At 62.5% G+C, this 57,671-nt stretch carries 45 protein-coding genes and 1 pseudogene (2 of these 46 only partly in view); 19 read left to right on the forward strand and 27 right to left on the reverse strand.

Features of this window, described 5'->3' with window-relative positions:
- Nucleotides 1-431: the beginning of an NAD-dependent epimerase/dehydratase family protein gene (locus GSQ88_RS25045; protein ID WP_159010453.1), read on the reverse strand. 469 nt of this gene lie to the left of the window's left edge; 431 of the gene's 900 nt are visible here — the first part of the coding sequence; the start codon lies at nt 429-431; its stop codon lies off the left edge, out of view.
- 215 nt (nt 432-646) lie between these two features.
- Here GSQ88_RS25045 and GSQ88_RS25050 point away from each other — a divergent pair, with 215 nt between their 5' ends.
- Nucleotides 647-1,459, forward strand: coding sequence for a hypothetical protein (locus GSQ88_RS25050; protein ID WP_159010454.1), 813 nt, complete (start codon nt 647-649; stop codon nt 1,457-1,459).
- Nucleotides 1,460-1,658: 199 nt separating this feature from the next.
- Nucleotides 1,659-1,964, forward strand: a complete 306-nt coding sequence (locus GSQ88_RS25055; RefSeq protein ID WP_159010455.1) for a hypothetical protein — start codon at nt 1,659-1,661, stop codon at nt 1,962-1,964.
- Nucleotides 1,965-2,204: 240 nt separating this feature from the next.
- Here GSQ88_RS25055 and GSQ88_RS25060 read toward each other — a convergent pair whose 3' ends face one another.
- Both GSQ88_RS25060 and mobA read right to left on the reverse strand, forming a co-directional pair.
- Nucleotides 2,205-3,416, reverse strand: a complete 1,212-nt coding sequence (locus GSQ88_RS25060) for an ABC transporter substrate-binding protein (protein ID WP_159010456.1) — start codon at nt 3,414-3,416, stop codon at nt 2,205-2,207.
- 251 nt (nt 3,417-3,667) lie between these two features.
- A complete protein-coding gene (gene mobA / locus GSQ88_RS25065) occupies nt 3,668-4,297 on the reverse strand; it encodes a molybdenum cofactor guanylyltransferase MobA (protein ID WP_159010457.1) in 630 nt (209 codons plus the stop codon).
- 192 nt (nt 4,298-4,489) lie between these two features.
- Between mobA and mobB the strand changes: the two genes are divergently transcribed.
- From mobB to GSQ88_RS25085, 4 genes are all read left to right on the forward strand, one after another.
- Complete coding sequence (gene mobB / locus GSQ88_RS25070; protein ID WP_159010458.1) at nt 4,490-5,017, forward strand: molybdopterin-guanine dinucleotide biosynthesis protein B; 528 nt, start codon at nt 4,490-4,492, stop codon at nt 5,015-5,017.
- Nucleotides 5,018-5,026: 9 nt separating this feature from the next.
- On the forward strand, nt 5,027-5,275 hold the full coding sequence (locus tag GSQ88_RS25075; RefSeq protein WP_159010459.1) for a sulfurtransferase TusA family protein: 249 nt from the start codon (nt 5,027-5,029) through the stop codon (nt 5,273-5,275).
- A gap of 388 nt (nt 5,276-5,663) precedes the next feature.
- Nucleotides 5,664-7,316 carry an OFA family MFS transporter gene (locus GSQ88_RS25080; protein WP_159010460.1) on the forward strand — a complete coding sequence of 551 codons (1,653 nt, stop codon included), beginning with the start codon at nt 5,664-5,666 and terminating at the stop codon, nt 7,314-7,316.
- 113 nt (nt 7,317-7,429) lie between these two features.
- Complete coding sequence (locus GSQ88_RS25085; protein WP_159010461.1) at nt 7,430-7,711, forward strand: hypothetical protein; 282 nt, start codon at nt 7,430-7,432, stop codon at nt 7,709-7,711.
- A 343-nt stretch (nt 7,712-8,054) separates the two neighbouring features.
- Here the strand turns inward: GSQ88_RS25085 and GSQ88_RS25090 are convergent, their stop codons facing one another.
- The 4 genes from GSQ88_RS25090 to GSQ88_RS25105 form a co-directional block, all read right to left on the reverse strand.
- Entirely contained in the window at nt 8,055-8,876 is an 822-nt protein-coding gene (locus GSQ88_RS25090) for a Crp/Fnr family transcriptional regulator (RefSeq protein WP_159010462.1), read from the reverse strand.
- A 31-nt stretch (nt 8,877-8,907) separates the two neighbouring features.
- Nucleotides 8,908-10,239 (reverse strand): cyclic nucleotide-binding domain-containing protein, encoded by a 1,332-nt coding sequence (locus GSQ88_RS25095; RefSeq protein WP_159010463.1) that lies wholly within the window; start codon nt 10,237-10,239, stop codon nt 8,908-8,910.
- Between the two features lie 228 nt (nt 10,240-10,467).
- Complete coding sequence (locus GSQ88_RS25100) at nt 10,468-10,755, reverse strand: hypothetical protein (RefSeq protein ID WP_159010464.1); 288 nt, start codon at nt 10,753-10,755, stop codon at nt 10,468-10,470.
- A 99-nt stretch (nt 10,756-10,854) separates the two neighbouring features.
- Nucleotides 10,855-11,370, reverse strand: a complete 516-nt coding sequence (locus GSQ88_RS25105) for a hypothetical protein (RefSeq protein WP_159010465.1) — start codon at nt 11,368-11,370, stop codon at nt 10,855-10,857.
- Nucleotides 11,371-11,553: 183 nt separating this feature from the next.
- On the opposite strand from GSQ88_RS25105, the gene GSQ88_RS25110 reads away from it, so the two are divergent.
- Nucleotides 11,554-11,901, forward strand: a complete 348-nt coding sequence (locus GSQ88_RS25110) for a hypothetical protein (protein ID WP_159010466.1) — start codon at nt 11,554-11,556, stop codon at nt 11,899-11,901.
- A 249-nt stretch (nt 11,902-12,150) separates the two neighbouring features.
- Here the strand turns inward: GSQ88_RS25110 and GSQ88_RS25115 are convergent, their stop codons facing one another.
- The 6 genes from GSQ88_RS25115 to GSQ88_RS25140 form a co-directional block, all read right to left on the reverse strand.
- Entirely contained in the window at nt 12,151-13,287 is a 1,137-nt protein-coding gene (locus GSQ88_RS25115; protein ID WP_159010467.1) for an MFS transporter, read from the reverse strand.
- Between the two features lie 190 nt (nt 13,288-13,477).
- The gene (dapA, locus tag GSQ88_RS25120) at nt 13,478-14,401 is read right to left on the reverse strand and encodes a 4-hydroxy-tetrahydrodipicolinate synthase (protein WP_159010952.1); all 924 of its coding nucleotides are present in this window, start codon (nt 14,399-14,401) and stop codon (nt 13,478-13,480) included.
- A 50-nt stretch (nt 14,402-14,451) separates the two neighbouring features.
- Nucleotides 14,452-14,907, reverse strand: coding sequence for a hypothetical protein (locus GSQ88_RS25125; protein ID WP_159010468.1), 456 nt, complete (start codon nt 14,905-14,907; stop codon nt 14,452-14,454).
- A 137-nt stretch (nt 14,908-15,044) separates the two neighbouring features.
- Nucleotides 15,045-15,335 (reverse strand): hypothetical protein, encoded by a 291-nt coding sequence (locus GSQ88_RS25130; RefSeq protein ID WP_159010469.1) that lies wholly within the window; start codon nt 15,333-15,335, stop codon nt 15,045-15,047.
- A gap of 171 nt (nt 15,336-15,506) precedes the next feature.
- Nucleotides 15,507-15,776 (reverse strand): hypothetical protein, encoded by a 270-nt coding sequence (locus GSQ88_RS25135; protein ID WP_159010470.1) that lies wholly within the window; start codon nt 15,774-15,776, stop codon nt 15,507-15,509.
- Nucleotides 15,777-15,872: 96 nt separating this feature from the next.
- On the reverse strand, nt 15,873-16,340 hold the full coding sequence (locus tag GSQ88_RS25140; RefSeq protein ID WP_159010471.1) for a hypothetical protein: 468 nt from the start codon (nt 16,338-16,340) through the stop codon (nt 15,873-15,875).
- Between the two features lie 581 nt (nt 16,341-16,921).
- Here GSQ88_RS25140 and GSQ88_RS25145 point away from each other — a divergent pair.
- The 7 genes and pseudogenes from GSQ88_RS25145 to GSQ88_RS25175 all read left to right on the forward strand — a co-directional run bounded on the left by GSQ88_RS25145 (nt 16,922) and on the right by GSQ88_RS25175 (nt 25,944).
- The gene (locus GSQ88_RS25145) at nt 16,922-17,011 is read left to right on the forward strand and encodes a K(+)-transporting ATPase subunit F (protein ID WP_016846764.1); all 90 of its coding nucleotides are present in this window, start codon (nt 16,922-16,924) and stop codon (nt 17,009-17,011) included.
- Nucleotides 17,012-17,055: 44 nt separating this feature from the next.
- On the forward strand, nt 17,056-18,759 hold the full coding sequence (gene kdpA / locus GSQ88_RS25150) for a potassium-transporting ATPase subunit KdpA (RefSeq protein WP_159010472.1): 1,704 nt from the start codon (nt 17,056-17,058) through the stop codon (nt 18,757-18,759).
- A gap of 39 nt (nt 18,760-18,798) precedes the next feature.
- A complete protein-coding gene (gene kdpB, locus GSQ88_RS25155) occupies nt 18,799-20,913 on the forward strand; it encodes a potassium-transporting ATPase subunit KdpB (protein WP_159010473.1) in 2,115 nt (704 codons plus the stop codon).
- A gap of 118 nt (nt 20,914-21,031) precedes the next feature.
- Nucleotides 21,032-21,637, forward strand: a complete 606-nt coding sequence (locus GSQ88_RS25160) for a K(+)-transporting ATPase subunit C (protein WP_159010474.1) — start codon at nt 21,032-21,034, stop codon at nt 21,635-21,637.
- A gap of 252 nt (nt 21,638-21,889) precedes the next feature.
- Nucleotides 21,890-24,607: pseudogene (locus tag GSQ88_RS25165) on the forward strand (DUF4118 domain-containing protein); the annotation flags it as partial.
- A 121-nt stretch (nt 24,608-24,728) separates the two neighbouring features.
- Complete coding sequence (locus tag GSQ88_RS25170; RefSeq protein ID WP_159010476.1) at nt 24,729-25,418, forward strand: response regulator; 690 nt, start codon at nt 24,729-24,731, stop codon at nt 25,416-25,418.
- A gap of 283 nt (nt 25,419-25,701) precedes the next feature.
- Nucleotides 25,702-25,944: a DUF6496 domain-containing protein gene (locus GSQ88_RS25175; protein ID WP_159010477.1), complete on the forward strand. Its 243-nt coding sequence runs from the start codon at nt 25,702-25,704 to the stop codon at nt 25,942-25,944.
- A 134-nt stretch (nt 25,945-26,078) separates the two neighbouring features.
- On the opposite strand, the gene ku is transcribed toward GSQ88_RS25175, so the two are convergent.
- Nucleotides 26,079-26,957, reverse strand: a complete 879-nt coding sequence (ku, locus tag GSQ88_RS25180) for a non-homologous end joining protein Ku (RefSeq protein ID WP_159010478.1) — start codon at nt 26,955-26,957, stop codon at nt 26,079-26,081.
- 130 nt (nt 26,958-27,087) lie between these two features.
- Here ku and ligD point away from each other — a divergent pair, with 130 nt between their 5' ends.
- The gene (gene ligD, locus GSQ88_RS25185) at nt 27,088-29,790 is read left to right on the forward strand and encodes a DNA ligase D (protein ID WP_159010479.1); all 2,703 of its coding nucleotides are present in this window, start codon (nt 27,088-27,090) and stop codon (nt 29,788-29,790) included.
- Nucleotides 29,791-29,975: 185 nt separating this feature from the next.
- On the opposite strand, the gene GSQ88_RS25190 is transcribed toward ligD, so the two are convergent.
- Nucleotides 29,976-30,140, reverse strand: coding sequence for a DUF3309 family protein (locus tag GSQ88_RS25190; RefSeq protein WP_079564563.1), 165 nt, complete (start codon nt 30,138-30,140; stop codon nt 29,976-29,978).
- Nucleotides 30,141-30,302: 162 nt separating this feature from the next.
- On the opposite strand from GSQ88_RS25190, the gene GSQ88_RS25195 reads away from it, so the two are divergent.
- Nucleotides 30,303-30,614 (forward strand): polyhydroxyalkanoic acid system family protein, encoded by a 312-nt coding sequence (locus GSQ88_RS25195; protein WP_159010480.1) that lies wholly within the window; start codon nt 30,303-30,305, stop codon nt 30,612-30,614.
- A gap of 181 nt (nt 30,615-30,795) precedes the next feature.
- Here GSQ88_RS25195 and treY read toward each other — a convergent pair whose 3' ends face one another.
- The 6 genes from treY to GSQ88_RS25225 are packed head-to-tail and all read right to left on the reverse strand — an operon-like array spanning nt 30,796 to nt 44,832.
- Nucleotides 30,796-33,582 (reverse strand): malto-oligosyltrehalose synthase, encoded by a 2,787-nt coding sequence (gene treY, locus GSQ88_RS25200; RefSeq protein WP_159010481.1) that lies wholly within the window; start codon nt 33,580-33,582, stop codon nt 30,796-30,798.
- Nucleotides 33,583-33,585: 3 nt separating this feature from the next.
- Entirely contained in the window at nt 33,586-35,346 is a 1,761-nt protein-coding gene (gene treZ, locus GSQ88_RS25205; RefSeq protein WP_159010482.1) for a malto-oligosyltrehalose trehalohydrolase, read from the reverse strand.
- Nucleotides 35,343-37,418 carry a glycogen debranching protein GlgX gene (gene glgX / locus GSQ88_RS25210; protein ID WP_159010483.1) on the reverse strand — a complete coding sequence of 692 codons (2,076 nt, stop codon included), beginning with the start codon at nt 37,416-37,418 and terminating at the stop codon, nt 35,343-35,345. Before glgX ends, treZ begins: the two co-directional genes overlap by 4 nt.
- 3 nt (nt 37,419-37,421) lie before the next feature.
- The gene (gene glgB / locus GSQ88_RS25215; RefSeq protein WP_159010484.1) at nt 37,422-39,569 is read right to left on the reverse strand and encodes a 1,4-alpha-glucan branching protein GlgB; all 2,148 of its coding nucleotides are present in this window, start codon (nt 39,567-39,569) and stop codon (nt 37,422-37,424) included.
- Nucleotides 39,566-42,865, reverse strand: a complete 3,300-nt coding sequence (treS, locus tag GSQ88_RS25220; RefSeq protein WP_159010485.1) for a maltose alpha-D-glucosyltransferase — start codon at nt 42,863-42,865, stop codon at nt 39,566-39,568. Before treS ends, glgB begins: the two co-directional genes overlap by 4 nt.
- An 11-nt stretch (nt 42,866-42,876) precedes the next feature.
- Nucleotides 42,877-44,832: an alpha-1,4-glucan--maltose-1-phosphate maltosyltransferase gene (locus tag GSQ88_RS25225; protein ID WP_159010486.1), complete on the reverse strand. Its 1,956-nt coding sequence runs from the start codon at nt 44,830-44,832 to the stop codon at nt 42,877-42,879.
- A gap of 232 nt (nt 44,833-45,064) precedes the next feature.
- On the opposite strand from GSQ88_RS25225, the gene malQ reads away from it, so the two are divergent.
- Entirely contained in the window at nt 45,065-47,014 is a 1,950-nt protein-coding gene (gene malQ, locus GSQ88_RS25230) for a 4-alpha-glucanotransferase (protein WP_159010487.1), read from the forward strand.
- Between the two features lie 27 nt (nt 47,015-47,041).
- On the forward strand, nt 47,042-48,835 hold the full coding sequence (locus tag GSQ88_RS25235; protein WP_159010488.1) for a glycoside hydrolase family 15 protein: 1,794 nt from the start codon (nt 47,042-47,044) through the stop codon (nt 48,833-48,835).
- A 229-nt stretch (nt 48,836-49,064) separates the two neighbouring features.
- Here the strand turns inward: GSQ88_RS25235 and GSQ88_RS25240 are convergent, their stop codons facing one another.
- From GSQ88_RS25240 to GSQ88_RS25265, 6 genes are all read right to left on the reverse strand, one after another.
- On the reverse strand, nt 49,065-49,877 hold the full coding sequence (locus GSQ88_RS25240) for an HAD family hydrolase (protein ID WP_159010489.1): 813 nt from the start codon (nt 49,875-49,877) through the stop codon (nt 49,065-49,067).
- On the reverse strand, nt 49,874-50,392 hold the full coding sequence (locus GSQ88_RS25245; RefSeq protein ID WP_159010953.1) for a gluconokinase: 519 nt from the start codon (nt 50,390-50,392) through the stop codon (nt 49,874-49,876). The genes GSQ88_RS25240 and GSQ88_RS25245 overlap by 4 nt, the downstream gene beginning before the upstream one ends.
- 34 nt (nt 50,393-50,426) lie before the next feature.
- A complete protein-coding gene (pgl, locus tag GSQ88_RS25250) occupies nt 50,427-51,170 on the reverse strand; it encodes a 6-phosphogluconolactonase (protein WP_159010490.1) in 744 nt (247 codons plus the stop codon).
- 4 nt (nt 51,171-51,174) lie between these two features.
- Nucleotides 51,175-52,686, reverse strand: a complete 1,512-nt coding sequence (gene zwf, locus GSQ88_RS25255) for a glucose-6-phosphate dehydrogenase (protein WP_159010491.1) — start codon at nt 52,684-52,686, stop codon at nt 51,175-51,177.
- 5 nt (nt 52,687-52,691) lie between these two features.
- Nucleotides 52,692-53,669, reverse strand: coding sequence for a phosphogluconate dehydrogenase (NAD(+)-dependent, decarboxylating) (gene gnd / locus GSQ88_RS25260; RefSeq protein ID WP_159010492.1), 978 nt, complete (start codon nt 53,667-53,669; stop codon nt 52,692-52,694).
- Between the two features lie 231 nt (nt 53,670-53,900).
- Nucleotides 53,901-56,747: a bifunctional transaldolase/phosoglucose isomerase gene (locus GSQ88_RS25265; RefSeq protein ID WP_159010493.1), complete on the reverse strand. Its 2,847-nt coding sequence runs from the start codon at nt 56,745-56,747 to the stop codon at nt 53,901-53,903.
- 296 nt (nt 56,748-57,043) lie between these two features.
- Between GSQ88_RS25265 and GSQ88_RS25270 the strand changes: the two genes are divergently transcribed.
- Nucleotides 57,044-57,671: the 5' portion of an alpha/beta hydrolase family protein gene (locus tag GSQ88_RS25270; protein ID WP_159010494.1), read on the forward strand. 470 nt of this gene lie beyond the right edge of the window; only the first 628 of its 1,098 coding nucleotides appear in the window; it begins with the start codon at nt 57,044-57,046; its stop codon lies off the right edge, out of view.

The raw sequence follows: 57,671 nt of genomic DNA on the forward strand, positions 1-57,671 counted from the left end.
AAGCTCCTGAAATCCTTGTCGCCTTCGGCAAAGCAGACGCCGTAGGTGGTTTCGCTGGAGGCGATCACGATCTTGCGGACGCCGAGTTTGGCCGCGGCTTCGATCACATTGTAGGTGCTGATCGTGTTGACGCGGAACGTTTCGTTATCCGGCTCGATCAGCACCCGCGGTATCGCGGCAAAATGCACGACGGCGTCCGGCGGCGACGGCGGCTTGCCGTCTGCGAAACGGTCGAGGCCGAAATGCGTGGTCAGGGCGTTGAAGGCCTGGCCGCTGTCCGTCAGATCGGCGATCAGGGTCTTGATGCCGGGATGATCGAACGGCTTGAGATCGACATTGAGAAGGTCGTAACCCCTGCTCTTCAGATGCGGCAGGGCGTGCCTGCCGGCCTTGCCGGTTCCCCCGGTGAATACCACGCGCTTGCCTGTCATTTTCCGTTTCCGTCCGTTGTCGATCGAATGATGGAGACGCAGTGTAATCCGGCCATTGCGGCGACAGTGCACACATCGACGTGTCGTTGCGTGCGGCCTGGTCCGATCAAGCGCCGTCACCCGCCATTTTCCGATACCGAAAATTCCTCTTGAACATTGTTCATTTTTGGCTTAGACATATTTGAACAATGTTCAATCATGTGATGGATCCGAAAATGCCAACCTTTTCCTGTGCGGACGCGTCGACCGGCCCGGGCCAGCCCATCAAGCCGTATATCAAGTACGCGCCAACGCTCCTCACCATCGGCATCATGGTGATCATGGCGGCCTACGGACCCATCGCGCAGCCGCTGCATTACAACGAATTCGCCGACGGATCGGCGGCTTTCGGCATCCACCACGCCGCCGATGTGCTTTCCAACGCGGGGTTCGCCCTGGTCGCGATCTGGGGCTGGCTGACCCTTTGGCCCCGGCGCAGCAGCGACCGATTGCGCGCGGGATGGCCAGGCTACAGGTTGTTTCTGATCGGCCTGTTGCTCACCGCTTTCGGGTCCGGCTTCTATCATCTCGCCCCCGACAATGCCCGCCTGATCTGGGACCGGCTGCCGATCGCGCTGGTTTGCGCCGGCCTGCTCGTCGGCGTTCGCGGCGATACCCAGCCCGGATCGAAGACGGAAATCGAAGCGATCGTTCTCGGGCTTTTCGCCGTCGCCAGCGTCGCATGGTGGGTCTACACCGACAGCAGCGGCGCGGGCGATTTGCGACCCTATCTCCTGTTGCAGGTACTGCCGCTCGTCCTCATCCCGTTATGGCAGGCGATTTATCGCGCGCCGCGCATCGATCGCATCGCCTTCGCCGCGGCGATGGCGCTCTACGTGCTGGCCAAGATCGCCGAGCTGCTCGACCACAAGATCGCGAATACTTTCGGCTTCGTCAGTGGGCACACCTTGAAACACCTGATCGCCACGATGGCCACCGCCGCGGTCGTCTGGGGGCTGAGCCGGCGATTTTCGGAGGATATAGGATAGCGATTGCGGTGACAGCCCTTAGGAAGGATCAGCGAAGCGTGATCCGCCGTTTGCCAATGTGAAGAGGCGGATACGCCTTTGGCTAACTAACTAATTCGCCCTACGAGCTGTCGCATGAAGAAAATGTAATTTCCGGAGCGCGAACCGCGACAAAGCAGCTCTCGTCCTATGAGCATAGGTCAAAATCAGGAGCTGTCCAATGCTTACGAAATCCAGGTTCGTTGCCCTCACAGTCCTGGCTCTCACGATAGGCAGTCTGCCTGCCAAAGCCACAGAACTGCACGTCGGCAATGCCATGTTCGACGCCATCCTCAACGATGCACTTGCCGCCCACCGTCGCTATTACGGCGTCGGTGACCCAAGGTGCCCGATCGTTCGAACCTCGGACCGTTACGGCAACTACACCGGGCGGGTTCATACATGCCAGCTTCCGCCAAGGATTTCTAATGGCGTCATCGAGATGCATTCCCGCCGTTTGAGCGTAGGAGACGAAGACCAAAGGTGATCGGTCTTTAAGCCCGTAGGGCGGATCCGCGAAGCGTGATCCGCCGTTTGCCTACGTGAAGAGGCGGATCACGCCTTTGGCTAATCCGCCGTACGAGCTTGCTTACCTAAGGTATTGGAACAGTAGAGCACGTAATTTGAAATGTCGTATATCCGCAGCGACTACCGTCAATAGTGCTGAGTTGCTGCTTTTTCGGCGCCTCGCATCGCATGGCGTCGCCGCCGCCCGCTATTAGCGCGCTCACTTCTTCACCATCGCACACGCCGGGTCCATCGGCCCGAACGCGTCTTCGCCGGATATCTTGGCCAGTACCTTGTAATAGTCCCACGGATATTTCGATTCCTCGGGCGACTTGACCTGGACCAGCATCAAATCGTGCACCATCAGATTATCCTCGCGCAGTTTGCCGTTGCGGGCGAAAAAATCCTCGATCGGCTTCTCGCGCATCTTGGCGGCGACCTTGAGCGGCTCGTCGGTGCCGCTGTCCTTGATGGCGTTGAGGTAAACCATCACGGACGAATAGACGCCGGCCTGCCACATCGTCGGCATCCGGTTCATCTTGGCGAAATAGCGTTTTGACCATTCGCGGGTCTTGTCGTCCATGTCCCAATAGAACGACGTGGTCAGCAACAACCCCTGCGCCGCCGGCAGTCCCAGCGAATGAATGTCGGTGATCAGCGCCAGCAGGCCGGCCATCTGCTGGCCGCCTTTCAGCACGCCGAACTCGCCGGCGGTCTTGATCTCGTTCATGTTGTTTGGTGGGCCACCGGCGATGCCGATGATCTTGGCCTTCGAGGCCTGGGCCTGCAGAATGAACGAGGACAAATCCGGCGTGGCAAAGGGCGGCTTCACCGAGCCCAACACCTTGCCGCCGTTCTTGAGGATCACGGCGGACGCGTCGCGCTCCAGCGAATGGCCGAACGCGTAATCGTCGGTGATGAAGAACCAGCTATCGCCGCCGCGCTTCACCACTTCCTGCGCGGTGCCGACTGCAAGCGCGCGGGTGTCGAACACCCACTGGATAGCGTAGGGCGAACAGAACTTGCCGTGGAAATCCGCCGAGCCGGTCGAATGCGTGATGAACATCCGCTTCTTTTCATTGGCGATGTTCTGCACCGCGAGGCCGACAGCGGACACCGGCACGTCCACGATCAAATCGACCTGCTCGGTGTCGTACCAGCGCCGCGCGATCCCGGCGCCGATATCCGGCTTGTCCTGGTGGTCGCCGACGATTACCGAAATCGGCTTGCCGAGCACCGTGCCGCCGAAATCGTCGACCGCCATTTGCGCTGCGGTGACCGATCCCTGGCCGGTCGGGGTCGAGGCCGGCCCGTTCATGTCGGTCAGCACGCCGATCTTGACCACATCATCCGACACCTGCGCCAGCGCCGCGGACGACGACAGCAGCGCGCCCGCGAATGCGGCGAGTAGCGATAATTTTCCTGACAACATCCCGTTTCCTCCCGTGACCATCCGGCGCATTGGCCGTGTTGCTTGGCCGGGAGCCTAACTCAGCCGGCGGGCCCTTTTTGCTATTATTCCGTGGCTGCCGTCAACGCGACTGGGGATCGTTATGTCGTCCCGGCGCAGGCCGGGACCCATAGCCCCTGGCGTCAGTAGGAGCAGAAGGCCTTTGCTCCATCGACACAACGCGAGTCCTCGCCGTATGGGTCCCGGCGCAAGGCCGGGACGACGCGAGGATGTTAGTCTCCATCCAACTCCGCCAACCGCTCCGCTTCCGCGACATCCTCGATCGTGTTGGCATTGAAGAACGGATCGAGCGGCGCTGTCGGCCAGGCGACGGTGGCCAATTTGTAGCGAGCGGTCCAGCGGTCGACCCGCCTGATATTGTCCTGCACCAGCGCGTGGCGAAGCTCGTCGCGCAGGGCGACGCGCCATAGTCCGATCACCGGATGCGACTGTCCGCCGGAGGCCGCGACCGCGAGTTGGGCGTCTTCGCTCACCAGCGCCTCGTTAAGGCGGGCCACCAGATCGCGCGGCAGGAACGGACAATCCGCCGCCGCGCTCAACACCATCGAAACCCCGGGGCGATGGGCGGCGGCCCAATCGAGTGCGGCGAGAATGCCGGCGAGCGGCCCGGGAAAGTCCTCGACGGTGTCGGGGACAACGGCCAAGCCAAACCGCGCAAACCGTGCCGGATCGCCATTGGCATTGAGAATGAGCTCGCCGCATTGCGGCTTGAGCCGCGCGATCACGCGGTCGAGGATGGTGCGACCGCCGATCTGGCGCATCGGCTTGTCGCCCCCGCCCATCCGCCGCGCCAGCCCGCCGGCCAGCAGCACGCCGGGAATGGCCTCGTGGCTCACAGCCATGTCGCGCGATCGATCTTCATCATGTCGGCAGGTTAGCATGACAAGCAGCGTTAGCCGATATAAAGCAACTCGTAGAATGAACGAAATGCGACCAGTTCGTCATTGCGAGCGAAGCGAAGCAATCCATGGCAGCGAAGCAAGGGCTGGATTCTTCGTCGCTGTCGCTCCTCGCAATGACGGGAAGAGTACCACATGAACGTGATTGGCCTCTCGGGATGGAGCGGCGCCGGCAAGACCACCTTGCTGACGCGGGTGATCCCTCTTCTGTTGGCCAAGGGGTTGCGCGTCTCCGTCATCAAGCATGCCCATCACGATTTCGATGTCGACGTGCCCGGCAAGGATTCCTGGGTGCACCGGCAATCCGGCGCGACCGAGGTGCTGGTGGCCTCGTCCCGCCGCTGGGCCCTGATGCATGAATTGCGCGATGCCGCCGAGCCGCGATTGCCGGAGCTCTTGAGCCGGATGTCGCCGGTCGATCTCGTCGTCATCGAAGGTTTCAAGCGCGAGCCGCACGCCAAGATCGAAGTGCATCGCATCGCCAACCACAAGCCGCTGTTGTTTCCCGACGATCCCGACGTCGTCGGCATCGCCACCGACGCCGTGGTTGCAACCACGCTGCCAATGGTCCATCTCGATGATGTCGAGGCCATCGCAGCCTTGATGCAGCGCGCCGCGATCCCGGTCGAACAGGTGCTGGCGCGAAGCCCGAGCGAGGGATAAAAAGGCACGATGGCGATCACGAAACTGGACTTGAAGGGCCTCAAATGCCCGTTGCCGGCGCTGAAGACGCGCAAGGCGCTGAAGACGGTGCCGCCGGGGGATTTCCTGGAAGTGCACTGCACCGATCCGCTGTCGGTGATCGATATCCCGAACCTGATCCGGGAAACCGGCGACAAAGTCGAGATCACCGAGCGCGCCGAGGGCCGGATCGTGTTCATGATCGAGAAAATCAATCGGGCGATGCCGTCCGCCAATTAATCTTAGCTAGTGATATCGACCTTTTTCCTATCGACACCCGCCTCGGCTTCTGTCCCAATTGGGGTTCTCCGTGGGGACTCGGAGGTGGGTCGTGTTGGTGGCAGGGCTTGTTGGTAACAGGCTTGTTGGTAGCAGGCTTGCGCGTTTGGGGCGGGTGAATTTCCTGATTTAGGCCGGAACTGATGGTGGCATATCCTGCCGCATCAGAGGTTGGAATTGTCGGATGTGCTTGGTGGTCCCGGCGCATCCTTGGATTGTGCGGAGCAGCAATGCACGATCTTACTGCCCGTGATAGGCTTTGGCGGGGTTTTAGACGGGCGGATCGGTGGCGAACGGGATCGGTGGCGGCAGACACGCCCGAAAAGGGCGGCTGTTAAGGGAGGATTGAATGACGACAATCAGCAGTGCCGGAAGCATGTCCGGCGCAGGCGCAGGGCTCCTCGACAGGGAACGGACGGTTGCGAGCGCCGGCTTCAATCGATGGATGGTGCCGCCCGCGGCGCTCTGCATCCATTTGTGCATCGGCATGGCCTACGGCTTTTCGGTGTTCTGGCTGCCGCTGTCGCGCGCGCTGGGATTGACGGCGCCCAAGGCATGCCCCGACATGTCGCTGCTGCAGGAGCTGTTCACCACGAGCTGCGACTGGAAAGTCGCCAGCATGGGCTGGATGTTCACGCTGTTCTTTGTCGCGCTCGGCGTATCGGCGGCGATCTGGGGCGGCTGGCTGGAGCGGGTCGGACCACGCAAGGCCGGCTTCGTCGCCGCGTTGTGCTGGGGCGGCGGCCTGTTGATCGGCGCCTTCGGGATTTATGTCCATCAGCTCTGGATCATGTGGCTCGGCGCCGGCGTCATCGGCGGTATCGGCCTCGGCCTCGGCTACATCTCTCCGGTGTCGACCCTGATCAAATGGTTTCCGGATCATCGCGGCATGGCGACCGGCATGGCGATCATGGGTTTCGGCGGCGGCGCGATGATTGGCGCGCCGCTGGCCAACATCCTGATCACCCATTTCAAGACACCCACATCGGTCGGCGTGTGGGAAACCTTCGTCGTGATGGGCTTGATCTACTTCGTGTTCATGACCATCGGCGCGTTCTCCTATCGCATCACCCCGCCGAACTGGAAGCCGGAAGGCTGGACCCCGCCGGCCAAATCCAATGCGATGATCTCCAAGGCCAATGTCCATCTCGACGACGCCCACAAGACCCCGCAGTTCTGGCTGATCTGGTGGGTGCTCACGCTGAACGTGTCGGCCGGGATCGGCGTGATCGGCATGGCCTCGCCGATGTTGCAGGAAATCTTCGGCGGCAAGCTGATCGGATTTCCGGATGTCGGCTTCAACGCGTTGAGCCTCGAGCAGAAGGCGACCATCGCGGCGATCGCAGCCGGCTTTACCGGCTTGCTCTCGCTGTTCAACATCGGCGGCCGCTTCTTCTGGGCCTCGCTGTCCGACTATATCGGCCGCAAGGGGACCTACTATTGCTTCTTCCTGCTCGGGATCGCGCTCTATGCGCTGGCGCCGACTTTCGCGGCGATGGGCTCGAAGGCTCTGTTCGTGCTTGGCTTCGGCATCATCCTGTCGATGTACGGCGGCGGCTTTGCGACGGTGCCGGCCTATCTCGCCGACATGTTCGGGACCCAGTTCGTCGGCGCCATTCACGGGCGCTTGCTGACGGCGTGGTCGACCGCGGGCATCATCGGCCCTGTGGTGGTCAACTACATCCGCGAATTCCAGCTCGCGGCCGGCGTGCCGCGCGATCAACTCTACAACACCACCATGTATATCCTGTGCGCCATGCTGATCGCCGGCCTGATCTGCAACTATCTGATCAAGCCGGTCGATCCGAAGTGGCATATGAGCGAGGCCGACGTGGCAAAATTGCAGGCCGCGAGCGCCGATGCGACAGCCGGACCTTCGGGATCGTTCGGCATCGGCAGAGGCGGACTGGACCTGAGGGCCGCGTTGTTCTGGGCCTTCGTCGGTATTCCCCTGGCCTGGGGCGTCTGGATCACGCTGCAAAGCGCGGCCAAGATACTTTGATCAAGGTGAACCTCTGATCGGACACATCCCGCGACGCGGGACGGTAGCCTTACCGTCCCGCGCCGTTTTGTCTTTACGCCCTCCTCAATAATGCAATTTCAAGGGAATTTTTGATGCCTCGTACCGCTATTTGTCTCGTCACCGTGCTGCTTGTCGCCGGCGCGCTTGATACCGCTTCGGCCCAGACGACACCTGCGCCTGCCGCCACGACCGCGGCCCCGGGCGCGGCAAAACCATCGCGGATGAAATTGACCGTCGAGAAGCTCAAGGCGATGAAGGCCAAGTGGAGCGAGAACAAGAGCAAACTGAAAGCCTGTCGCGTGGAAGTGAAGAGGCAGGGATTGGCCGGCGACGACCGCTGGTTCTACATCGCAGACTGCATGGACAAGACCTGATCCGTCGTCCTGACGCGGCGTGAGTTAGATTGGGCCGGGGCTATCCGCACGCTTCACTTCACCTTTCCCCGGCGGGGAGAGGTCGATTTGCTCCCGGCGATGCGAAGCATCGTCCGGTGCAAATCGGGTGAGGGCTCTTACACCAAACGGGAGGCCCTAACCCCTCACCCGGCGCGGAGCCTGTCATCGGGCGCGCATTCACGCTACCCGTTGGCGCCGACCTCTCCCAATCGAAGTCGGATATATCCGACTTCGATCGATATGATGCCCAACTCGGGTAAACCCGAGTTGGGTGGGAGAGGTGAAGGGAAGTCGCAGCCGGTTCGATCAATAATCATCCCGCTTAGTTCGCGCTGTCCGCGGCCACAGCCTGCGTCGGTGCAGGTTTGTTCTGCGCGATGACGGCCTCGAGCCTTGCGATGTTCTCGAGCAGGCGCTGGCTGGTCAGGACCAGGAAGTAATAGCCGAATTGCGGGTCCTGGAAGTAGATCTCGAGCAATTTGTCATAGGTGATGGTCAGCACGTGGCCATTCTCGGTGCACTCGACCGTCGCGGTCCGCCGGTTATTGGGTGACAGGAAACCGAGTTCGCCCATCAGGCGGCCCGGCGGCAGCACGACGCCGATTTCGGTCACCAGGAATTCGCCGGTGACGGTCAGGAACATCTCGTGCGCCGCGTCCTCCTTTTTGAAAACCACATCGCCCTTGCGGTATTTCCGCTCGGTCATGAACGGCTTGAGCCATTCGATCGACATGTCGCCCTTGGCGGCGTTGCGCGCCTTCTTCACCAAATTGAGCATCTGATGGAGGCGCAGGCCGTTGATCGGGAGCAGCAGCAGATACAACAGCAGCGTCTTGATATCCCCTGACAGCACGCCGAAGCCGGCGAAAAACGCGCAGCCGACCATGTTGGAGACGCGCAGCGGCACCATGGTCCGGGTCAAGAGCGTCGCGACAAAAAACACCGCGCCCACCAGCGCGCACATATTGGCCAGCGTGATATTGGCCAGAAAAATCTCCAGCAGGCGATTGTACAGCGCGTCGTAGGTGATGTTGTTGGGGTCGAGGCCCAGTTGAACCAGGATCTTGGCGAACCGCAGATTGTCGGCGGCGGCGTTTAGAATGCGATCCAGCGCGGTGGAGAGGTCAGCATGGATGGCGTACATGGCAGCTCCCGGGGCGGCGGCTCGAAAGGGTTCACACGAAGCTTTCCGCCAAAGCCAGATAAAGCGCAAAGAGAAAACCGGCAACCGTCGGGAGCACCACCAGCGAGCCGCCTTCCTCCAGGGCGACGGGAATCATGGCATGGGCGACCAGTGCGAGTACAGCGCCACCCGCCAGCGCCTGGGCGAAGATCGCCGCCAACGCGTCGCTGCTGCCGATGAAGGCCTTGCCGGCCGCGGCCGCGACGATGCCGGCCACCAGCACGGTCGACCACAGGCCGAAAATCCCCGCCGGGCGGTAGCCGGCCTTGGTCAACATCGAGGCACTCGCCGCCGCCTCCGGAATGCCGCCCAGGAACATCCCCAGCATCAGCGTTACCGAGAGGTTGCCGAGAGCGGTAAACTTGGCGCCGATCACCAGGCAGCCGGGGATGGTGTCGAGAATATTGCCAAGGACGATCGCCATGCCGGCGCCGTTGGCGGCTTCCGTGAGCATCTTGCCGGTCTCGTGCCGGCTGAGTTGGTCGAGGCTGCGGCCGGCGACCTTGGCCCAGCGGGCCGCGTTGGTGCCTCCCGCGCTGAGGTTGTCGATCGCTCGCCGGTGGCTGATGTGTTTGACCGCGTCGGCCATTTGCGGATCTTCCGCAACCAGCCGCTCGAAATCGCTTTTGTCGATTTTCAGGAGCTCGGTGTCTTCGACGGCCCGGATCGTCGCGGTACGGGGGTCGCCGCCGAGCAGCGACATTTCTCCAAACGCGTTGCCTTTGCCGAGCACGGCGATCGCGCTGCTGGAAGCTGAGCCATCGCGCGGATCTTCGTTGAGGACTTCCACCGTTCCGCTGCCGACGATGTAGAGGGCATCGCCGGGGTCGCCGGTCCGAAACAGGATTTCGCCTTGCTTCAGCTGGCGGTCGTGGATGCAGGGCAGAATTCGTTCGATCTGTTCGGCCGGCAGATGCCGCATCAGGTCGGACGTCGCCAGCAGCTTGATTCGCGCGGCGATGTCCTGCTGTTTGCGGGTCAGCGCATATTCGCGAAATTGCGTGCCGTAGCGTACCGCCGCACCCCTTTTTTCGAGGAACAGCGAGGTCGCGTAGTAGAGCACGGCGCCGACCGCAAAGCCGGAGCTGATGAAGGCCCACGCGGCGCGCGCATCAAAGCCCTGATGGTGAAGCGACAGCGCGCCCTCATAGGCCAACTCGATGGCCAGCGCCGAAATCAGCGAGCCGGCCGCGAACGCCAGCAGGCAGGCGAGCAGACGCTTCGAAATCGAAAGGTAAAGCCCGATCGCAGCGCCCAGCAGCGAGGAGGAGGTTGTAGCCAGTCCCAACAGGGACACCATGGCAAGCTGGTGAAAATAATTCATCAGTTCCTCAACCGTTTTGGATGTGATGTTGTGGCGATGCCAGGCGCTGCACATTTTGGAAGCTATCTCGGACGTCATCCTGAGGAGCGGCGTCTTCGCCGCGTCTCGAAGGATGGTGTTCAGCGCAGTGTGTGCGGCCATCCTTCGAGGCTCGCAAGCGCTCGCACCTCACGGGCGAACGCACTGCGTTCGTCCCGGGGATGACGTCTGAGATAGCTTCACACGCTCTCACTTGCGTGAAAGTCCGCTGGGTCCGAATTGTCGATTGTGGTCCTTCAGCCGCCAGCGCGGCCTCCAGCTCGGGCAATGCTCATAGAGCCGCGTGGTGAAGGCGCCTTCTTTTCCCGCGCATTTGTAGTAGCAGACCTTGGTCGCCCCGGCGACGCGCGCGCCGGCCGCCGTGCAGATGAGAGAAACCGTGGACGGTTCGGGGGCCGGCGCGTCTTGTATCAGCGCGTTTTGCACGGGCGCGGATGTGGCGGCCGCAAAGACGGCCATCGCCAGAAAAATCGCCATTTTGCCCTTCTGCTGAACGAGAGAGAAAACAGATCTTCGGCTGATGAAGACGCCAGGAGCGGCGACGTTCTCTCGTTACTGCGGTTTCGTGACAGGGCGTTAATAGTTGAGGTGTGAAAGAACTATCGCAGTCTTCAGCGCGATAATTCCGGCGAGGGCGCCTGCCGCCAGCAGAATTGCGCAGGCGACTCCGGGCAAGCGCCGGATCGCGGCACGCCGGGGCAGCTGCCTGCGCAGAAAGAGCTTTGCGGCTCCCAGCCCGGCAACGAGGGGATTGCCGTGGTTTTCAAGGTCGAGCTCGAAACGGGCTCGCGGAAACAACGCCGCGCAACCGGCAGGGCCGGCGTTTGTCTTGGCAAAATGCAGCGCCGAACCCTTGCGCCAGAACAGGCCGCCGAACTTTCCGTCGGCGTCGCGCGCGACCCACAGACCGGCGCGGTTGCGGCCGATGAAGACCACCGGAATGCTCCGGCTCAGGACATCCGGGCCGGGCCGCGCAAAGGACGTGACGGCGTGCTCGAATTTCGGCGGCGCGCCGGACGCCAGCGGTCCCGATGACGGCCTCTCGGCGGTCGCCTTGCCGAGGAATTCTTCGCTGTAAGTCATCGCGCTCATGGCAATGCCGGTTCCCGAGAGAACGCTACCTTTTGCGTCCGCCACCATAATTGGCTTGAGCCGCATATGAATTCGAGATGGCCCGGCCGCCCATCGCATAGGGACGGCATAAAGAACGAGGACCGCGCAGCGCCTATGTTGCTCCTATGCGAACGCGGAGCGGGTGCTCTCGAATTCATATGTGTGGCGACGCATCTTCCACTCAGCATGCGGCGTATCGGCCGCCACGGAGTGCCCACGATGATTCGCCTCAGCCTGACCAAGGCGCGGCTGTTCGACCTGACGCTGGAGCGTCGCCCGGATCGTCCAACCGTCCGCCCCGCCAATTATCGCTTCGCCAGAAGCTCGCAACAGCCTGGTCGTTCTCACGTTGGCCGCGTCCTCGACGGCGCCAAGGCGTTGTTCGGCGCCGCGCTGAAGCTGATCGCCGCCGCCAGGCATCATCGGATCGAACGTGAGCTGAGGATTGGCGGGCCTCGCCATGACTGGCTGCGCATCGACGACGATCACTTCACGCCGATTGAGCATTAAAGCCTGTGAAGCTGTTTCCGACGTCATCCAGAGAGGCCGTGAAACAATCGACGCCGTCATCCTGAGGTGCGAGCACTTGCGAGCCTCGAAGGATGCTGTTCGGCGCTTTGCCTGCGGCCATCCTTCGAGGCGCGCAAGAAAGGGCGCACACCTCAGGATGACGAATTGCCTGCTTCCGTCATCCCGGGGATGACGGTGGTGTGCGTGGCGGGCTAATACGCCACGGCCGCGGCCGGCCGCACTCCTATCTCAACCACCCCGCGGACCGGCGACGAGTCGCGCGGTCAGCGGCACCAGGCACAGCAATGCCGCGACCATCCAGAAGGCGGCATGCAGTCCGACGGCCTTCGAGACGAAACCGATCGCGGCCGGTCCGGCGAGGATGCCGGCATAGCCGGTCGTCGTGATCGCGCCGACCGCAAGCGCCGATGGCATCGCTTTTTGCGCTCCGGCGGTGCGGAAGAGCACCGGCACGATGTTGGACGCCCCCAACCCGATCAACAGGAAGCCCGCCATCGCGACCGCTGCCAGCGGCGCCGTCAGCAGCAGGACGAAGCCGGCGATGGCGAGGATGCCGCCCCAGAACAGGGTGCTGCGATCCCCGATGCGCGCGGTGATGCTGTCGCCGACCAGACGCCCCGCCGTCATCGCGACCGCGAAGAACATGTAGCCGACGCCGCCCTTGGTCGCGGTAACGAGGCCGCCATCTGTGACGAGCAGCGCGCTCCAGTCGAGGATCGCGCCCTCGACGAGGAAGGTCGCGGCCGCCAGAGCCGCAAGCAGCAGCACGATGCCGTGTGGCATCACGAACAGCGGTCCTCTTTCGCCTTGGGCGCCCGTCATCAGGCGAGGCCACGCGAACGCCATCGCCGCTATCATAATGGCCGAACAGAACAAGGTGCCCAAGAGCGGCGCCACGCCAAGCGACAGCAGGAAGGTCATCAGCGTCGCGCCTGCAAATCCGCCGATACTAAAAAGCGCATGGAAGCCCGACATCAGCGGCGTGTCGGCCGCCCGTTCGACCTCGACCGCATGCACGTTCATGGCGACATCGATCGAGCCCAAAGCTGCCCCGAACGCGAGCAGCGCGAGTGCTGTGGTGGTCGGTGTCGCGGCGACGGTCAGGACGGGGAGGACGACGGCAAGCCCGAACCCGCCCGCCAGGATGACGGGCTTGCTGCCGTAGCGCGAACTCAGCGGCCCGGTGATCAGCATGGCTACGACCGAACCGATGCCGATGCACAGCAGCAGCAGACCGAGCGTTCCATCATCGACGGCGAGGCGCTGCTTGGCGAACGGCACCAGTGGCGCCCAGCAGGCAATGCCGAAGCCTGCGACGAGGAAGGACAGGCGCGTGGCGAGTCGCGTCGCGGGACGGTCGGACATGGATGGGTTACCGATCAGGGTGCGAAATGGCAGGGCGCGTGAATCATGCCTCATCGAGCATTAAAATCGTGCACGATGATGGCAAGATTGCTTGACGAGCGCCAGAACGGCTGCCTTTTGGCTGCGCGCCATTAACCGCGCACGACGGAAATTGGGCGATGGCGACCCACCGTTCAGCCGGTCAAAATCTCTATGCAGGGATATGAGACACTTTCGTCGGCTCGCCGACGGCCGTCATCGCCAGGGCGACGGCCTTTCGCGAATCCTCTGATAGTTCGACCAGCGGCAATCTCAGCGCGGGCTTCATGAACCCCAGCAGGCTCATGCCGTATTTCAGGGTGGCGATCGGCGCCTCCGACGACATCAGCGCGCCGATTGCGGCGAGATCAACCGAAGCGCGCCGCGCGGCCGGTAAATTGCCGCCTGTGCAGCCTTCATGGAGCTGACGGCAGCGATCGGGAAAAAGATTGGCGATGCCGCTAATGCAGCCGTCGCCGCCGCTCGTGAGATAGGCCAGCGCATGGGTGTAATCCCCGCACAGCAGGCGAAACGCCGGCGGCAGCATCGCGCGCAAGCGAAACAGCCGCGCCACGCTCCCGGCCGCGTCGTTGAGGCCGATGAACTGCGTCGATTCGGCAAGCCGCGCGATGGTCTCGTCGGAGATCTCGCGCGCGGTGCGTGACGGGATATCATGCAGCAGGATGGGTAGGCTGGTCGAGGCCGCGATGGACTGGAAATGCGCCAGGATGCCGGTCTGCATCGGCTTGTTGTAATACGGCGCCACCGACAATATCGCGTCCGCGCCGTTGCTTTCGGCGATTTCCGTCAACTCGATCGCCTGCCCCGTCGAATTGGAGCCTGCGCCGGCAATAATGGCTATTCGTCCACGCGCTATTCCGACCGCCGCGCCGATGATCTCCGCGCGCTCGGTCCGTTCGAGTGTCGAGCTTTCGCCCATGGTTTCACCGACCACGATCGCGGTCGCGCCCGATCCGATCTGGTGCTCGCACAGCATCTCGAAGGCGGACCAATCGATGCCGTCGCGGTCGTCGAACGGGGTCGGGAGGTCGGCGATGAAACCACCGAGCCAGTGCAACGGTTTTGTCTTGGGCATCGTCTTGACCATAGTCTTGGACCTAGTCTTGGGCTGGAGCTGTGGCATGGTCATGCCACCTTCGCGATGGCGCCAACGTGCTGGCCGAATTCCTCGCGATGCGCCGCCAGCACAAAGCCCTGATGACAGCGCGCGCCGGCTTCGATCCGAAATCCGAGTTGCTGCAATTTCGTCCGGACCTTGCAGCCGAGGCCGTTCTCCTGCGATTCGATCGATATCGTGATGCTCGCCGCGGCGTAAAGATGCCTGGAGATCTGGTTGATCGCGGCCTCGATCGCCTGAAAGCTGCGGTCGCCGGCGATCAGGCCCGCGGAATGCTGCCCCGCGGACGTGCGGCAGGCCGAGGCCAGAGCCGCATAGGTAAATCCCCGTCGCCGGAGCGCCAGATAAAGCTCGATGCTGTCGGCCCCGGCGAGGACCAGCCGGTGCGACTTCGACAGATGCGCGAGATTGATCATGGTATCGACCATTTCGTCCCGCGGCGAGATCAAGTTCTGTCTTGGCATGAGGGGGCTCCGGCTGATCGGGGGAGTGTGCGGCGTTAGAGCGTTTTCGAGCGAAGTGGGTACCGGTTCGCGTGAAGAAAACGCGTCAAAACAAAGGACTAGAGCCCCGTTCCGATTCCATCGAAACGGAAAAGGCTCTAGGCGGCGCGGCTCTGAAGCGAGCCGTCGGCATCCATGGCCGCATTGTTGGCCGGCTGCGGCGACGACACTTTGCGATGCATGTCGAGTTCGACGATGGTGGTCGCGAGAACGATGGTTTCCGGGTGATGCCCGTTTTCGAACAGCGCATATTTCAGCGCTTGCGCGCGGCTGACGAATAGTCCGCCGAATAGTCCGTTGTTTTCCTGGGCAACCCAGTTGCCCCTGCTGTTCCGCCCGATAATCACAAGGTTGGATGTGCACGATGGCGGTTCGTCGATGGCTTCCACAACTCGCTCCTGTTGGCTGCCGCGAACCGCAAAAGGCGATCGCGTGCGTTCTTGAGATGAGAAATATTGAGGAGATCGCATATGAATTCGAGAGCGGGGCGGGGTCGATCTCATAAGGACGGCGTAAAGGTTCTGACGCCGCGAAAGGCAGATGACCGAGCGGGGCGAATTCTAGGCCGGCGCGAGGGCGCCAAGGCCGAAGTCGCCCAAGGTATGAACCAGGCAAAACAGCGCGGCGCAGGTCAATGCTTCATCCCAATGATTGAGGATGCCATCGAGCGGGCGCTCACGCTTGATGACGGCGACAACGACGCTGAAGATGATGGACATCGCCAGCAGCGCGGCAAGGCTGCGGGCAAAGCTGAAGCTGCCGAACGTCGCGAAGAGAGCGAGGATGATCATTCGCAGGCAAAAGCGGACGAGCACCTGCGTCGATCTCATCTCCTGCGATAGCTCGGGGAGTTGCGCCAAGTTGGTAAAACTCTGGTGGATGGGATCGCGGCCCCGATGGGGCAGCCTTACGCGAAATGACAAGTCCTAGAAATTATCGGTGCAAAGCACCTGGTAGACCGCGTCTGCCTCGCGCCGGACGAGGGGGACGCTGGGCCGGATCGATGGCGCGCTGGCGCGCTGGGCCTCGACGAACGCGCTCAGGATCGCCAGCGGCAAATCGAGGTGACGGGCTTCGACCGATTGATCGAGCCATTCGGGCAGCTCGCGCTCGCGGGACAGCGCGCAATGCCATTCGCCTTCGTCATAGGCGATGCGGCGAACCTGCCATTGCGGCAGCTCCAGTTCGATCAGCGCAAATGCCGCGTCGGTCCAGGCTTCCGCTGCGATCAGGCGCTCGATCCGCGCGGTCCGTTCGCGCTGTCCGGCCGATGGAAAGCGCCGGCATGCCGCCTCGATGACGGCCGAGATCAGCTTCGCGGTTACGCGATGCGCGTTGCGAAGCCGGTCATCGATGTGATCGACAATATTTTGGGCGTCGGAAGGCAGCAGCATGGCGGTATCTCGCATGGGGCGCGGCTGCGACCGGCAGCCAAGCCCACAAAATGGATAAATCGCCATTTGAAAGCGAGATGGGGCAGGGGGAGAAGATATAGGGATTTCATAAGTGTTTTTGCTCGCATGATCGACAGCTCTCAACCGTCGTCCCGGCGAAGGCCGGGACCCATAACCCCTAGCCGATCGAAAGACAGAAGGCGTCTGCCGCATTGCTAAAAATGAGAGTCCGCGCCGTATGGGTCCCGGCCCCTTACGCGCAATTGCGCGCTAGGCCGGGACGACGGTTGCGAAGTCGTTCCGGACGATTGGTGGCCCTTTATGAGATTCCTATAACTTCGCTAGTGCGACCGTCTCGAAAACCTATGCGCCGGGTGGCACTTCAGGGCCTGACAAAAGGGGGCAACCTGCCTGGCCCCCGCGTACCACACCGCATAGGAGCACGCCATGTTGGATATTCTCATGCTGGCCCTCGGGCTTGCCTTCTTCGTGGCGGCGGTGGGCTACACCTACGCCTGCGAGCGACTTTGATGGTTCGACGCCCGATTGCCCCGCGAACAGGCTCTTGAAGGAGCACGATCATGATCTTCGATTATTCACTCGCCGGTCTCGTCTCGCTAGGCCTGCTGTTTTATCTCACCTACGCCCTGCTGCGGCCCGAGCGGTTCTGATCGCCTCGAACGTAACTCCGCGCACATCCTAAAGGCACACTCCGATGACCGTCATTGGCTGGATTCAAATTCTTCTGTTCTGCGCGATCGTCGTCGCACTGGTCAAACCGCTCGGCTGGTACATGACGCGCGTCTTCAACGGCGAGCGCACGTTGCTTTCGCCGGTGCTGCGGCCGGTCGAGGCCGGGCTGTACTGGATCGGCGGCGTCGATGAGAAGCGCGAGCAGCATTGGCTGACCTACACGGTCGCCATGCTGCTGTTCCATGTCGGCGGCTTTCTTGTCCTGTACGCGGTGATGCGCCTGCAGGCGGTGTTGCCGTTCAATCCGGCTGGGCAATCCGCGGTCGCCGAGGACCTTTCCTTCAATACCGCGATCAGCTTCATCACCAATACCAACTGGCAGAACTACGGCGGCGAAAGCACGATGTCTTATCTCGTGCAGATGCTGGGGCTGACGCATCAGAATTTCCTGTCGGCGGCGACCGGTATCGCACTTGCGATGGCGCTGATCCGCGGCTTCTCCCGCTCCTCGATGCGCACCGTCGGCAATTTCTGGGTCGATGTGACGCGCTGCACCCTCTATGTGCTGCTGCCGATCTGCGTGGTCTATACGCTGTTCCTGATCTGGCAGGGCATGCCGCAGACGCTCGGCGCCTATGTCGATGCCACCACCCTGGAAGGCGCCAAGCAGACCATCGCGGTCGGGCCGGTGGCCTCGCAGGTCGCGATCAAGATGCTCGGCACCAATGGCGGCGGCTTCTTCAACGCCAACGCCGCGCACCCGTTCGAGAACCCGACCGCGCTGTCGAATTTCGTGCAGATGATCTCGATCTTCGCGCTCGGTGCCGCCTTGACCAACGTGTTCGGCCGCATGGTCGGCAACCAGCGCCAGGGCTGGGCGATCCTGTCGGTGATGGGCGTGCTGTTCATCGCCGGCGTGACCGTCACCTATTGGGCGGAAGCCAACGGCACCTCGGCGCTGCATGCGCTGGGCCTGACCGGCGGTAACATGGAAGGCAAGGAAGTCCGTTTCGGTATCGTGGCTTCAAGCCTGTTCGCGGTCATCACCACGGCTGCGTCCTGCGGTGCCGTCAACGCGATGCATGACAGCTTTACGGCGTTGGGCGGCATGATCCCGCTGATCAACATGCAGCTCGGCGAAATCATCGTCGGCGGCGTCGGCGCCGGTCTCTATGGCATGCTGCTGTTCGTCGTGCTGGCGATCTTCGTCGCCGGTCTGATGGTCGGCCGCACCCCGGAATATGTCGGCAAGAAGATCGAGGCCCGCGAGGTCAAGATGGCGATGCTGGCGATCCTGGTGCTGCCTTTGATGTACCTGGGCTGGACCGCGGTCGCCGTGGTGCTGCCGTCGGCGGTGGCCTCGATGGCCAATGCCGGCCCGCACGGTTTCACCGAAGTGCTTTATGCCTTCACCTCGGCGACCGGCAATAACGGTTCGGCCTTCGGCGGCCTTTCCGGCAACACCTTCTTCTACAATCTGACCTTGGCCAGTTCGATGTTTGTCGGCCGCTTCTTCATGATCGTGCCGGCGATGGCGCTGGCGGGTTCATTGGCCGGCAAGAAATCGATCCCGGCCTCGGCCGGCACCTTGCCGACCACCGGTGGCCTGTTCGTCGGCCTCGTCGTCGGCGTGATCCTGATCATCGGTGGTCTCACGTTCTTCCCGGCGCTGGCGCTCGGGCCGATCGTCGAACACCTCTCGATGAATGCCAACACCCTGTTCTAAACCATTCGCCTAGATCTGCGCCTTACGGAGTTTACGTCCATGGAAGCCATGAAATTACAAAAGCGCGTGCCGGTCTCCGCGATGCTCGATCCGAAGATCGTGTTCCCGGCGATGGGATCGGCGGTTGCAAAACTCGACCCGCGGCTGATGATCAAGAACCCGGTGATGTTCGTGGTCGAAGTCGTCGCGGCCCTGACCACGGTGATCTTCGTGCGGGACCTCGTCACCGGCGGAGCCAATCTCGGCTTCACCTTCCAGATCATCATGTGGCTGTGGTTCACGGTGTTGTTTGCCAATTTCGCCGAAGCGGTCGCGGAAGGCCGCGGCAAGGCGCAGGCCGAATCGCTCAAGAAGACCCGCACCGAGAGCCAGGCCAAGCTGCTGTCGGGCTCCGACAAGACCTACCGGCTGGTATCGGGCACCAGCCTCAAGGTCGGCGATATCGTGCTGGTCGAAGCCGGCGACAATATCCCGTCCGACGGCGAAGTGATCGAAGGCGTCGCTTCGGTGAACGAAGCCGCGATCACCGGTGAATCCGCGCCCGTGATCCGCGAATCCGGCGGCGACCGTTCGGCGGTCACCGGTGGCACGCAGGTATTGTCCGACTGGATTCGGGTCCGCATCACCGCGGCGCAAGGCTCGACCTTTATCGATCGCATGATCAAGCTGGTGGAGGGCGCCGAACGGCAGAAGACGCCGAACGAGATCGCGCTCAACATCCTGCTCGCCGGCCTCACCATCATCTTCGTGTTCGCGACCGTCACGATTCCGAGCTACGCGGCCTATGCCGGCGGCTCGATTTCGGTGGTGGTGCTGGTCGCATTGTTCGTGACGCTGATTCCGACCACGATCGGCGCGCTGCTGTCGGCGATCGGCATCGCCGGCATGGACCGGCTGGTGCGCTTCAACGTGCTGGCGATGTCGGGCCGCGCGGTCGAGGCCGCCGGCGACGTCGATACGCTGTTGCTGGACAAGACCGGCACCATCACGCTGGGCAACCGGCAGGCGACGTCGTTTCGTCCCGTGCAGGGCGTCACCGAGCAGGAACTCGCAGACGCGGCCCAATTGGCTTCGCTGGCGGATGAGACTCCGGAAGGGCGCTCGATCGTGGTGCTGGCCAAGGAGAAATACGGCATCCGCAGCCGCGACATGGCGGAACTCAACGCCACCTTCATTCCGTTCACGGCGCAGACCCGCATGAGCGGCGTCGATGCCGGGGCATCGTCGGTCCGCAAGGGCGCGGTCGATGCGATCCTGAACTATGTCGGCGGCGGTACCGCGCAAACCATGGCGTCGGGAAATACCGTTCGTGCGTTGCAGCCCTCGATCACGTCCGACGTCGCCCGGGAAATTCGCGCGATCTCGGATGAAATCGCCAAGGCCGGTGGCACGCCGCTGGCCGTTGCCAAGGATGGCCGCCTGTTGGGCGTCGTGCAACTCAAGGATATCGTCAAGGGCGGCATCCGTGAGCGCTTCGCCGAACTGCGCCGCATGGGTATCCGCACGGTGATGATCACCGGCGACAACCCGATGACCGCGGCCGCGATCGCCGCCGAAGCCGGCGTCGATGACTTCCTCGCGCAGGCGACGCCGGAGGACAAACTAAAACTCATTCGCGACGAGCAGGCCAAGGGCAAGCTGGTGGCGATGTGCGGCGACGGCACCAATGACGCGCCGGCCCTCGCTCAAGCAGACGTCGGCGTCGCCATGAACACCGGCACCCAGGCGGCGCGCGAGGCCGGCAACATGGTCGATCTCGACTCCAACCCGACCAAATTGATCGAGGTGGTCGAAATCGGCAAGCAACTGTTGATGACGCGTGGCGCGCTGACCACGTTCTCGATCGCCAATGACGTCGCGAAATATTTCGCCATCATCCCCGCGATGTTCCTGGCGTTCTATCCGCAACTCAACGTGCTCAACGTGATGCACCTCGCGAGCCCGCAAAGCGCCATCCTGTCGGCGATCATCTTCAATGCGCTTGTGATCATCGGCCTGATTCCGCTGGCACTGAAAGGCGTCGCCTATCGTGCGATCGGCGCCGGCGCGCTGCTGCGCCGTAACCTGCTGATCTACGGCCTTGGCGGTATCATCATTCCCTTTATCGGCATCAAGGCCATCGACCTCGTGGTCGCGGCGTTGCACCTGGCTTGAAATTAGACCGTCATTGCGAGGAGCGTAGCGACCAAGCAATCCAGCTCTTTTCCGTTCTGCGTAGCTCTGGATTGCTTCGCTTCGCTCGCAATGACGAAAAACTCCAAGGAGAATTGTCATGTTAAAAGAAATTCGTCCCGCCATCATCCTTCTGGTCGCGCTGACGCTGATCACGGGCCTGGCCTATCCGCTGGCAATGACCGCGATCGCGGGCGTGGCCTTTCCGAAGCAGGCGGAAGGCAGCCTGATCGAGCGTGACGGCAAGGTGGTCGGCTCGGCCTTGATCGGGCAGGAGTTCAAGAGCGACAAGTACTTCCATGGCCGGCCCTCGGCCACCTCGGCGCCGGATCCGGCGGACGCCACCAAGACGGTGTCGGCGCCCTATAACGCCGCCAATTCGGGCGGCTCCAACCTCGGCCCGACCAGCAAGGCGCTGAGCGACCGGGTCAAGGAAGATGTCGACAAGTTGAAGGCCGAGAACCCCTCGGCTTCCGTGCCGATCGACCTCGTCACCACCTCCGCCAGCGGGCTTGATCCCGACGTCTCGCCGGAAGGCGCGCTGTTCCAGGTGCCACGGGTCGCCAAGGCGCGGAATATGCCGGAAGACCGCGTCCGCCAACTGGTCACGAACGCGACCGAAGGCCGCCTTGCCGGGTTGCTCGGCGAACCCCGCGTTAACGTTCTGGCGCTCAATTTGGCGCTCGACGCCGCGGCTGCGAAATAGCGCCGCTTCACCCTCCCCTGGAGGGGGAGGGTCGCTCGCTTCGTCAGAAGCGAGCGGGGTGGGGTGGAGATCTGTTCATCCGCCTACACCCATCGCAACTCCACCCCACCCCGTATCGCATCTCGCTACGCTCGATGCGATACGACCCTCCCCCTCCAGGGGAGGGTAAGGAAGAAAGCCGCGGCTTGCTCGTTCGAGATTGCCCCAAACACCGCCGCTAGGCTGAACCGGGGCCGAGGACTATAATGCCTTATGGCAAATCAGCGCCACGACCCCGATAAGAGGCCCTCGCCGGATGCGCTGCTGGAGACGGCGCGGCGCGAGAACGATCAGGCCGGCCGGCTCAAGATCTTCGTCGGCGCCGCCCCCGGCGTCGGCAAAACCTATGAGATGCTGCAGAACGCCCACGCCAAGTTGAAGGCCGGCCTCGATGTCGTGGTCGGCGCCGTCGAAACCCACGGTCGGATCGAGACCGAGGCGCTGCTGAGAGGCCTCGAGGTGCTGCCGCGCAAACGGCTCACCTACAAGGGCCAGACCATCGAAGAGATGGACCTCGACGGGTTGCTCGCGCGCCGTCCGCAGATCGCGCTGGTCGACGAATTGGCCCATACCAATGCCCCGGGCAGCCGCCACCCCAAGCGCTACCTCGACGTCGAAGAGCTGCTCTCCCAAGGCATCGACGTCTATACCGCGGTTAACATCCAGCACATCGAAAGCCTGAACGATGTGGTGGCGCAGATCACCCATGTGCGGGTGCGCGAAACCGTTCCGGACTCGGTGTTCGACCGCGCCGCCGCGATCGAGCTGATCGATCTTACGCCCGATGACCTGATCCAGCGGCTGAAAGAGGGCAAGGTCTATGTCCCCAAGCAGGCTGAGCGCGCGCTCGAGCATTATTTCTCGCCGGGTAATCTGACCGCGCTGCGCGAATTGGCCCTGCGGCGCACCGCCGAACGGGTCGACGAACAGCTGCTGACGCACATGCAGGCCAATGCGATCGCAGGGCCCTGGGCCGCGGGCGAGCGCATCCTGGTCTGCCTCAGCGAGGACCCGCGCGCGGCGGGGCTGGTGCGTTATACCAAGCGGCTGGCGGACCGGTTGCATGCGCCCTGGACTGCGCTGAGCATTGAGACGCGGCGCAGCCTGCAACTGAACGACGAGCAGCGCGACCGGTTGGCCGATAATTTGCGCCTGGCGGAATCGCTCGGCGGCGAGGCGGTGACGATTCCCGGGGTCGGTCGCCGTATCGCCGACGACGTCATCAGTTTCGCGCAGGCCAATAACGTCACCCAGATCATCATCGGCAAGTCGACGCGCTCGTGGCTGTTCGAGTTGACGCGCGGCTCGGTGGTGCATGATCTGGTGCGGCGCGCCGGCAATATCAGCGTCAACGTGATTGCCGGCGATCAATTGCCTTCGAAGGACGCCAAATCGTCGGTTCAGACCGCGGCACGCCCCGAGCCGTTCGATCCGCGGCCGTATCTGATGGCGCTGGCGTTCGTCGCGATCGGCCTTGGCGCCGCCAAGCTGATCCAGCCGATCTTCGGCATCGAGAATGTCGATCTGGTGTTCCTCACCGCCGTGGTCAGTGTCGCGGTTCGCTTCGGCCTGTGGCCGTCGATGTTTGCCAGCGTCGCCGCCTCGCTGTGCTACAATTTCTTCTTTCTGCCGCCGGTCTACACCTTCACGATCACCGATCCGACCAATGTCGCGGCGTTCTTCTTCTTCATGCTGATCGCGATCCTGGTTTCCAATGTCGCGGCCCGGGTCCGTACCCAGGCCGTCACCGCGACGGGGCGGATCCGCACCACCGAATCGCTTTACGCCTTCAGCCGCAAGCTCGCCGGCACCGCGACCTTGGACGACGTGTTGTGGGCGACCGCCTATCAGATCGCGCTGATGCTCAAGGTGCGGGTGGTGCTGCTGTTGCCGGAGGACGAGGTCTTGACCGTCAAGGCGGGTTATCCGCCCGAGGACCAGCTCGACAAGGCCGATCTTGCCGCCGCGAACTGGGCCTGGGCCAACGATCGCACCGCCGGACGCGGCTCCGATACGCTGCCGGGCGCCAAGCGCCTGTTCCTGCCGATGCGAACCGGGCGCGGGCTGATCGGCGTCATCGGCATCGATGACGATCGCACCGGGCCGCTATTGACCCCGGACGCGCGCCGGCTGCTCGACGCGCTGGTCGATCAGGGCGCGCTTGCAATCGAACGGGTGCTGCTGGTCGAGGATATGGATCAGGTCAAGCGTACCGTCGAGTCGGACCGCTTGCGCTCGGCGCTGTTGACGTCGATCTCGCACGATCTCAAGACGCCGCTGGCCTCGGTGCTCGGCGCCGCCAGCACGATGCGCGATCTCGCCAGCGGCTTGAGCGAGTTCGAAAAGCGCGATCTGCTGGCCACCGTGATCGATGAATCCGAGCGCCTCAACCGCTTCATCGCCAATCTGCTCGACATGACGAAACTGGAATCCGGCGCGGTGGTGCCCAATTCGATGCGGCAGGATATCGGCGAGATCGTCGGCAGCGTGTTGCGGCGCGCCAGTAAAATCCTGACGCATCACAAGGTCTCGCTCGATCTTGCCCCCGACATGCCGATGCTGGAGCTGGACGCCGTGCTGTTCGAGCAGGTGCTGTTCAATCTCTTGGACAACGCGGCGAAATATGCCGCCGCCGGCACCACGATATCGATCCGCAGCCAGCGCGACAAAAAATCGATGACGTTGCAGATCATCGACGAAGGTGACGGCATTCCCGAAACCGAGCTCGAAAGCGTGTTCGATAAATTCTATCGCGCGCAAAAGGGCGACCACGTTCGCCCCGGTACCGGACTGGGGCTGGCGATCTCACGCGGCTTTGTCGAGGCGATGCGCGGCACGATCTCGGCCACTAATCGCACCGACCGCAGCGGCGCCGTGCTCACCATCCGGTTGCCGATCCCGGCCAATACCATGGCGTTTTCGAGCGAAGCGGATGCCGCTCCGCGTGACGAAAGCGCGTCAGAACAGCAAGCCGGAGCCTCGGTTCTGATGCAACCGGAGCCAAGGTCCTAATCGTGGCTCTAATCGAGGCTCTAATGTTGGATACCGCCGCATGAGTGCTGCACCCGTCAAGGTCCTGGTCATCGACGACGAGCCGCCGATCCGCAAGCTGCTGCGAATGGGGCTGAGCACACAGGGCTACGAAATCCTGGAAGCCAGTAACGGCAAGCTCGCGCTGGAATTGCTGGCGCAGAATCCGGCGCTGATCATTCTCGACCTCGGCCTGCCGGATATCCAGGGCCACGAACTGCTGCGCATGATCCGCGGCCGCAACGACAGCGTGCCGATCGTGGTGCTGTCGAGCCGCGGCGACGAAGCCGGAAAGGTCCAGGCGCTCGACCTCGGCGCCGACGACTACCTGACCAAACCGTTCGGGATGGATGAACTGCTGGCCCGCATGCGCGCGGCGTTGCGGCACCAGTTGCAGGTCCATGGCGAGCGGCCGGTGTTCCGTTCCGGCGATCTTTCGGTCGATCTGGTGCGCCGCGTGGTCAAGTCCGGCGACAAGGACGTCAAGTTGTCGCCCAAGGAGTACGAATTGCTGCGCGTGCTGGTGCAGCACGCCGGCAAGGTGCTGACGCACCGGTTTCTGTTGAAGGAGCTGTGGGACGAATTGACCGACGCGCAATATTTAAGGGTCTATGTCCGCCAGCTGCGGCAGAAGATCGAAGCCGATCCGGAGCGCCCGCAATTCGTGCTGACCGAAACCGGCATCGGCTACCGGCTGCGCGCCGGCGATTGAGTGTAGAGCGCGATGATTATTGATTGAATTGGCCGCGATTTCCCTTCACCTCTCCCGTTGGGAGAGGTCGGCGCGTAGCGGCGGGTGAAGGGTTAGGACCTCTCGTTTGGTATAAGAGCCCTCACCCGATTTGCTTCGCAAATCGACCTCTCCCCGCCGGGGAGAGGTGAAGGGAAGCGCGCGGATAGTCCCGGCTCAATCTAATCTCATCCCTCTCAACGTTTCGGATTCGGAACCATTTGCCGATGGTCCAGATTACCGTTGCGCCAACGGGAGAATCATCATGGCACGAAAAGCACGGAAATATTCCAGCAAGGCCTCGGCCGACGTCGAACGCGTGATGAAGAAGCGCAAGGCCGGCACCTTGAAGAGCGGCCGCTCGGGCCGCAAGGTGACGAGCCGCAAACAAGCGATCGCGATCGGTCTGTCCGAGGCAAGGGCCGAGGGCAAGAAGGTGCCGAAGAAGGCTTCGAAGAAGAAGGCTTCAAAGAAGAAGACGGCGAAGAAGCGCAAAACGAAGAAGTAAGATGCGCAAATGATTTTCGTCATGGCCGGGCTTGACCCGGCCATCCACGTCTTTTCTCGCTGAAATGCCGTTAAGACGTGGATGCCCGGGTCAAGCCCGGGCATGACGGAGTGCGCGTTTCAACGGACTTAGCCTCACCCCGCCTTGCGCGCCCTTGCCGCCGACCGGTGCGTCTTCTTCGCGGCGCGCCGGGGTGCCGGCCGTCGGGCCGCCGAAGGCGCCGCGCGCTTGGATGCCTTGCCCTTCAGGCTCTGCTTCAGCGCATCCATCAGGCTGATCACGTTATCGGGCTTTTCCGCACGCTCGGCGGCCTTGACCGGCTTGCCGGCCGCCTTGCGTTTCACCAGCGCCTTCAGCGCATTCTCGTATTGGTCCTTAAATTTGGAGGGATCGAAATGCGCGGCCTTGGTCTTCAGGATATGGCCGGCCAGTTCGATCATGTCTTTCGAGATTTTCGGGCTCTTGATGTCGTCGAAATATTCGTCTTCATCACGTAGTTCGTAGGGATATCGCAGCGTGGTGCCGAGCAGGCCCTTGCCCCTGGGCTCGATGGCGATGACGTGTTCGCGGTTGGTCAGCACGATGCGGGCCAGCGCCACGCGCCCCTGGTCCTTCATGGCATCGCGAATGACGGCGAAGGCGTCGACACCGGCCTTGCCGTCCGGGACGATGTAATAGGGGTGATTGAGATAACGCTTGTCGATCTCGTCGCTTGGCACGAAGCTGTCGATGTCAATGGTATGGTTGCTCTCGATCTGGACCGCGTCCAGTTCGTCCTTTTCGACCTCGATATATTCGCCCTTTGTCAGCTCGTAGCCGCGGCCCTTTTGTTCAGCCTCCACGACGTCGCCGGTCTCGGCGTCCACCATCTGCTGCTTCAGCCGGTTGCCGGTCTCCTTGTTGATCATGTGGAAACGGGTTTTGTCCGCCGAGGTCGAGGCCGGATACAGCAGCACCGGGCAGGACACGAGGGAAAGTTTTAAGGACCCTTTCCAATAGGCGCGGGCGGCCATTACAATCTCCAGCGTGGCTTGGGGTGAGCGGGGTTCCGGAACTTTCAACCGTTGTTAAGGGTTTTGGTTCCGGGTCGGTGTTGTCACGACCAATGGGTTTTCGCGGGTTTTTCGTTCTTGGAGTTTAGCTGTGCCGACTGGAAGTCTCACCACCTACCGGAAAAAACGCGATTTCGAAAAGACCGCGGAGCCGAGCGGCAAGGTCAAGGTCGCGCCGTCGAAAGCGCGCCGGTTCGTGATCCAGAAGCACGCCGCCACAAGGCTGCACTACGACCTGCGGCTGGAATTCGATGGCGTGTTCAAGTCGTGGGCCGTGGCGCGCGGTCCCTCGCTCGATCCACATGACAAGCGGCTGGCGGTCGAGGTGGAGGACCATCCGCTGGATTACGGCGACTTCGAAGGCACCATTCCCAAGGGGCAGTATGGCGGCGGCACCGTACAGCTATGGGATCGCGGCACCTGGGAATCCGACGATCCTGAACTGGGCTTCAAGAAGGGCGATCTGAAGTTCACGATGCACGGCGACAAGATGCACGGCAGCTGGGTGCTGGTCCGGATGCGTCACGACCGCAACGGCGGCAACCGCACCAATTGGCTATTGATCAAGCACCGCGATGAATTCGCCAAGGAAGGCAAGACCAACGACGTTCTCGATGAGGACCAGTCGGTCGCGTCGGGCCGGTCGATGGCCGAGATCGCCGCGGGCAAGGGCAAGGCGCCGAAGCCGTTCATGATGGCGAAATCCGGCGGCGCCAAATCGCGTCTCACCAAATCTAGTCTCACCAAGCCTGACGCGGTGTGGAATTCGAACCGGGGCGAAGCCGCGCAGGCGCGGGCCGCCGGCAAGAAGGTGGCGTCGAAACCGGTCGCCGCGAAGCCCGCAAGGGGCGCGAAAGTCGCCGCGATGCCGGACTTCGTCGCGCCGCAGCTTTGCGCCTCGGTCGATCGTCCGCCCAATGGCGACGGCTGGTGCCATGAGGTCAAGTTCGATGGCTACCGCGTGCAGTTGCGGGTCGAGGATGGAAAGGCCGTGCTGAGGACGCGCAAGGGACTCGACTGGACCGACAAGTTCGCGGCGATCGCCAAGGAGGGCAGCGCGCTGCCGGATATGCTGATCGACGGCGAGATCGTTGCGCTCGACGAGGAAAATGTGCCGCACTTTTCGACGTTGCAGGCGGCAATCTCCGACGGCAAGACCGACAGACTGATCTTCTTTGCGTTCGACCTGCTGTTTGCCGGTGGCGAAGACTTGCGTCGCGTACCGCTGGCCGATCGCAAGGCGCAATTGAAGAGGATGCTGGCGGCGCGGAAAGCCAGGGCGGGACAAGAGTGGCGAATTCGTTACGTCGAGCATTTCGAGGCAGATGGCGACGCCGTGCTGGAATCGGCGCGCAAGCTGTCCCTGGAGGGGATCATCTCGAAAAAGCTCGGCGCGCTCTATCATTCCGGCCGCTCGGAGAGCTGGACCAAGACCAAGCTGCGCGACGGGCAGGAAGTCGTCCTCGGCGGCTGGAAAACCACCAACGGCAAATTCCGCTCGCTGATGGCCGGGGTCTATCGTGGCGATCATCTGGCCTTTGTCGGCATCGTCGGCACCGGCTTTGGGCAAGACACCGTGCGGCGGCTGATGCCGGCGCTGAAGGCCGCCGCCTCGGACAAGAACCCGTTCGGTGGCAAGGATGCGCCGCGCCGGACCCGCGACGTGCATTGGCTGAAACCCGAGCTTGTCGCCGAGATCGAATTTGCCGGCTTTACCGAGGGCGGCAATATCAGGCAGGCCGCGTTCAAAGGCCTGCGGCGCGATAAACCGGCCGCAGAGGTCGGGGCGGAGACACCTTTGATGGGCAAGATCGCAAAGCTTTCCGCGAACAAGGCAAGCAAGCCGGCGACCGTCGTCAAAAGTGTAAAGCCGGCGGCCGGCAAGTCCGCCGAGGTGATGGGCGTCGTAATTTCAAAACCCGACAAGGCGTTGTGGCCCGATGGCGGCGACGGCAAGTCCGTGACCAAGCTCGACCTCGCCGACTATTTCGAGCAGGTCGGGGCGTGGATGATCGGCCATCTCAAGGGCCGGCCCTGCTCGGTGGTCCGTGCGCCCGACGGCATCAACGGCGAGACGTTCTTTCAGCGCCATGCGATGACGGGAACGTCGAAGCTGCTCGAACTCGTCAAGGTCTCCGGCGATCGCAAACCCTATCTGCAGATCGACCGTGTCGAGGGTCTCGCCGCGGTGGCGCAGATCGGCGGCCTCGAACTGCATCCCTGGAATTGCGCTGCCGACGCGCCTGACGTGCCGGGGCGGCTGGTGTTCGATCTCGATCCCGCGCCGGATGTCGATTTCATCGAAGTTGTCGAGGCCGCCAAGGACATGCGGCAGCGCCTGACCAAGCTCGGCCTGGAGAGTTTTTGCAAGACCACCGGCGGCAAGGGGCTTCACGTGGTGACGCCGCTCTTGCACGGCGCCAAGGAGAGCGTGACGTGGAAGGAGGCCAAAGCTTTCGCGCAGGGCGTTTGCCAATGGATGGCCACGGAAGATCCCGAGCGCTATCTGCTCAACATGTCGAAGAAATTGCGCAAGGGAAAGATCTTCCTGGATTATCTGCGCAACGATCGGCTGGCGACGGCAGTCGCGGTGCTGTCGCCACGGGCGCGCCCGGGCGCCACGGTCTCGATGCCGCTGACATGGGCGCAGGTGAAGGGCGATCTCGATCCGAAGCGCTTTACGGTGCGCACCGTGCCGGCGCTGCTCGCCAAGACCAAGGCGTGGGACGGCTATGACGATGCGGCATCGTCGATCAAGGCGGCGATGAAGAAGTTGGTTTCCGCCAAAGCGTAGCTTTGCCATTAAGGGCCGTAGGGTGGGCTAAGCGAAGCGAGCCCACCATTTTGTGTGTTGACCGTAATTGGTGGGCACGGCGCAAGAGCGCCTTTGCCCACCCTACGAGTGTCGGAAAAGACGTGGATGGCCGGGACAAGCCCGGCCATGACGGAGAATGATTGCTTCGTCGCGAGGCGTAACGCTTACAACCTGCCGAGCAGCAGCAGGATCAGCAGAATCACCACGACGAGGCCGAGACCACCACCGCCGTAATAGCCGGTGCCGTAAAACGGTCCGCCGCCGATGCCGCTGAAGCCGCCGAGCAGGGCGATCACGAGAATAATTAGGATGATTGTTCCAATAGACATGCAAAACTCCTCCAGCCCGGCAGTCGGCACCTATTGCGCTGCCTTCGAACTAAGAAACGAGCGGGAACTGCTAAAGTTCCATCTTTTGGATCGCCGTCGCCCGTGCTCTTTTATTTCAGCTTAGTGGAACTACATTCATTTGGTTATCAGGGAGAATTTTCGATGCCCGCACCGCTCATCGTTTCGATACCACATCAGCTTGGCCGCGAAGAAGCTGCGCGCCGCCTGAAGGCTGGGCTGACGCGCGCGGCTTCCAGTGTCCCGATGCTGAATGTCGACGAAGAGCGATGGGAGGGCGATCGCATGATCTTCCGCGTGCGTGCGCTGGGGCAGGCGGCGTCGGGTCATGTCGATGTCGCCGATGATCATGTCCGGGTCGAAGTGACGTTGCCTCTGTTGTTGCAGCGGTTTGCCGAGATGGCCCAGAGCGCGATCCGCAACCGTGGTAATTTGCTGCTCGGAAAGCGCGACTGACACTTTCGCGATGCTGCTTCGCAACAACGAAAAAATCCGCCGCGCCTGGTCGCGTAAGCCTTCTGGTAACAAATGTCCCGGAATATTAGCTCAGCGGGGGAGGGAACCGACCTCAGTTGAGTCGGCACGACATCCGCGAGGCCGTCCGGCCGTGGATCCCGGACGGCCGTCGTGTTTTAGCTCACGCGCGACGATGTTTCGACTTCGCCCTGACTTTCGCCTTCAGCACCGCGACCGGCAGATGCCGCAACAGCATCGATAGCGGCACCCCCGTCGCGTGCTTCCCGCCATCGATGCCTTCGATCGAATAGCCCCCGAGGTTCAGCGAACCTTCGAAGCTCTCGGCGCGCGGCCAGCTTCGGCCGCCCTGCGATAGCGGCGCCAGCGATCTGGCAACGACAGATATCGCGGCGTCGTGGCCATGACGCCGCGCGAAAGCGACAAAGTGGTTGCTCTGCGGTCCGCTCACCTCCAGCGGCTGGTAATCGCCGTGCGCGAACACATCGGCCAATTCATTTCGCAATTTCAGCAGATGACGGGTCCAGGCCATCTTCAAATGACCATCGGGGTAATTTTGTACGAGAGCTGACCAATCCGGATTTTCCACGCGTGCGAGCACCGTGGCGCGTTCGGAAAAATCCACCGGCCGCCGGTTATCGGGATCGACCAGCGACAAATCCCAGAACTCCGTGCCCTGATAGAAATCCGGCACGCCCGGCATCGTCGCCTTCAAGGTGATTTGGCTGAGCGAATTGAGCGCGCCGAGCAGCGCCGTGCGCTGTGCCAGTGTGTCGAGCGAGTTCAGGAATTCACCCGAGGTCGAGGAATCCAGAATACGCGCGATGAAGGTCTGCAATCCCGCCTCATAGGCCTGGTGCGGATTGAGCCAGCTGGTTTCCTGTTTGCCCTCGCGCGCGGCTTTCAGCGCATAGGCCTGGATCCGTTCCACGAACGCCTCGTCACGCCCGTCCAAAGGCCATGCGCCAAGCAAGGTCTGGTACAGCATGTATTCGAAGGTCGCCGACGGCGCGCGCATCTCGTCTTCGATCACCAGATGCGGTGCGTTGAGGATTTTCCACCGCGACACCGCGCTGGCCCATTCGCCGGGAATTTCGGTCAGCGCCATCAGCCGCGCCCGCGCATCCTCGCCGCGCTTGGTGTCGTGCGTCGCGGTCGCGGTCATGCCGTGCGGCCACTCCTTGGCGCGCGTTCGCATCACCTGATGAAACGCCTCGATCGAGCACGCACCGGAGGCCGGATCGCCGCCGACCTCGTTGAGGGCGAGCAGGCGATGGTAGCGATAGAAACTGGTGTCTTCGAGTGCCTTCGCCATCAAAGGACCGGTGAACTGCTGGACCTTGAGCGCGAAGCGGCGAACGCGTGCGGCGCTGTGCGGCACGCGGCCGGGGCCGATCAAATCCATCGTCAGCGTATCGCGCAGGAAATCGAAGATGCCCTCATCGGCGGCAAACCAGTCGGCGCGGGCCTTCTCGATGGTTTCCGAAACCAGCGCGCGGTCGTGCGCGGTCGCGCCCGTCGAGGTCAGATAGGTGCGGTAGACCGGGAAGTGCAGCACATAGAGTTCGAGCGCCTGCCGCAGACTGTCCTCGGAATAATCTCGGGTCGAATAGTGACCGCTGGCGATCCGCGCCAGCAGCCGCGTCAGCACGATGAATTCGCTGGTCAACAGGGTTTGCAGAACCCGGCGCTTGGCCTCCTTCAGCACCGGCGCGAGCTTTGGCGACGTATTGCTGATCTGCCGCCAGATCTCGTCGAGCGGGCCGAGGCCGTTGCCGTCGATCAACACCTGCGTGATGACATTGAGCCATTCATAGCCGGTGGTGCCGTGTACACCGCTGAACGAGGCCAGTTCCTCGCTTTCGCCCAGGATTTTCTCGATCACCATATAGAACGGTTTTGTGGTCTTGCCGTGGGCGTCCCGGATCAGGCGCCGCAAGCGCTGAAAGTATTGCGCGGGATCGCGCAAGCCATCGATATGATCGAGCCGCAGGCCTTGCAGCCTGTCCTCAGTGATCAGCCGCTTGACCAGGCTATGCATGGCATCGAAGGTGGCGGCATCCTCGACCCGCAATCCGGCGAGCGTGTTGACGTCGAAAAAACGCCGGTAGTTGATGTCGCTGGACGCGAGCCGCCAGTGGCCGAGCTTGTAATGCTGGCGCTCCAAAAGATGATGCAGCGCCGTGATCTGCGCGGCGCGACCGGGGCCGGCCCGATAAGCCTCCAGTCCGCGCGCGATGAGTTCGCTGCTTCCCGGTGTGGCTTTCAGTTCTGCCTTGAACGCCGGCGCCTCGCTGCGATTGGGATGGCGCAATCCCCTGTAGCGCGATGCGAGCGAAAGGAGTGCCTTGCCCGCCGCGTCGTTGTCGGCGCCGGCTTGTTTGACGACCGCGCTCAGAATTTCGCTGTAACGCTCGGGCGCGATCGGCAGCCGATGCTCGAAATACCATGCGGAAAAACCACCTTCGCCGGGATCGTAACGAAGCTCGATCTCGCCCTTTTCCAGCGCCTCGCCGTAGGACGATCCGATGATCGGCAGCAGCACGCCGCCGCGCGCGCGATACGGCAACTGGTCCCAGTCGATGTCGAACGAAGCCGCATGCGGCGAGGCCGGGCCCCACTCCAGCACGTCGAGCCACCACGGGTTATCGTCAAAATGCACGCCGACATGGTTCGGCACGAAGTCGAGGATCAGGCCGAGATCGTGTTGCTTCAACACAGCGCTGAAGCGGTCAAATCCGGCGTCGCCGCCGAGCTCCGGATTGAACTTGGTGTGATCGACGATGTCGTAGCCATGGGTAGAGCCCTTGCGCGCCTTCATGAAGGGCGACGCATAGACGTGGCTGATGCCGAGTTGCTTCAGATAGGGAACGACGGAAGCGGCCGCGTCGAAGTTGAAGTCCGCGGTGAGTTGCAGGCGGTAGGTCGCAACCGGCAGGTTAGGCGGCATTTTTTATCCGATGCGCCAGGATACCGACCAGGGCGGGACGCTCTGGTTCAACGCCGCGCCCCAGATCAGGGTTCCCCGGGTTTTGTGATCTCCATGGGAGGCGTCGCGATCCGACAAATTGGCGATCAGTGAAAGCGTGGTGCTGTCGCCCATCGGCCAATGTGCCGTCAGCACGCCATTGTCAGACGCTCGCGCCGAGCCGAAGCGGGCGCCCGCCAGCCGTGGCACGATCTCACGCCGGCGGATCGCGAGCAGCTCCCGCACCAGTCTGAGCCGTTCGGCGCCGGGCCCGGCGTCGGCGGCGGTCCAATCGAGCATCGCGGATTGTGTGGTCGATGGCTCCAGCGGATCGGGAATCTCGTCGCCATATCTGGCGTAGGCGCCGGCGAATTCGCGCCGCCGTCCCTGGCGAACGGCCTCGGCGAGTTCGCCCTGAAAATCGCAAAAGAACGGAAACGGGGATTTGGCGCCCCATTCCTCGCCCATGAACAGCATCGGCACCATCGGCGCCAGCAGGGTAATCGCCAGCGCCGCCTCGATCGCGCGCGGATCGACATTGGCTTCGAGCCGGTCGCCCAGCGCGCGGTTGCCGATCTGGTCGTGGTTCTGCAGGAAGTTGATGAAGGCGGTCGGCGTCAGCGCGCCGCTGGGCTCGCCGCGCAATTGGCCATCGCGATGCGCGGAAGCTTCGCCCTGGTAGACAAAGCCCGAGCCGAGCGCACGCGCGATATCGTTGAGTGGGGCATGCCGATAGTCGCCGTAGTAACCGTGGGTCTCTCCGGACAGCAGCACGTGCCAGGCGTGGTGATAATCATCGTTCCACTGCGCGCGATGTTTACCGCGCGGCATCTCTTCCCTGGCATCGAGCAGGCTTGCGGCGTTGTCGTCGTTCTCCAGCATCAAATGAAGTTGCCGGCCGGTCTCAGTGGCGAGGTCTCCGACCGCGCGGCTGAGTTCATGGAGCAGTGAAACCTTGGCCGGTTCGATGATCGCATGCACCGCATCGAGCCGCAGCCCGTCGAAACGATATTCGCGCAGCCAGTACAGCGCGTTCTCGATGGCGAAGTCGCGGACTTCACGCACCCGGTAATCGATTGCGCTGCCCCACGGCGTCTGGGCGTCGGTGAAGAATGCCGGCGCATAGCGGCCGAGGTAATTCCCCTCGGGACCGAAATGATTGTAGACCACGTCGAGAAACACCATCAGCCCGCGCAGATGTGCCTCATCGATCAGCGCCTTGAGATCGTCGGGACGCCCGTAGGCGCTGTCCGGCGCATACCACAATACGCCGTCATAGCCCCAGTTTCGGCGACCCGGAAAATCCGCCAGCGGCATCAGTTCGAGCGCGGTGATCCCGGTTGCCACGAGATGATCGAGCTTGCCGATCATGGCGCGGTAGCTGCCGTCGGGCGTAAAGGTGCCGACATGGGTTTCGATCAATACGGCTTCCGGCCACGGGCGTCCACGCCAGTCCGCGGCGCGCCATCGGTACGCGGTGTGGTCGATCACTTCGCTGGACCCGGGGATGTCTTCGGGTTGAAAGTCTGAGGCCGGATCCGGCACGTCGATCTCGTCGTCAATCCGGAATTTGTAACGCGCGCCTGCTTTTACGCCGGCGATATCTGCGGAAAACCAGCCGTCGTCGCCACGGGCAAGCGGATGAGGCGTTTCCAGCAGCACATCGACGCGCCTGGCCGCCGGCGCCCATAGCCGAAACGACGCGCCAGCCGCAGTCAGACGTGGTCCGAATGATCGCTCATTCATGCCGAGCCCGCAAAGGCGAGCACCGCGCGCGGCGGTGCCTTGGTCTGGGCGCCCGAGGCGAAGTCGGCGGTTGTCTGCGTGATCTCGGTGGTGTTCAGCACTTGCTGCCAATTCTTGTATTCCGGCATCTTGGGCAACTCGAACGCAATTTCTTCCGGTGCGGCGTTGAGCACGATAAAGATCGGCGCGTGTCCTGGTTCCATCGGCCCGAGCACATAAGCGAGGAAACGGCCCTCCGGAAAACTCCAGTCCGATTGCGTCATCTCGGCGGCTGACGGCGTCAGCCACAACACGCCATAGCTGCCATCGGCGCGTCGCCCGTCGAGCCAGCGATGCGAGCGCAACTGCGCAAACCGCGTCCGCAGTCCGGTCATGTGGCCGACGAAGTCGGTCAAATCGTCGCCTTCGTGGCCGAGGTTTTCCCACCCGACCCAGCCGATCTCGTTGTCCTGGCAATAGGCGTTGTTGTTGCCGTCCTGGCTGTTGCCGACCTCGTCGCCGGCCAGGATCAGCGGCAGGCCTTGCGCCAGCAAGACGCACGCGAGCTGGTTTTTCCGCAATTGGCGCCGCAGGGCGATGATGGCGGGATCGTCGGTCGGGCCTTCATGGCCGCAATTGTTGCTGTGATTGTCGTTGGAGCCATCGCGATTATCCTCGCCATTGGCCTCATTGTGCTTTTCATTGTAGCTGAACAGGTCGGCCAGCGTGAAACCGTCGTGCACGGTGATGTGGTTGACCGCGGCGCGCTGGGTGCGGCCATCATGGTTGAACAGGTCGGACGAACCGGTCATGCGGCTGGAGACTTCGCCGATCAGGCTGCCTTCGCCACTCCAGTAGCGCCGCATCGTGCTGCGATAGCGGTCGTTCCATTCCGACCATTGCGACGGAAACGCGCCGACCTGATAGCCGCCGATGCCGAGGTCCCACGGCTCGGCGACCAGCTTGACGGTTGCCAGCACGGGATCCTGCCGGATCGCGGTGAGGAACGAGCTGCCCCGATCGAAGCCGTTCGGTCCGCGCGCCAGCGTGGTCGCGAGATCGAACCGGAAGCCGTCGACGTGGCAGATTTCGACCCAGTAGCGCAGCGAATCCATCACCATCTGCAGAACGCGCGGGTGGGTGAGGTTGACCGAACTGCCGCAGCCGGTGAAATCGTCGTAGTACCGTGGGTTTTCCGGCTTCAGCCAGTAATAAGAGGCGTTGTCGATGCCGCGGTACGACAGCGTCGGGCCCATATGGTTGCCCTCCGCGGTGTGATTGTAGACCACGTCGAGCATCACCTCGATGCCGGCATCGTGCAGCCGTGCGACCGTGGTGCGGAACGCGTCGAGCGGATTGTCCTGCGAATAGCGCGGGTCCGGCGCGAAAAACGACAGCGTGTTGTAACCCCAGTAGTTCGCCAGCTTCTTTTCGACCAGCGTCCGGTCGTCGATCAAGCCATGAATCGGAAGCAGTTCGATGGTGGTGACGCCGAGCCGCTTGAAATGCTCGATCATCGCCGGTGACGACAGGCCGCCATAGGTGCCGCGCAGGCCCGGCGGCACGTCGTCGCGTTTCTGCGTCAGGCCCTTGACGTGGGCTTCATAGATGATGGTGTCTTCCCAGGAGATATGCGGCCGTATCTCGCGGCGTCCCCAGTTGAAGGTCTCGTCGACGACGACGGCCTTGGGCATGCCGCGGGCGTTGTCGCGCCGGTCGAAGGAGAGATCTTCGCGCGCGCTGCCGGTGCGATAGGCGAAATGCGCATCGCTCCAGACCAGCCGTCCGGCAAGCCGTCGCGCATAGGGGTCGAGCAGCAGCTTGTTGCAGTTGAAGCGGTGGCCGTGCTCCGGCTCGTAAGGTCCGTGAACGCGGTAGCCGTAGAGTTGTCCCGGCGACACGTCGTTCAGATAGCCGTGCCAGACATCCTCGCTGCGTTCGGGAAGTTCGATGCGTTCGAGCTCGCGGCGGCCCTGGCTGTCGAAAAGACACAGCTCGACCTTCTGCGCGTTGGCGGAAAACAGCGCAAAGTTGGTGCCCCGACCGTCCCAGCTTGCGCCAAGGCGAGACGACGTGCCCGCGGATAATCGCATGCGCTAGCCTTCAGGTACAAGAAATATGGCGGCCAGAGGCGGGATGGTGAGATGGAGTTCGGGCACCAGGCCGTCTTTGGTCTGGACCTCGCCGATATTGCCGACATTGCTGCCGCCGTAATGCTCGGAGTCCGAATTGAGAACCTCGCGCCATTTGCCGGCGAACGGCACCCGAACGCGGTAGTTGCGATATACATTTGGCGAGAAATTCACGACCACCAGGCATCGCGCGCGGGCATCGTTGCCCTTGCGAAGCCAGGCGAACACGTTGCCGCCGGCATCGTCGGTGATGAGCCATTCGAAGCCCAAGGGATCGCAATCTATCTCGTGCAAGGCGGGCAGGGTGCGATACAGCGTGTTGAGATCGCGGATCAGGTTCTGGATGCCGGCATGGCTCTTTTGATCGAGCAGATGCCAGTCGAGCGAGTGATCATGGTCCCATTCGCGCTCCTGGGCGAACTCGCAGCCCATGAACATCAGCTTCTTGCCGGGATGTCCGAACATGAAGCCGTAATAGGCGCGCAAATTGGCAAAACGCTGCCAGTTGTCGCCGGGCATCCGTCCCAGGATCGAGCGCTTGCCGTGCACGACTTCGTCGTGCGACAGCGGCAGGATGAAGTTTTCCGAAAACGCGTAGTGCAGCCCGAACAGGATGTCGCCGTGCTGATGCTTGCGATAGATCGGATCCTTGCTGATGTAATTCAGCGTGTCGTGCATCCAGCCCATATTCCATTTATAGCCGAAGCCGAGCCCGCCGAATTCGACCGGCCGCGACACCTGCGGCCAAGCGGTGGATTCTTCCGCGGCGGTCGTGGCCTGCGGAAAGCGGGCGAACAGTTCGGTGTTGAAGCGGCGCAGGAAATCGACGGCTTCGAGGTTTTCCCGGCCGCCATGTTTGTTCGGAATCCAGCCGCCGGCGGGCCGGCTGTAATCGAGATAGAGCATCGAGGCGACCGCATCGACGCGCAGCCCATCGATGGCATAGCGCTCCAGCCAGAACAGCGCATTCGAAACCAGGAAGTTCACGACTTCGGTGCGACCGTAATTATAGATCAGCGTGCCCCAATCGAGGTGTCGGCCCTGCAACGGGTTGGCATGCTCGTACAGCGCGGTGCCGTCGAAACGGCCGAGGCCATGCGGATCGTCGGGGAAATGGCCGGGCACCCAATCCAGCAAAACGCCGATGCCTTCGCGGTGGCAGGCATCGATCAGCGTGGAAAAATCCTCCGGGCTGCCGAACCGGCTGGTCGGCGCGTACAGGCCGGTCGGCTGATAGCCCCAGGAGCCGTCGAACGGATGCTCGTTGATCGGCAGAAACTCGACATGGGTGAAGCCGAGATCGCGGACATAACGCGGCAACTGCTCGGCGAGCTCGCGATAGGTCAGCCACTCGTTGTTGCCCTTGCGCCGCCAGGAGCCGAGATGGATCTCGTAGATCGACATCGGCGCACTCAGCGCGTTGATATTCGCCGGCGCAGGGCGCGGATGCGGCAGTTTGGTCTCATCGAGCACGATCGAAGCGGTGCTGGGGCGCATCTCGGCGGCAAAGGCCATCGGGTCGGACTTCAGCGGCAATTTCTGGCCCTGCCGTCCCACGATATTGAATTTATAGCGGTCGCCGGCGATGGCGCGCGGGATAAACAGCTCCCAATAGCCGCTGCCGCGCACCCGCATCGGATGGCGGCGCGCATCCCAGAAATTGAAGTCGCCGACCACGCTGACCAGTCGCGCATTGGGGGCAAGCACCACAAAAGCCACGCCATCGACGCCGTCGAGCGTCATCGGATGGGCGCCGAGCTTGTCGTACAGCCGCTGATGGGTGCCTTCGCCGAGCAAATACAGGTCGAAGTCGCTCAACACCGGCGGAAAGCGGTAGGGATCCTCGAGATCCACCACGTTGTCGCCGAAGCGGGCGCGCAATTGATACCGCGTCGAGCCATTGGGCAGCGCGCCGACAAACAGGCCGGCATCATGGATACGGTCGAGCCGTGCGGTTTCGCCGTGCTCGCCGACCGCTTCGACATTCGAGGCCTCGGGCAGGAACGCGCGCACGACCTTGCGGTCCCCTTCGGTATGCAGGCCGAGGTAGTGGAACGGATCGGAGTGGCGGCCTTCGATGATCGCGTAGGCCTCGGCGGGTAGCTTGGTCATGAGGTCTCGCTGTTGTCTTGGGACAATATTCGAAGCATGCCGGTGACCGGAACGCGCAGCCAATCGGGACGGTGAGCCAGTTCATATTCGATTTCGTAGAAGGCTTTTTCGATCAGGAAGAAATTCAGAACCCGTTCGGCATCTTGCGGATCGGCGGGCCACAGCTTTTGATTGGTCATGGCCTCGCGATAGGCGGCGAGAAATGCCGCGCTGGCGCGATCGCGCCATTCCGCCAGCGCCGCGGCCAGCCTGCCCTGTTCGTCGGGCGTCGCCTTGAGCCCGCGTTCCAGCGCCGCGGTCGCCGAATAATCGATCGAACGGATCAGGCCAGCGACGTCGCGCGCCGCCGGCGCTTTGCGCCGCCGCTCGCTGTGCGGACGGCGGGGCTCGCCCTCGAAATCGATGATGAAGATATCGTCCTTGACGATCAGCATCTGGCCGAGATGGAAATCGCCATGGACGCGAATGTTCAGGCTTTCGAGGCTGCGCGGCAGCAGCGCCTTCAGGCGATCCGGCAGAACCGCGCGCAGCGCCATGACCTGATCGATCAGCGTGCGATCGGCTTCCTTGAAGATATCGCGGCGGTGCGAGAGCGTGTCGAACACGCGTTCGGCGCGGGACAGCACATCATCGATCCAGCGCTGCGCATCTTCGGGCTTGAACGGCTCCGGCGCGAAATCGGCGATGTCCCTGTTACTTGCGAGCGCCACATGCATCTCGGCAATACGTCGTCCGGTCTGCGACATGTAGCGCAGATAGGCGACCTGGTCGTCGCTTTCGCTCGGATGCTCGCTGGCGGCGACCAGGCGCTGCTCGTCGACAAAGCGGTCGAGATAGGCCGCGGTCACGGTCCAGCCATCGCCCTGGTTCTCGACAAAGGCATGAATGATCCCGATCGCGCTTTTCTTGTCGCCTTCCGCCAGCTCGACACTGCCGAGCAGCGCCGGCGTATTGGCGAAGCCCGCGACCTCGGTGAGGAAGCGTCCCATCTCGATCTCGGGATTGATGCCGGGTTCGAGCTTGCGGTACATCTTGACCACGTAATCGCTGTCCACCAGCGCGGTGCTGTTGGACTGTTCGGTCTCGACGGCGCGGATACGCTCGGGCAGCCGGACCGGCTTGTCGGAGAATTTGCTCGTCGGGTTGAATTCGAGGCGCAGGCCGTTTTCCTCGACAATCAGCGAATGGCGCAGATTGCGCAGCAACAATGCGATGAAGATCTGGTCGGTCGCCACATCCAGCAAGGTGCCTTCGCGCGCGCCCTGACGCACGGCGGCGAAGGCGCGCGGGTTGTAGCGTTCACGGTCGAAGCGCACCCACTCGATCTGCATCGGCAGCACGTAGCGCACCGTCGCGCCGCGCTGGGTGGTCTCGAAAAACGCCAGCCAGGGCCGGTTGTCCCCGATGTCGCAGAATGGAATGGCATTGACCAGCGTCGGCGAGATCGATTGCGGAGAACGTTCGGGATACCAGCGCGTGCGCGCCAGATGTCCGGGCAACACGTCGCGTTCGAACACCCCGCGGGTGCGCGCCAGCGATACCCAGGTGGCGCCGAGCGGCACCACCAGCGTTTCGAATTCGGGCACCGCCGAGGGGGTGACCGGTTGCGATTTGTCCGGCTCCTGAAGCTGGAACCAGTAGAAACCATAGGGCGCCAGCGTGATCATGTAGGGCAGTTCGCCGATCGTCGGGAATGAGGTGCGCCCGAGCATCTCCAGCGGGACGCGTCCCTTCCACGCCGACAGATCGAGCTCGGTGGCTTGTGCCGAGCGCGACAAATTGGCGACGCACAGGATCACCTCGCCTTCATACTGCCTGACATAGGACAATACCGAGCGGTTGAGTGGCCGGATGAATGTCATGGTGCCGCGGCCGAACGCCAAGGTCGACTTGCGCACCGAGATCAGCCGCTTGGTGGCGCTCAACAGCGACGACAGGCTGCGCGACTGGGCCTCGACATTGACCGATTCATAGCCGTAGACCGGATCCATGATGGTCGGCGCATAGAGCCGCGCCGGATCGGCGCGGGAAAAGCCGCCATTGCGGTCCGGGCTCCATTGCATCGGCGTGCGCACGCCGTTGCGGTCGCCCAGATAGATGTTGTCGCCCATGCCAATCTCGTCGCCATAATAGATGATCGGCGTGCCCGGGAACGACAGCAGCATCGAGTTCATCAGCTCGATCTTGCGCCGGTCGTTGTCCATCAGCGGCGCCAGGCGCCGGCGGATGCCGACATTGATGCGGGCGCGCGGATCGTTGGCGTAGGTCGACCACAGATAATCGCGCTCGACGTCGGTGACCATCTCCAGCGTCAGTTCGTCATGGTTGCGCAGGAACAGCGCCCACTGGCAATTGGCGGGGATGTCCGGCGTCTGGCGCAGGATGTCGGTGATCGGAAACCGGTCTTCCTGCGCGATCGCCATGTAAATCCGCGGCATCAGCGGAAAATGGTAGGCCATCTGGCATTCGTCGCCGCGGCCGAAATATTCCTGCACGTCCTCGGGCCACTGATTGGCCTCCGCCAGCAGCACCTTGCCCTTGGAATAGGCATCGAGCTCGCCACGCAGCTTTTTGATGATGGCGTGGGTTTCCGGCAGGTTTTCGTTGTTGGTGCCGTCGCGCTCGCACAGATAGGGAATGGCATCGAGCCGGAAGCCGTCGACGCCGGTGTCGAGCCAGCGCTTCATCACCTGGACCAGCGCACTGACCACCCGCGGATTGTCGAAATTCAGGTCGGGCTGGTGCGAGAAGAAGCGGTGCCAGTAGAACTGGCCGGCTTCCGGATCCCAGGTCCAGTTCGACTTTTCGGTATCCGTGAAGATGATCCGCGTGCCCTGGTATTTCTGGTCTGTGTCGCTCCAGACATACCAGTTGCGCGCGCTCGATTTCGGGTCGCTGCGGCGGGCGCGCTTGAACCAGTCGTGCTGATCGGAGGTGTGATTGATGACGAGCTCGGTGATGACCTTGAGACCGCGCTTCTTGGCCTCGACGATGAAGCGACGGAAATCCTTCATCGTACCGAAGTCGGGATTGATGTCGCCATAATCGGCGATGTCATAGCCGTCATCGCGGCCGGGCGACGGGTAGAACGGCAGCAGCCACAGCGCGGTGACGCCGAGCTCCTGCAGATAGTCGAGCTTTTCGGTCAGGCCCGCGAAATCGCCGATGCCGTCATTGTTGCTGTCGGCGAAGGCCTTGACGTGGAGCTGATAGATGATCGCATCCTTGTACCACAGCTCATCCACGGCGTCGGTCAACGGCAATTCCTTGGTGTCGATGGAGGACATCACATTCATGGCGTTGTTTCTCACGCCAGGCAGCGAAACAGCAAAGCCGGATCGCGTGCCGGATCGATTCGCAAATGGATGCCGCCCCATTCGACCGGATGCCGCTCGCCCGTGATCAGGTTTTCTACGGCGGCGACATTGCGGCGGTCGCCGGTCATGCCGACCTGGACGTCACCGAGCGGAAGCCAGAATTCGTGAGGGTCGCGCGACAGCGCGATGGCGACGACAACGCTATTGGTTTGATTGACGGATTCCTTGACGAAGCCGATCACATTGCTGTCCTCGACCGCAATGAAACGCAGGTTCGCGGTCTGTTGCAGGGCGGCGTTTTGCCGGCGGGCTCGGTTGAGATCGCTGATATAGGGCTTGATGTTGTCAGGCTTGTTCCAGTCACGCGTCTTGATCTCGTATTTCTCGGAATCGAGATATTCTTCCTTGCCGGGAATAGGTTCATGCTCCAGCAGTTCGAACCCGTTATAGATGCCGTAGGTGCTCGACAGCGTGGCGGCAAGTGCTGCGCGGGATTTGAACATCCAGGCTTCACCGCCTTGCAGGTGAAACGGCAGGATGTCCGGCGTGTTGACAAAGAAATTCGGGCGATAGAAATCACGCTCCGGATAGCCGGTCAGTTCGTTCAAATATTGTTCCAGCTCCCACTTCTGCGTTCGCCAGGTGAAGTAGGTGTAGGATTGCGTGAAGCCGAGTTTGGCCAGGCCCTTCATCAGCTTTGGCCGCGTGAACGCCTCGGCCAGGAAGATCACGTCGGGATGGCGAAGCTGCACTTGATGGATCAGCCATTCCCAGAACGGAAACGGCTTGGTGTGGGGATTGTCGACGCGGAAGATGCTGACGCCCTGCTCGACCCAGAACAGCACGACGTCGCGCAAGGCGTTCCACAGCGCGCCGGAATCCTCCGATGAAAAATCGGGATTGACGATGTCTTCATACTTCTTGGGCGGATTTTCCGCATAGCGCATCGAGCCATCGGGCCGGCGCTTGAACCATTGCGGGTGCTGCTTGAGCCAGGGGTGGTCGAGCGAACACTGGACCGCGAAATCGAGTGCTACTTCCATGTCGAGCGCCTTGCAGGCCGCGACAAACTCCCGGAAATCCTCCAGCGTGCCCAGTTGCGGATGCACCGCATCGTGTCCGCCTTCGGCGGCGCCGATGGCATAGGGACTGCCGGGATCGCCGTCGAGCGCCGTTGGCGTGTTGTTGCGACCCTTGCGGTTGGTATGACCGATTGGGTGGATCGGCGTGAAATAGACCACGTCGAAACCCATCGCTCCGACATCCGAAAGCCGCGCGATGCAATCCTTGAAGGTGCCATGCTGGCCCGGGGTCTGGCTCTGGCTGCGCGGCACCATCTCGTACCAGGCGCCGGAGCGCGCCCGCGGGCGGTCGGCGACAAACGGAAATAGCTGCGATCGGGTCAAATCGGACCGCAACTGGCTCTCGGCCATCGCGTTCTGCAATTCCTCAGTCAGGAGCGGGCCAGCTTCGCCGGTTTGAAGAAAATCCTCGCATTGCCGCAGGATCACCGCGGCCGCGGCCTGGCCGCCGGCCTGCGCCTTGGTCAGCATGCCCGCGCCTTCGATGGCGTCGAGGGTGAGGTCGGCACCGGCTTTCTGCTTCAATTCGAAGCCGTGCCGCCAGGTCGCGAATTCGTCGGTCCATGCCTCGACGGCATAGACATAGCGTCCCGGCTGCTCGGGGACGAACCAGCCGCCCCATCGGTCATTGGCGTGGTGGATCATCGGCGCGCGGCGCCATTCGCGATCCTGCTCCAGACGCCAGACCAGCGCGCAGTCGATCAAATCGTGGCCGTCGCGATAGATATCCGCCCAGACTTCGACGCGTTCGCCTGCGATACGCTTCACGGGAAAGCGACCGCCATCGATCTGCGGGTAAATATCTTCGATATGGAAAGCACCGCCTGCTGCGGCGCTCTCGACAGTTTGAGCGGTTTTGTTCACGGTGATGCCACTGACTTGTAGGTGATGTCTTCGGAGATGAAGTCTTTGGAGATGACGTCCCGTTTCGTTTCTCGGAAAAGAGACGCTTTCGACCTATATACAAAGCCGCTCGACGGGCATTGGTTCCCGTGGAACGGGCCGGACAGCAGAGAGTTAAACACGGCTATCCTCTTCTTGCATCTAGAGAATTTCGTGACGTTCCCCGCCCCTTGCCGTGCAAACAGCGTGCCGAATGAACCTTTTTACCAAAGCTGCAGGCCTCGGAATTCAGACCGAATTTATCGATGGGCAGGGTCACCGGCGTGTGACGGATGAGGCCGCCCTCAGGATTATCCTCGATGCGTTGCCGGTCGAATTGCCGCAGCGGCTGCTCGACCAGCCGGTGGTGGTGGTCCGCGCCGGCCGGCCCTCGCGGACCGCGCTCGGGCAGGCTGCCACGTTTCCGGCGCGCTGGAAAATCGTTGCAGGTCTTAAGGTTATCGCGGAGGGGCATACCCGGGACGGTGTGATCGACTGGCCGGCGGATTTGCCCATCGGCAGCTGGCGGCTGAATCTGACCGACGCCGCCTCGGTAACGGAAGAAACACTCCTGATTGTGACGCCGCCGCGGGCATTCGATGGCGATTTCGACCGCTGCTGGCTGTTGGCGGTCCAGCTTTACGGCGTCCGTTCGGCGCGAAACTGGGGCATCGGCGATTTCACCGATCTGGAGGACCTGATCGGGCTGGCAGCCGAACTGGGAGCCGACGGGGTCGGGCTCAACCCGCTGCACGCGCTGTTCGACGATCACCCGGCCGATTGCAGCCCCTATTCGCCGAACAGCCGGTTGTTTCTCAATCCGCTCTATATCGACGTGGCAAAGCTGGCCGGCGTTACGCTTCCCGGCGCCAATGCCATGGCCCGGCTCGGACGAAGCGAGATCGTCGATTATCCCGCGGTCGCCAAACTGAAATGGAAGGCGCTGCGTGCGGCATTTGCGGCATTCAAGGCCGATCCGGCCGCCGCAAGCCGGCAGGATTTTGAGCAATTTCGCGACGAACGCGCGCCCTTATTGTCGCGCTTCGCCTGCTTCGAGGCGTTGCGGCATAAATTCGACACCGCGTGGTGGGAATGGCCGAAACAATGGCGCGCGCCCGACGATGCGGCTTGCGCGCGGCTGCGCGAAGGGCCGGACGCCACGGAAATCGAGTTCGTCGAATTCACTCAATGGATCGCCGACCGGCAATTGAGCGCCTGCCAAACCCTCGCGCGCAAGCTCGGCATGAAGGTCGGGCTCTATCTCGATGTCGCGGTCGGCGTGCAGGCGGGCGGGTTCGACGCCTGGAACGAGCAGGCGGCGATCTCGCGCTTTCTTTCCGTCGGCGCGCCGCCGGATCCCCTGAATACCGTGGGCCAGAACTGGGGCCTCGCCGGGTTCAACGCCGCCGGTCTCAAGCTGAAATCCTTCGAGCCGTTCCGGGAAATGCTTCGGGCTTCGATGCGCTATGCCGGCGCGATCCGGCTCGATCACGTCATGGGCCTGAAGCGGCTTTATCTGGTGCCGCACGGATTTGCCGCCGACAACGGCGCCTATGTGCAGATGCCGTTCGAAGCGCTGTTGGCCGCGACCGCGCAAGAAAGCATCGCGCATCGCTGCGTGGTGATCGGCGAGGATCTCGGCACGGTGCCGGAAGGCTTTCGCGAGGAGACGGCGGATTGGGGCATCTGGTCGTATCAGGTGATGATGTTCGAGCGCGACGAGGTGAGTGCATTCCGCGGCATCGATTATTATTCAGCCAATGCGCTCGTCACCTTCAATACCCATGATCTTTCGACCTATGCGGGGTGGCGCGGGTTCAGCGACCTCAAGCTGAAGCGTTCGCTCGGGATCGATCCCGGCGAAAGCGACGATTCACGCTGGCACGCGCTGAGCATGTTGAACGATATTCTGCGTCGTCACGGCATCGATGGCCACGACATCTATGCGGTCGCGGGATTCCTGGCGCGCACCAAATCGCGCCTGCTCACGATATCGCTGGACGATCTGTTGGGGGTGGTCGACCAGGCCAACATTCCCGGCACCAGGGACGAACATCCGAACTGGCGGCGGCGGTTGCCGCTGCCGATCGACCAGATATCCGGCGCGATTGACGTTTCCGCGCTCAAGACCGCGATGCATGGTCGGACGCGCGCCATTACCTGAAGCGCATCATTCAACCGAGGATCGGCATTGCCTTGCAAAATTGAAGACTATGGCCTGATCGGCGATTGCGAGACCGCGGCGCTGGTCGGGCGCGACGGTTCGATCGACTGGCTGTGCTGGCCGACATTCGATGCCGATGCCTGTTTCGCCGCCATCCTGGGTAACGAACAGCACGGGCGCTGGAAGATCGCGCCGGCGGAAGCCGGCAGCAAGATCTCGCGCCGCTACTGGGGCAATTCGCTGATCCTGGAAACGCGCTTCGAGACCAAAGACGGCACGGTTGCCGTGATCGATTTCATGCCGCCGCGCGGCAAGGCCTCCGACATCGTCAGGCTGGTGCGCGGTATCAACGGCCGGGTCAAGCTGCGGATGGAGCTTGTGATGCGTTTCGGCTTCGGTACCGATATTCCCTGGGTCAAGAAAAACGAGGACGGCACCGGACTACTCGCGATTTGCGGGCAGGACATGGCGGTGTTGCGTACACCGGTCGAGACCCGCGGCGAGGACATGACGTCGGTCGCGGATTTCGAGGTCGGGGAGGGCGAAACCGTGCCTTTCACGCTGACCTACGGGCCTTCGCATCTGGCGGTGCCGGACGCGATCGATCCCGAGGCAGCCCTTAAAGACACCGAGGATTACTGGAAAGAATGGGCCAGCCGCTGCACCTACAAAGGCGATGCCCCGGATCTCGTGATGCGGTCGCTGATCACGCTGAAGGCGCTGACCTTTGCGCCGACCGGCGGCATCGTCGCGGCGCCGACCACGTCGTTGCCGGAGAAGCTCGGTGGCGCCCGCAATTGGGATTATCGCTATTGTTGGGTGCGCGACGCTACCTTCACGCTGCTGGTGCTGATGAACAGCGGTTACACCGAGGAAGCCCTGGCCTGGCACAGTTGGCTGTTGCGGGCAGTCGCCGGCGCGCCGGCGCACATGCAGATCATGTACGGCATCATGGGTCAGCGCCGGCTGCTGGAATGGGAAGCGGATTGGTTGCCTGGTTATGAAGGCGCACGCCCGGTTCGGGTCGGCAACGCTGCGCATGCCCAGTTGCAGCTCGATGTCTATGGCGAACTGATGGACGCGTTTCACCAGGCGCGGGTGGCGAAACTCGAGCTCGACGAAACCACCTGGGAAGTCGAATGCAAGGTGCTGGAGCATCTCGAGGAGATATGGAGCTTGCCGGATAGCGGCATCTGGGAACGGCGCGGCGGCGACCAGCACTATGTCCTGTCGAAAGTAATGACATGGGTGGCGTTCGATCGCGCCGTCAAGAGCGCCGAAAAGTTCGGCCTCGACGGGCCGGTCGATCGATGGAAGCGATTGCGCGACATCATCCATCGCGACGTTTGCGAGAAAGGCTTTGACCGCGAGCAGAACAGCTTCGTGCAATTTTATGGATCGAAATTGCTCGATGCCAGCATCCTGTTGCTGCCGGGGGTTGGTTTCCTGTCCGGCGACGACCCGCGGGTACTTGGCACCTTGGCGGCGATCGAGCAGCACATGATGCGCGACGGCTTCGTGCTGCGGCACGATCCTCGTGAAGTTTCCGAGGAATTGCAGCCGGTCGAAGGCGCGTTCCTGGCTTGCAGCTTCTGGATGGCGGACGCCTATGTCTTGTCAGGCCAGGTCGCCAAGGCGCAAGAATTGTTCGACCGCGTGGTTGCGATCGCAAATGATGTGGGATTGCTCGCGGAAGAATACGATTCCGGCGCCAAGCGCCAGACCGGCAATTTCCCGCAGGCCCTGACGCATATCGCGCTGATCTACACCGCGCATAATCTCAGCGACGCCAAGAAGCCGGCGGTGCAGCGCTCGGAGTAGGGATTTCTGGTCGTCCGGGCGCAGGAGGTCGTGAAGCAATCACCGACGTCATCCTGAGGAGCTGCGTCTTCGCCGCGTCTCGAAGGATGGCCGCGAGTCGCTGCGTTGTGTCCATCCTTCGAGACGCGGGCAAGGGCGCGCTCCTCACGGATGAACGCAATTGCGTTCATCCCGGGGATGACGGCCGAGGTAACCTCATAGGCTCGCTCGCCGGGACGACAATAGTTTGTTACTTGGTCGCATTATTCTTCATCACGATATCGACCGCGCCGGCAAAGCCTTCGTCCTGGTTCGATGCTGTCGCATGGGTGGCCTGGCGCTTGATGTCATCGGTGGCATTGCCCATCGCGATCGACAGGCCGCTGACCCGGAACATCGCGAGATCGTTGTGCATGTCGCCCACCGTGGCGACGGCGTCGGTCGAAATCCCCAACCGCTTGGCCATCGCTTGCACGAAGGTGCCCTTGTCGTGGCCGGGCGGCGTGATGTCGAGATAATAGCTCTGCGAGCGGGCCACGGTGGCCTGTGTTCCCATCGCCTTCTGCATCTCGGCCTCGCAGCGCTGCAGCAGCACGGCATCGGAGGAGGAGCCGACAATCTTGCAGGCGTCCGCCAGATAGGGCGCGAAATCGTCGATGATGACGGGATCGGTCTTGATGGTGCGTTTTTCGAACGGATTGTATTCGGCGTCGGCGTTGCTCGTCAGCCATTTGTCATGCGTGAACAGCCAGATGTCGACGCCGAACTCTTTCAGGAGATCGATGCTGCGTTGAGCCGCCGCCGCCGGGATCAGATGTTGCTCGATCGGGGTCATCTTTGGGTCGGAGATCGAACTGCCGTTGAAGGAGCCGAACGGCAGGGTGATCCCGAGCGGCTCGACCAAAAAGCGCATGCCGATGGTCGGCCGACTCGAAACGAGGGTGAAGCCGACGCCGGAATCTTCCAACTGCCGGACCGCGGCTGCGGCCTTTTCGGTCAGGACCTTGTCCTTGGTCAACAGCGTGCCGTCGACGTCGGAAACCACGAGGGCGATGCGGGTCATGGGCGGTTCCTGCTGATGGCGGCGTTGCCGGCCGGGGTTAGTCGGAGCTGATGCACGATATCATCGACGACGGCTTCGATCGACGCATCGATCGAGACCGTCACCGGATTCTCGTCGCTGCCCGGCGGCTCGAGCGTCCTGAACTGGCTGGGCAGCAAATCCGGCGGCATGAAATGGCCCGTTCGCTTGGCAAGCCGCTCGGCGATCAATTGCTGGGTGCCGTCGAGGTAGACGATCCGAACATCACGGCGGCCATGCACCAGGATATCGCGATAGGCGCGCTTCAACGCCGAGCAGGCGATCACGACATGTCCGCCAGCCCTGTAGACCCGGTCGATCTCGGCTGCGATCGCGCGCAGCCAGGGCCAGCGGTCGTCGTCGGTGAGCGGTTGTCCGGCGTGCATCTTCGAAATGTTGCTGGCCGGATGGAATTGATCGCCGTCCTCGAAGGTCCAGCCGATTCGGTTGGCCAGGTGCTCCGCGATCGTGCTCTTGCCCGATCCGGACACGCCCATCACGACCAGCGCGCATGGCGCAGCAAATGCGGCCTCACTCACGGTAATTCTCTGGCAGCGCCGCCTTGTCCAATAGCCAGATCGTCTCGCCTTGCGAATGCGCGCGATTGGCCGGCAGGTCTTCGCCGGCAAACACCCGGGTCAGGATCGCGCGCTTGCCCGAACCGCTGGCCTCGAACAGCATTTCGCGGCACGAACCCAGCGTCGGCAACGTCAGCGATACCCGCGGCACGAACGGTTCGACATTCGCCTTCGGCACTTCGGTGACCCAACGCGTGGTCTCCTCGACGGCGGGATAGCCGGGGAATAGCGAGGCGGTATGGCCGTCCGGCCCGACGCCGAGCAACACCACGTCGAACAACGGTCGCTCCCGGGTCAACATGTCCGCGCCGTAGAACGATTTCAATTCGCTCTCATAGCGGCGCGCGGCCTCGGCGGGATCGGCGCTGTCGACCGGTATCGGATGGACATTGGCAGGCGGCGCGCATTGATCCAGAAACGCCTTGCGGGCCATCGCGATGTTGCTGTGGGGATCGCCCGCGGGGACAAAACGCTCGTCACCAATGAACCAGTGTACGCGGTCCCACGGGATTTTCGGCCGGTAGGCCTCGGTCGCGAGCAGTTCGAATAATTGCTTCGGGCTCGATCCGCCGGAGAGGCAGATCGCGACGCGGCCGCCATTGGCCGCGATCCTGGCGATGATGCGCTCGGCGGCGGTTTTTGCCTGTGCCGCCGGATCGGCGACGACAACGATACGGCGATTTTGGTTCGCTGCCATATGCTCAGCCAAGCTGCCGCCAACTGCGGCCGTCGCGGGTCATCAACGCTTCCGCTTCCTCGGGGCCTTCGCTGCCGGCCCGGTAGGTCTTGAGCCCCCGGGCGCCGGCCTTCTTCCAGGCATCGAGGAACGGCTGCACCGCCTGCCAGCCGGCCTCGACGCTGTCGGCGCGCTGGAACAGGATGTTGTCGCCGATCATGCAGTCATAGATCAGCGTCTCGTAACCGGTCGATGGCTCGACCTTGAAGTAATCCTTGTAGCGAAATTTCATTTCGACGCCGTCGATGTTGATGGTCGGACCCGGCACCTTGGTGTTGAATTCCAGCGTGATGTCTTCGGTCGGCTCGGTCGAGATCACGAGAAAATTTTGCGACAACCGATTGACCGGCGTCTCGCTGAACATCGCGAACGGCGCCTGCTTGAACTTGATCGCGATCTCGGTTCGCTTGACCCCAAGCGCCTTGCCGGTGCGCAGATAAAACGGCACACCGGCCCAACGCCAATTGTCGATCGTCAGCTTCAATGCCGCATAGGTTTCCGTCGTGCTCTCCGGCTTGACGTCTTCCGTCCTGCGATAATCCTCGATATCGATGTTACCGACTTTGCCGCTGACATACTGGCCGCGCACGGAGTTATGCAAGGCATCGGCCTCGCTCTGGGTCTGGATCGCCGCCAGCACTTCCGCCTTTTCCGAGCGCACCGAATGGGCGTTGAATTTGGCCGGCGGCTCCATCGCGACCAGTGACAGCAACTGGAACAGATGGTTCGGCACCATATCGCGCAGCGCGCCGGTGGCGTCGTAGAAGCTGCCGCGATGGCCGACGCCGAGCTTCTCGTCGACGGTGATCTGGATGTGGTCGATATGGTTTCGATTCCAGATCGGCTCGAACATACCGTTGGCAAAGCGCAGCACCAGGATGTTCTGCACGGTTTCCTTGCCGAGGTAGTGATCGATCCGATAGATCTGGTGCTCGTCGACCAGTTGCAGCAACGCGTCGTTCAGTTCTTTCGCCGACGCGAGATCGGTGCCGAACGGCTTTTCCACCACCAGCCGGCGCCAGGCGCCGTTTTCCTTCAGCATGCCGGCCCGGCCGAGTTCCTTGCTGATCGGCTGGAACGCGTTGGGCGGTGTTGCCAGATAGAACAGGCGGTTGCCGCCGGTCTTGCGGGACTCTTCGAGTTCGTCGAGCTGCTTGCTCATTTTATCGAATGACGCGGGATCGCTGGGATCCGCCTCGATGCAGGTGACGCATTGGAACAGGTGATCGGCAATCTTGTCGTCGACTTTCTGGGTCGCGAATTGGCGCAGGCCCGTCATCAGGCTGTCGCGCAGATCGTCGTTCGACATCGCCTTGCGGGCGACGCCGACCACGCAGAAATTATCCGGCAGCAAGTCGTTGACGGCGAGATTATACAGCGCCGGCACCACCAGCCGATGCGCGAGGTCGCCGGTGACGCCGAAGATGACAAAGGAGCAGGGGTCGGGTTTCTTCTGGGCCGTCTTGCTGGTCGCCATGCGGTTCAGGCCTTCGGCTCTTTATGGCCGCCGAAACCGGCGCGCATCGCGGAGAGGATCTTTTCGGCGAACGTATGCTCCTTGCGCGAGCGGAAGCGGGCGTAGAGCGCCGCGGTCAATACCTCCGCCGGCACCGCTTCGTCGATCGCCGCGTTGACCGTCCAGCGGCCCTCGCCGGAATCTTCCACGAAGCCGGAATATTCGTCCAGCGTGTGGTTCTCCGCGAGCGCGGACGAAGTGAGGTCGAGCAGCCAGGATGGGATCACGCTGCCGCGCCGCCAGACTTCGGCGATGTCGGCGATGTCGAGATCGAAGCGGTGAGCCTCGGGCAGCGCGTCGATATTGGCGTTCTTCAAGATATCAAAACCCTCGCCATAGGCCTGCATCAGGCCATATTCGATGCCGTTATGGACCATCTTGACGAAATGGCCGGCGCCGACCGGGCCGGCGTGAATGTAGCCCTGCTCGATCCTGGGATCGCGCCCTTCGCGGCCCTTGGTGCGCTCGATATCGCCGACCCCGGGCGCCAGTGTCTTGAAGATCGGGTCGAGCCGGTCGACCACCGCCTTGTCGCCGCCGATCATCATGCAATAGCCGCGATCGATGCCCCAGACGCCGCCGGAGGTGCCGACGTCGACATAATGGATGCCTTTTTCCTTCAGCGTCCTGCCGCGGCGAACATCGTCCTGCCAGAAGGTGTTGCCGCCATCGATGATGACGTCGCCGGGCTCCATTAGTTTTGCCAAGGCCTCGATCGTCATCTCGGTGATCTTGCCCGCCGGCAGCATCACCCAGGCGGTGCGCGGCTTCTCCAGCTTCTTGACGAAATCCTCCAACGCCGCCGCGCCGACCGCGCCATCGGCCCCGATGGCGGCGACCGCCTTCGGATCCTTGTCGTAGACCACTGTCGTGTGTCCGTGCCGCATCAGCCGCCGCACTATATTGCCGCCCATCCGGCCGAGACCGATCATGCCAAGCTGCATTTTTGAAATCCCTAGTTAAGAAGTGCGACAAGAAGTGACGATGTATTTTCAGGCGGCGCGCTCCCTCTCCCATGGGGAGAGGGGCGGGGTGAGGGGGGACGCCCTATCGTTAGGTTGCAACCCCTCACCCGGATCGCACCGGACGATGCCTTCGGCATCGCCGAGGCGATCCGACCTCTCCCAAAGGGAGAGGTGACCGCGCCTTTACTTTCCGGGTTCTTTTCATCAATTTTAGTTCAGCGCTTCCTTGATCGCGGCATCCAGCACTTGCAAACCCGATGCCAGATCGCCTTTGAGATGCACCCGCAAGGCGCGCCGGCCGCGTTCGGTCAGCACGCCGAAATCGCCGCGGGCTTGGGCCGCCTTGATCACGCCAAAGCTCGCCTTCTGACCGGGGACGGCCAGATCCCTGGTATCGTCGGCGGTGATTTGCAGGAAGACGCCGCTGTCGGGGCCGCCTTTGTAGGCCTGCCCGGTGGAGTGCTGGAAACGCGGCCCGAATTCGGCGCAGGTCGCGACATGGCGCTTGTCGCGGACCGCAAGCCGGATGTGCTGCAGGGTGCCGATATGGGCGGCGTTGCGTTCGATATAGGCCAGCAGCGCCACGTAATCGTCGGCGCCGGAGCGCGCCAGATGCGCCTTCAGCCAGGAGCCGAGATCGCCATTGGCACCCGCCTTGCGCAACGCGGCGGCGTTCTTGTCGTCGGTATAGATCTCGACCGCCTCGGTCGAGACGACAGGATGTTGCGCGGGCAGCGATCCTTTCTTCTCGAATTCGGCCGTCAGCTCGTGGGTCTTGATCTTGGCGGCCTCGACGTCGGGCTGGTTGAACGGGTTGATGCCAAGCACCGAGCCCGCGACCGCGATCGCCATCTCGAAGCGGAAGAACTCCTGGCCGATATGCTCGATCGATTTCATCACGATGCGCGCCACCGGATGACCGGCCTTTTCAAGGGCGGCCAGCTTGGCGTCATGCGTGGCATCGTCTTCACCTTCGGTGCGGATGTCGACGAAGAAGCGGTCGTTGCCGTATTGGCCGACATCGCCCAGCGTCTCGCCGTCGATCGGGATCAGGCCCTTGCCGTCCTTGCCGGTGGATTCCGCGATCAGTTGCTCGGCCCAGGCGCCGAAATCGGCGACCTTCTTCGAAGACAGAATAGTGACCTTGTCACGGCCCTCGAGGCCGGCGAGGCCCAGCGCGAGGCCGAGCTGCACGCCCGGGTTCTCATGCGGCGGGACATCAGGTCCGCAGGAGCGAACCATCGCCAGCGTATGCGTCAAGAGGGTGCGCAGGTCGATGCCGGCGGCGGCGGCTGGCACCAGTCCGAACGGGGACAGCACCGAATAGCGTCCGCCGATGGCGGGATCGCCATAGAAGGTGCGGGCAAAGCCCTGCTTGGCCGCCACTTTCTGCAACGACGAACCGGGATCGGTGACCGCGATAAAGCGATGACCGGCCTTGTCGGCGCCGATCGTCTCGGACACGCGTTCGAAGAAATAATCCTTCATCACGTTCGGCTCGGTGGTGCCGCCGGATTTGCTCGACACGATGAACAGCGTGTCGGCGAGGTTGATCGAGGCCTGCAAGCTGCGCACCTGCGCCGGATCGGTGGAGTCGAGCACATGCAGCTTCGGGTAGCCCGGCTGCTTATCGAAGGTTTGCGCCAGCACTTCCGGCCCGAGGCTCGATCCGCCCATCCCGAGCACCACGGCGTCGGTGAAGTTTTGTGCCTTCACCCGATGCGCGAAGTCCTCATAGTCGGCGACATCGGCCGCTGCCGGGCTGGTCAGCCAGCCCAGCCATTTGTTCTCGTCGTCGCCAGTCCAGACCGATTTGTCGTGGTGCCAGAGCGCGCGTATCTTGGCCGAGGCGCGCCAGTCTTCGGTACTTTTCTCGACCGCTTTGCTCAAGTCGCTGCCGAGCGCCAGCGCCTGCCGGCCGATGTTTCCGCCGAGCACGGTGGCGCGCTTGTAAGCGACCGCGCCATAGAGCTTGTCGGCGGCGTCGGCGAATTGCTTGACGCCGTCCTTGACCAATTCGGTGGTGATCGCATCGAGCGAGATGCCGGATTTTTCGAGTGCGGCGAGGACATGCTTGGCGTCCTCGACATTCTCTTCGAGGCTGTTGCGTGGGGTGCCGTGATCGCGGAAGGCATCGAGCGTTGCCGGCGGCACGGTATTGACCGTGTTGGGACCGATCAGCTCTTCGACATAGAGCACGTCGCTATAGGCCTTGCTCTTGGTGCCGGTCGAAGCCCACAACAGCCGCTGCGGTTTTGCGCCCTTGGCGGCGAGCTTGTCCCAGCGCGCGCCGGAGAACAGCTTCTTGTACTCCTGGTAAGCGAGCTTGGCGTTGGCGATCGCGACCTTGCCTTTCAGTGCGGCGAGCCGCTCTTTCTCAGTCGGATCATTGGCCTTGGCGATTTTCTCGTCGAGTTGCTTGTCGACCGCGCTGTCGATACGGCTGACGAAGAAGCTGGCGACGCTCGCCACATGCGAGGGATCGCCGCCCTTGGCGACGTATTTTTCGAGGCCCGCCAGATAGGCTTTGGCGACCTCGATATAGACCTTCTGCGAAAACAACAGCGTGATGTTGATGCTGATGCCTTCGCCGATCAGATGCTGGATCGCGGGCAGGCCCTGTGCGGTAGCAGGCACCTTGACCATCAGGTTTTTGCGATCGACTTCTTTCCAGAGCCGCTCGGCCTCGACGATGGTTCCTTTGGTGTCCAGCGCAAGGTAAGGCGACACTTCCAGGCTGACGAAACCGTCATGCCCCTTGAGGTAATCGTAGACCGGGCGCAGCACGTCGGCGGCGTGCTGGATGTCCTCGACCGCGAGATGCTCGAACAGCTCGGACACCGGCCGGTCTCCCTTTTTCAGCGCCAGGCCGATCGGCGCGTCGTATTCGTCGGAGCTGCCGATCGCCTTCTCGAAGATCGATGGATTCGACGTGACGCCCTTGACGCCGTCGCTGTCGATCAGCTTTTTCAGGTCGCCCTTGGCGACGAAACCGCGGGCGAGGAAATCCAGCCAGACCGCCTGGCCGTGGCTTTCGAGTGCTTTGACGGGATTCATGTTGCCTGCTTCTGTCCGGGGTGGTCGATGGGTCCGTTGGGACGTGTTCTGGCGAGAAAGATCGATGTTATTCTGGCTGGCGCCAATCTGTGCAATGATAGGGGAATATGCGTACCCCCGGATCATAACGCCATATGCAACATAACGATCCCGGAAATTGGCAGTTTGGCGGCGACGCCGCCGCCATTTTTTGATCACGATCACGGCAGGGATGACATAACCGCATGTTAGGCTGGTTGGTTGCGCGGCGGGGATGTCGATCAAGGCCGGCCAAATGCATTGGATTTGCTGGATTTATGCTGGCGTTCTCGTTGGCGACGGCGCTGCCGTTCGGACCGGCCCGTGCCGAGGGTATCCGGTGGGACGCGTTGCAAATTCCCGCCGATATCCCGGGATCGAATGGCAGGGGCGCGCTGCAACTGGAGGCCATCGTGGTGCGGCCCGACGACGGGCAGCCGCATCCGCTCGCCGTGCTCAATCATGGCTCTCCGCGCAGCGCCGAGGACCGCCCCAATATGTCGCCCTACGGCATGTGGGCCGAGGCGGTGGCGTTTGCGCGTCGCGGCTGGGTCGCGGTGGCCTTCCTGCGTCGGGGCTATGGCCGTTCGCAGGGCGAATGGGCCGAGACCTTTGGTCCCTGTTCCGATCCGGATTACGCCAAAGCCGGGCTCGCCGGGGCCAGCGATATCGCCGCGGTCGCGAGATTCATGGCAGGCCAGGCCTATGTCAGCAAGGGCAGATGGATCAGCGTCGGGGTCTCGGCCGGCGCCTTCGCGACGGTGGCGCTGACCGCGGACGCGCCGCGCGATCTTGCCGCCGCGATCGCCTTCGCGCCGGGGAGGGGATCGTCGGGTCCCGACACGGTGTGCGGCGAAAAGCAGTTGGTCGCGGCGTTCGCCCAATATGGCAGGACATCGCGCGTGC

It is taken from the genome of Bradyrhizobium sp. S69, assembly GCF_009766005.1.
GTDB lineage: Bacteria > Pseudomonadota > Alphaproteobacteria > Rhizobiales > Xanthobacteraceae > Bradyrhizobium.

Bases quoted from the DNA above. Each gene is read 5' to 3' on its own strand.
- GSQ88_RS25050 (WP_159010454.1), top strand. From the start codon at position 647: ATGCCAACCTTTTCCTGTGCGGACGCGTCGACCGGCCCGGGCCAGCCC.
- GSQ88_RS25055 (WP_159010455.1), top strand. From the start codon at position 1,659: ATGCTTACGAAATCCAGGTTCGTTGCCCTCACAGTCCTGGCTCTCACG.
- GSQ88_RS25060 (WP_159010456.1), bottom strand. From the start codon at position 3,416: ATGTTGTCAGGAAAATTATCGCTACTCGCCGCATTCGCGGGCGCGCTG.
- mobA (WP_159010457.1), bottom strand. From the start codon at position 4,297: ATGGCTGTGAGCCACGAGGCCATTCCCGGCGTGCTGCTGGCCGGCGGG.
- mobB (WP_159010458.1), top strand. From the start codon at position 4,490: ATGAACGTGATTGGCCTCTCGGGATGGAGCGGCGCCGGCAAGACCACC.
- GSQ88_RS25075 (WP_159010459.1), top strand. From the start codon at position 5,027: ATGGCGATCACGAAACTGGACTTGAAGGGCCTCAAATGCCCGTTGCCG.
- GSQ88_RS25080 (WP_159010460.1), top strand. From the start codon at position 5,664: ATGACGACAATCAGCAGTGCCGGAAGCATGTCCGGCGCAGGCGCAGGG.
- GSQ88_RS25085 (WP_159010461.1), top strand. From the start codon at position 7,430: ATGCCTCGTACCGCTATTTGTCTCGTCACCGTGCTGCTTGTCGCCGGC.
- GSQ88_RS25090 (WP_159010462.1), bottom strand. From the start codon at position 8,876: ATGTACGCCATCCATGCTGACCTCTCCACCGCGCTGGATCGCATTCTA.
- GSQ88_RS25095 (WP_159010463.1), bottom strand. From the start codon at position 10,239: ATGAATTATTTTCACCAGCTTGCCATGGTGTCCCTGTTGGGACTGGCT.
- GSQ88_RS25100 (WP_159010464.1), bottom strand. From the start codon at position 10,755: ATGGCGATTTTTCTGGCGATGGCCGTCTTTGCGGCCGCCACATCCGCG.
- GSQ88_RS25105 (WP_159010465.1), bottom strand. From the start codon at position 11,370: ATGAGCGCGATGACTTACAGCGAAGAATTCCTCGGCAAGGCGACCGCC.
- GSQ88_RS25115 (WP_159010467.1), bottom strand. From the start codon at position 13,287: ATGTCCGACCGTCCCGCGACGCGACTCGCCACGCGCCTGTCCTTCCTC.
- dapA (WP_159010952.1), bottom strand. From the start codon at position 14,401: ATGCCCAAGACAAAACCGTTGCACTGGCTCGGTGGTTTCATCGCCGAC.
- GSQ88_RS25125 (WP_159010468.1), bottom strand. From the start codon at position 14,907: ATGCCAAGACAGAACTTGATCTCGCCGCGGGACGAAATGGTCGATACC.
- GSQ88_RS25135 (WP_159010470.1), bottom strand. From the start codon at position 15,776: ATGAGATCGACGCAGGTGCTCGTCCGCTTTTGCCTGCGAATGATCATC.
- GSQ88_RS25140 (WP_159010471.1), bottom strand. From the start codon at position 16,340: ATGCTGCTGCCTTCCGACGCCCAAAATATTGTCGATCACATCGATGAC.
- GSQ88_RS25145 (WP_016846764.1), top strand. From the start codon at position 16,922: ATGATCTTCGATTATTCACTCGCCGGTCTCGTCTCGCTAGGCCTGCTG.
- kdpA (WP_159010472.1), top strand. From the start codon at position 17,056: ATGACCGTCATTGGCTGGATTCAAATTCTTCTGTTCTGCGCGATCGTC.
- kdpB (WP_159010473.1), top strand. From the start codon at position 18,799: ATGGAAGCCATGAAATTACAAAAGCGCGTGCCGGTCTCCGCGATGCTC.
- GSQ88_RS25160 (WP_159010474.1), top strand. From the start codon at position 21,032: ATGTTAAAAGAAATTCGTCCCGCCATCATCCTTCTGGTCGCGCTGACG.
- GSQ88_RS25170 (WP_159010476.1), top strand. From the start codon at position 24,729: ATGAGTGCTGCACCCGTCAAGGTCCTGGTCATCGACGACGAGCCGCCG.
- GSQ88_RS25175 (WP_159010477.1), top strand. From the start codon at position 25,702: ATGGCACGAAAAGCACGGAAATATTCCAGCAAGGCCTCGGCCGACGTC.
- ku (WP_159010478.1), bottom strand. From the start codon at position 26,957: ATGGCCGCCCGCGCCTATTGGAAAGGGTCCTTAAAACTTTCCCTCGTG.
- GSQ88_RS25190 (WP_079564563.1), bottom strand. From the start codon at position 30,140: ATGTCTATTGGAACAATCATCCTAATTATTCTCGTGATCGCCCTGCTC.
- GSQ88_RS25195 (WP_159010480.1), top strand. From the start codon at position 30,303: ATGCCCGCACCGCTCATCGTTTCGATACCACATCAGCTTGGCCGCGAA.
- treY (WP_159010481.1), bottom strand. From the start codon at position 33,582: ATGCCGCCTAACCTGCCGGTTGCGACCTACCGCCTGCAACTCACCGCG.
- treZ (WP_159010482.1), bottom strand. From the start codon at position 35,346: ATGAATGAGCGATCATTCGGACCACGTCTGACTGCGGCTGGCGCGTCG.
- glgX (WP_159010483.1), bottom strand. From the start codon at position 37,418: ATGCGATTATCCGCGGGCACGTCGTCTCGCCTTGGCGCAAGCTGGGAC.
- glgB (WP_159010484.1), bottom strand. From the start codon at position 39,569: ATGACCAAGCTACCCGCCGAGGCCTACGCGATCATCGAAGGCCGCCAC.
- treS (WP_159010485.1), bottom strand. From the start codon at position 42,865: ATGAATGTGATGTCCTCCATCGACACCAAGGAATTGCCGTTGACCGAC.
- malQ (WP_159010487.1), top strand. From the start codon at position 45,065: ATGAACCTTTTTACCAAAGCTGCAGGCCTCGGAATTCAGACCGAATTT.
- GSQ88_RS25240 (WP_159010489.1), bottom strand. From the start codon at position 49,877: ATGACCCGCATCGCCCTCGTGGTTTCCGACGTCGACGGCACGCTGTTG.
- GSQ88_RS25245 (WP_159010953.1), bottom strand. From the start codon at position 50,392: ATGGGCGTGTCCGGATCGGGCAAGAGCACGATCGCGGAGCACCTGGCC.
- pgl (WP_159010490.1), bottom strand. From the start codon at position 51,170: ATGGCAGCGAACCAAAATCGCCGTATCGTTGTCGTCGCCGATCCGGCG.
- zwf (WP_159010491.1), bottom strand. From the start codon at position 52,686: ATGGCGACCAGCAAGACGGCCCAGAAGAAACCCGACCCCTGCTCCTTT.
- gnd (WP_159010492.1), bottom strand. From the start codon at position 53,669: ATGCAGCTTGGCATGATCGGTCTCGGCCGGATGGGCGGCAATATAGTG.
- GSQ88_RS25265 (WP_159010493.1), bottom strand. From the start codon at position 56,747: ATGAATCCCGTCAAAGCACTCGAAAGCCACGGCCAGGCGGTCTGGCTG.